Raw genomic sequence first — 55,760 nt, forward strand, 5'->3', positions numbered from 1 at the left:
CGGCGTCGCAGGCGATCACGATCTTGCGGATGTCCTTGCTGTCGATGCTGCTCATGCGCTTGCGACCTCTTCCTTCTCCGCTTCTTCTTCTTTCTTCTCGCCCCGGCCGAAGCCGAGCAGGAGCGCGGCGACGATGAAGCTGGCCGCCGTGGCCAGCAGGATCCCGGCGCCCATCCCGAGCCAGCCGCCCCTCGGCGTCACCGTGAGGTAGGCGAAGATGCTGCCCGGCGACGGCGGCGCCACCAGGCCCGAGCCGGTGATCATGAAGGTGAAGATGCCGACCGCGCCGCCCGCGATGACCGCGAGGATCAGCCGGGGCTTCATCAGCACGTACGGGAAGTAGATCTCGTGGATCCCGCCGAAGAAGTGGATGATGATCGCCGCGGGGGTGGACGGGCGCATCGCCCTCGGGCCGAAGAACATGAAGGCCAGCAGCAGGCCCAGGCCCGGACCCGGGTTCGACTCCAGCATGAACAGGATGGACTGGCCGGTCCTGGCCGCCTCCGCGACCCCGAGCGGGCCGAGCACGCCGTGGTTGATCGCGTTGTTGAGGAACAGCACCTTGGCCGGCTCGATGAGCAGCGAGGCGGCGGGCAGGAGGTTGTTCGCGATCAGCCAGCCGACCGCGTCGCCCGCGGCGTCGGTGACGACCTTGACGATCGGCCCGATGCCCCAGGCGCCGAGCAGCGCCATCGCGCCGCCCACGATGCCGGCGGTGAAGTTGTCGACCAGCATCTCGAAGCCGGCCTTGGTGCGGTCCTCGGTGAACCCGTCCACCAGCTTGAGCACGTACGCGGCCAGCGGGCCGATGATCATCGCACCCAGGAACATCGGGATGGTGGCGCCGACGATCAGTCCGACGGTGGCGACCGCGCCGACCACCGCTCCCCGCTGGCCATGGACCATGCGGCCACCGGTGTAGCCGATGAGGATCGGGAGCAGGGTGCTGATGATCGGGGAGACGAGCTTGGCGAAATCCTCGTTGGGCAGCCAGCCGGTCGGGATGAACAGGGCCGTAATGAGGCCGAAGGCGATGAACGCGCCGATGTTCGGCATGATCATCCCTGCTAAGTAGCCTCCGATGCGCTGGATGGTGGCCTTGACGCCGGTCCCGGTGACCGGAGGGGTGTAGGTGTCGGCCATGGTTACTCTCCCAGGGGGGTGGATGGATCTGCGGGAAGCAGCCGGACACGGTCGCGGCGGATGTCGGACGGGCTTGGCATGCGGCTCCCGGGCAGCTCGACGGCGGCGGCGGCCCAGGCCAGCGCCTCGCGTAAGGCCCGTTCACAGACGACGGGATCGACCAGCAACCCCTCTCCCCGCCCGCCACCGGCGCCCCGCGCGGTGTCCCCTCGCGCCTCGGCGCCGGACGCCGCGTCTCCCTGCGCTGGGTTGCCCCGCGCCGGGTTCCCGGGCCTCAAGGCGCCGTCGCTGGTGCCCAGGTCCACGGAGCCGTTCCAGGAGCGCAGGTCCGAGGGACTGCCCGCAGGGCCCAGGTCCGAAAGGCTGCCCGCAGGGCGCGAGTCCGGCGGACTGCCCGCAGGGCGCGGGTCCGAGGGGCTGCCCGCAGGGCCCAGGTCCGAAAGGCTGCTCGCAGGGCGCGGGTCCGAGGGGCTGACGGCGGGGCGTAGGCCCGGGGAGCGGTCTTCCGGGGAGCGGTTTTCCGGGGAGGTTGTGGGGGTTGGGGTAGTGGTGGTGGGGTGGCGGGAGAGGGCGGACAGGAAGCCGGCCAGCATGGCGTCGCCGGCGCCCACCGTGCTGCGCGGCTCGTCGACGCGGCACCTGCCGTACCAGACGCCCTGCTCGGTGACCAGGACGGCGCCGGCCGCGCCGAGGCTCGCCAGCACCGAGCGCGCCCCCGCGGCGCGCAGCTTCTCGGCGGCTTCCACGGCGTCGCCCAGGCAGGTGATGCGGCGGCCGGTCACGTCGGCGAGCTCGTCGCGGTTGGGCTTGACCAGCGCGGGACCCGCGGCGACCGCGGCCATGAGGGCGGGCCCGCTGGTGTCGACGGCCACGTGGATGCCCGCGCCGGCGAAGCGGCGGCAGAGCACGGCGTAGACGTCGTGCGGGACCGACGGCGGCAGGCTGCCCGAGGCGACCACCCAGTCGGCCGAGTGCGCGGCGGACAGGACGGCCTCGGCGACGGTGTCGAGTTCGTCGGCGGACAGCGCGGTGCCCGGCTCGTTGATCTTGGTGACGGTGCCGTCGGGCTCGGCCAGGGCGACGTTGGAGCGGGTGGCGCCCCTGACCGGGACCATCACCATCTCCAGCCCCTCGTCGGCCAGCAGGTGGACCAGCCGCCGTCCCTCGTCGCCGCCGAACGGGACCACCGCGCAGGAGACGACGCCGTTGGCGAGCAGGGCGCGGGAGACGTTCACGCCCTTGCCGCCGGGGTCGAGCCTGGCCGCGCCCGCCCTGATCACCGCGCCGCGGGCCAGTTCGCCGACCTCGATCGTGCGGTCGAGGCTCGGGTTGAGCGTCAGGGTGAGGATCATGCGCGGACCACCTCGGGCCCCGCCTCGGCCAGGTCCGCGGCGGTGGCCGGGTCGAGGCCGGTGTCGGTGATCACCACGTCGATCTCGTTCAGCGTGGCGAAGCGGGAGAAGTAGGTGTTGGTGAACTTGGTGTGGTCGGCGAGCAGCACGCTCCGCTCGGCCGCCGCGATCATCGCCCGCTTGATCGCCGCCTCCGCCGGGTCGGGGGTGGTGAGGCCCTTGGCTACGGAGCAGCCGTTCGTGGCCATGAACGCCACGTCCACGTGGAGGTCGGCCAGCGGGCGCAGCGCCCAGTCGTCGACCGTGGCCAGCGTACGGCCGCGCACCCGGCCGCCCAGCATGATCACGGTCAGGTTGTTCCTGGTGGCGAGGACGGTCGCGAGCGGCGGCGAGTTCACGACCACCGTCAGCTCCCGGTCGGCGGGCAGCACCTGGGCCAGGCGGCCCGTCGTGGTGCCCGCGTCGATGATCACCGAGCCGTCGTCGGGCAGCTCGGCGAGGGCCGCCTTGGCGATGCGCTCCTTCTCCGAGGTCATCACCTCGTCGCGGGCGGCCAGCGCCGGCTCGAAGCCGAGCCGCTCGACCGGGATCGCCCCGCCGTGCACGCGCCGCAGCACGCCGGCCCGCTCCAGTACGGTGAGGTCGCGGCGGACGGTCTCCGTCGTGACGTCGAAGCTCTCGGCCAGCGCGACCACGTCCACGCGACCGGCCTCGCGCGCCCTGCGCAGAATCTCCTGCTGGCGCTCCTCGGCGTACATGCTGTTGGTTCACCGCCGTTTCCGTGTGGTTTCATTTTGTTTTAGACCCGTACCTGTTGTTAGTCAAGGTCTGCATGGAAACGAAAAGAGGGCGCGCGAGACGCGCGCCCTCTTCTGCGGGGACGGTCAGCCGGTGAAGCCGGTCGGGGCCACGCGGACCGCGACCTCGGTGAGCATCGCGTGGCCGTTGCCGCTCGTGTCGGTGATCGTCACGCGCACGTACCTGGCCTCGCGCGGCGCGGCCAGCGTGGTCCAGTCGAGGGTGTCGGTCCTGGCCATCGTGTACGCGCGCACCTGCTGCCAGTCGCCTGACCCGGTCGCCGACACCTCGACCTTGGCCGACTCGTGGTAGCCGGGCTTGAGCACGACGCCCACCCCGGTGATCGGGTGCGCCGCGCCGAGATCGGCCTGCCAGTAGCGGGCGGGCGGCGCGGCCGTACCGGCTCCGGCGGCGTGCCAGTAGGTCAGGTCACCGTCGATCGGCCCCAGCGGGCCCATCGACGGCCGGCTCGGCGCGGTGTGGGTGAGGTCGGTGGAGACGGTCAGCGTCCCCGCCTGGTGCAGCGCGGCCAGGTCGAGCCGGTCGGGGGTGGGCGTCAGGAAGTTGCCGCCGAGGATGCCCTGGCCGCGGTCGTAGTAGACGGTGAGGACGCGGCCGTCGTCCAGTTGCACGCTGCCCGGGTAGCTCATGTCGGCGAAGACGCCGGGGTTGCGGTAGATCAACTGGCTCTGGGTGGCGGACCAGCCGCGCGAGTCGATGTACATGCGCCCGGCCACCGGACGGCCGCCGACCCAGGTGCCGGACTGGTCGCCGTACGTCAGCAGGTGGCTGCCGCCACGCAGCTTCAGCAGGTGTGGCGCGTGGCCCTTGAGCGTGGGCTCGTCGGCCGGGGCGCTCCAGGTGTCGCCGCCGTCGTAGGAGTGGCTGACGCGCATGACGTTGCCGTTGTTGGACGTCCTGGCCACCATCATCACGTGGCCGCCGCCCAGGTTGGCCAGGGCGGGCTCGGTGTAGCCGACGGTGGTGGCGGGGTCGTAGACGGGGCCCGCCCACATGGCGACACGCTCGTCGCTCTTGGTCCAGGTCAGGCCGCCGTCGCGGCTGCGCAGCACGTGGGCCGCCGAGCCGCCCAGCGTGCCGGCGTAGTGGCGGTAGCCGTACACGGGGAGGAGGATGTCGCCGTTGTCGAGTTCGACCATCTCGCCGTTGACGGCGACGCTGGCCTTGCCGCTGTCGTACATGAGGCTGGGCGGCAGGATCGGCGCGGACCAGGTGGCGCCGTCGTCGGTGGAGCGCTTGACGTAGACCTGGCGGCGGTTGCCGCGGGAGGGCCGGTAGTCGTAGTAGGCCATCAGCAGGGTGCCGTCGCGCAGGACGGTGAGGCTGGGCTCCTTCACGTCGACGGTCAGCGGGTCGGGGTCGTCGGCGATGATCTGCTGGGCGGACCAGGTCTGGCCGCCGTCGGTGCTGCGCCGCGCGGCGATCGCGCCGGAGTGGGAGTGGGAGACGCTCCAGCTGTAGGCGAGGTAGAGGTCGCCGTTGGCGAGCGTCGCGATGGACGGGAACCAGGGGCATTCGACGGTCTCGTTCTGTTCCCTGGTCAGGGCGGGATCCCACGGGCGGCAGGTGCTGTTGCCGGGGCTGATGATCTGCAGGTCGGGCGTGCTGGTCAGGAGCAGGGTGGCGACGGCTAACGCCTTGAGAAACATACGGCCTCCTGGGGGGTTGCCGCGATGTAATGCGAAATATCGTTCCATGTCAACGTGAAAGGTCTTTCCACGTTGGACGCGCCGTTCAGTACAGCCTGACGAGCTGGCCGGTGACGCAGCGGGCCTGCTCGGAGGCGAGAAACGTGATCACGTCCGCCACGTCCTCCGGCTGCCCGATGTGGTCCAGCGGGCTGAGCGCGCGCAGCGCCTCCTCGTCCTCCTTCTTGAACCACCCGGTGTCGGTGACCGCCGGGTAGACCATGTTGGCGGTGATGCCGTACCGGCCGAGTTCGTGGGCGGCGGACATGGTGTAGTTCTCCTGGGCGGCCTTGGCGGCACCGTACGAGACCTCGGTGGGGAAGCCGTCGCGGCCGCCCGAGGTGAGGCCGATGATCCGCCCCCAGCTCGCCCCGCGCGCGACGTGGCGGCGGGCGAACTCGGCGATGAGCAGGGCGACCGCCCGCGCGTCCACCGCGAACTGCCGGTCGTGGGTCGCCGCGTCCACCATCGTCAGCGGGCGGCCGAGCGGGTCGGTCGCGCGCGGGGCGAAGGTGTCGCCGATCCAGCCGGTGGCGTTGTTGACGAGGATCTCCACGGGGCCCAGCGCCGCCTCGGCCTGGTCGAACAGCCCGCGTGGCGCCTCCGGGTCGGACAGGTCCGCCTCCGCCGACTCGGCCACCCCGCCCGCCCGCCGGATCCGCTCGACCACCTCGCCGGCGTCCGCGCCGCGCAGCGTGTCGTACCGGTCGGGGAAGCCCGGATGGTTCACCGGCTCCAGCCGCTTGTACGTCAGGAAGACCGCCGCCCCCTGCCCGGCCAGCGCGACCGCGGTGGCGGCCCCGATCCCCTGGTTGGCGCCCGTCACGAGCGCCACGCGTCCCCGCAGCCCGGTGTCGATCATTGCGTCATCATGCCCACCTGCGGCGCCCCGCCGCCAACGGGTTTTCCGGCCTAGGGTGGAGGGGTGGTGATGCGGGTGGCCGGGGTGGTCGCGGTGCTGGTGGGCCTCGCCGTGCTCACCGTCGGCACCGGCGCCCTGGGGCTGGAGACGCGCACGTTCACGCGCATCTCGTGCGGCTCGGTCGAGGTCAAGGGCGGCACGGTCTGGCACTGCTCGGGCGAGAGCCCGGAGCAGGTGCGCGCCAACGACGCGGCCCTGCGCGAGGCGGAGCAGGCGGCGTTGCGCGTCGGTGCCCCGCTCCGCTTCAGGCAGCCGCAGCGCACCCGCCTCACGTTCGTCGCCCATGACGGACGGAACGACCCGCCGCAGGTCACCGCCACGCGGCTGCCCGGCGACGGACGATGGATCGCGCACTCGGGCGAGGTGGTCGGGACCGGCCTGGGGTTGGTGCTGTTCGGGGGTGCGGTCCTGGTGTTTCAGTGGCGGCCGGTGATGGGCCAGCGGTCCACCGCGAAGCCGTCCTCGACGACGTAGGCGCCGCTCCACATGTTCACGACTCCGCAGCCGTGATTGGGGAGGACCGACAGCAGGGAGCCGACCCGCAGACCGTCCGCCCCGGTGAGGTAGCCGTGCTCCTCGTTGGCCTTGCCGAAGTCCGCGCCCGGGACGCCCAGCACCGTGCCGAAGCCGCGGCCCGTGATCGACGCGTCGGAGCTCATGGCCTTGAGCCCGGCGTCGACGATGGCCAGGTCCTCGCCCCTCGGCACGCTCACCACCCGGGTCAGCACGGTCAGCGCGCACCGTGACGGCTCGGCGGTGCCGAGCGCGACCTGGTTGCCGTCGTAGAAGACGTAGGTGCCCGGCCGCGCCTCGGTGACGCCGGGCACGAACGGCGCGCTGGCCGCCCCGGGCGTCGAGCCCACCGAGACGATCGCGCAGTCGTGCCCGGCCGCCCGCAGGTCGTCGGCCACGGCCGTCAGAGTCTCGCCGACGCGCCGCCCGGCCTTCTCCCGCCCGCCGGGATCGCCCAGGTAGGTCATCAGATGGCCTTCGTGCGTGAGCACGCCGCGCAGGCTCAGCCCGCCCAGCCGTTCCAGCTCGTCGGCGGTCCGCACCGCCTCGGCGGGCGCGACGCCCGCCCGCCCCAGCCCCGTGTCCACCTCCAGCAGGTACGGCTGCCGCACCCCCGCGCCCAGCGCGGCGGCGGCCAGTGGCCGGGCGGCGGCCACCGAGTCGAGCGCCACCGTCACCCCGGTCCGCACCGCGAAGCGCACCTTGGCGGGCCCGACCGGCTGGTGCGCCCAGACCAGGTCGTCGATCCCGGCCGCCAGCAGGGCCTCGACCTCGTTCATCGTGGCGCAGGTGAACCCGGCGGCCCCGTGGGCGAGCTGCCGCCGCGCCACCTCGACGCACTTGGACGCCTTGAAGTGCGGGCGCAGCGCCACCCCGGCGGAGGCGGCCAGCGCGGCCATCTCGGCGAGGTTGCGCTCCAGCCGAGCCAGGTCGATCAGCAGCGCGGGCGTGGGCAGTTCGTCGAGGGGGACTCTCATGCCAGCCCCAGCAGCGCGCGCGGGTCGGCGTCGAGCAGCGCGTCGAGGGTCTCCTGCCGCACGCCCTCCAGGCCGGGCACGCGGATGCCGGTGAGGGCGCGCAGGCCCTTGACCGCCTCGTCCGGCGTCCACAGCGGGAAGTCGGATCCGAACAGCAGCTTGTCGGCCACACCCCACTCCTGGGCGCGCACCAGCGACAGGTACCCGTCCAGCGGCCTGGCCCAGCTCGCCGACACGTCGGAGAACACCCGCCGGTTCTTGCGCAGCACGATCATGGTCTCGCGCTGCCAGGGGTGGCCCATGTGCGCGATGATCTGCGTCAGCCCGGGGTGGCGGCGGGCGACGGCGTCCACGGTGAGCGGGTTGGTGACATCCAGGTCGCCCGCGGGACTCGGGGTCGCGCCCATGTGCCACAGCACCACCAGCCCGGCCCGCGCGGCGGCCGCGTAGAAGGGGTCGTGGGCGGGGTCACGCGGGTCGAAGTGCGCCAGCACCGGGTAGAGCTTGATGCCGCGCAGCCCGCGCGCCACCCCGTCGGCGAGCTGCTCCAGCACGTCGGGGTCGGTGGGGTCGAGCGCCATGAAGCCGACCGTCTCGGTGCGGGTGTCGGCGCAGAACCTGGCCACGTGCTCGTTGGAGGTGGCGACCCCGGCCGAGGTGGCCCTGATGCCGAACACGAACGCCGCCCGCACGCCGGTCATGGCCCGGTCGTAGTCCTCGGGGGTGACGTCCTGCCAGGCCCCGCCGTACACGGGCCGCCAGTGGTCGTCCCACTCGCAGCCCCAGTCCTCGGCGAGCATGCAGTGGGTGTGCACGTCGATCATCGGCGGGGTCCTCTCCACGCGTCGGTCATCGGCTTCGTCCTTCGGCGGCGGGCACCAGGGAGCGGGTCACCACGCGCAGCGCCGTGACGAGCTCGTGGTCGGCGAGCATGGCCGCGGCGGTGGCGCGCAGCTCGGCCAGCAGCTCCTCGTGGCGGTCGGTCTCCAGCTCGCCTGCCGGCCCCGAGACGCTCAGCGAGGCCAGGACCTCGCCCCCGGCCTCCAGCGCGATCGCCAGGCAGCGCAGCCCGACGCTGTTCTCGTTGTCGTCGAAGGCGTAGCCGCGCTCGCGGGTGGCGCGCAGGTCCGCGAGCAGCTCCTCGAAGGTGGTGAGCGTGTGCTCGGTCCTCCTCCGGTACGGCGGCGCCGGCAGGAACACCGCCAGCTCGTCCTCCTCCAGCCGGGACAGCAGGAGCTTGCCCAGCCCGGTGGCGTGGTTGTCGTCGCGCGAGCCGCTCATGGCCAGGTACCGGATGGGCCGGTCCGGCTCCTCGACGCAGAGGTGGAGGACCTGCGTGCCGTCCAGGACGCCGAGGTTGGCCGTCTGCCCGGTCCGCTTGGCCAGCTCGGACAGGTGGCCGCGGGCCGAGGCGCCGGCGTCGAGCGTGGAGACGTAGGCGGTGGACAGGTCCAGCACCTTGTGGCCGAGCCGGAAGGAGGGCCGCTCGTCCACGCGGACCACGTACTCGGTCTCGGCCAGGACCGACAGCAGCCGAACGAGCGTGCTCTTGGGCAGCCCGGTCTCCTCGAACAGCTCCGACAGGGTCACCGGGTGGCGGCTGGTGGCCAGCCGTTCGAGCAGGGCCAGGCCGCGCGCGAGTGCGTGCGCGTGGTAGTTGGCCGCCGCGGGCCGGTCCTCATCGATGCCTCTCTTCATGCGCTGACTCCGATCTGGCCGAGGGCGCGCAGCACCTGGCCGGGCCCCGCACCGGTGTGGGCGGCGTCCGCCACGACGGCGACGCCGTTCACCAGGACGAGCTCAACCCCGGACGGGAACTGGTGCGGATGGTCGAACGTGCTCAGATCATTGAGCGTGGCGGGGTCGAGGACAAGCACGTCCGCCGCCGCGCCCTGCTCGATGACGCCGCGGTCGGCGAGGCCGAAGACCTCGGCGGGCAGCCCGGTGCTCTTGCGCACGGCCTCCTCCAGCGTGAGCGCGCCCTCGCCGACGTAACGGGCGAGCAGGCGGGGGTAGCAGCCGTAGGAGCGAGGGTGCGGCGCGGGGCCGCCGGTGAGGCCGTCCGGGTCGAGCGCGAAGCCGTCCGAGCCGATCATGGTCTTCGGGTGACGCAGGACGGTCAGGAGGTCCTCCTCGCGGCGTCCGAAGGCGACCATGGTGACGGCGTTGCCGTGCTCGGCGACGAGGTCGAGCGCGTGCTCGCCGGACTCCAGCGGGCGGCCGTTCACGAGGATGTCCGGCCAGTCCCACCAGCGGTCCGCCCATCCGGCCAGTACGCGCGCTCGTGCGCCGGGCTCGGCCAGGCGTTCCTTCACCCGGCCGCCCTCGTGGGCCCAGCCGGGCAGCAGTTGCGACAGGTTCGCGCTGCCCGCCAGGTAGGGGTAGACGTCCACGTGGACGGGGGCCTCGTCGATGAGGTCGAGCGCCTCGGCCACGGCGCCCCAGTTGCGCCGGCCGACCGCGGCCAGGTGGGAGATCTGGGTGGCGCAGCCGGTGGCCTCGGCCACGCGGACGGCCTGGGCCACCGACTCCAGCAGCGCGTCGGTGTAGTCGCGCAGGTGCCAGGCGAACACCCCGCCCGCCCGCGCGACCACCTCGGCCAGCGCGACCAGCTCGTCTTCGGTGGCGTAGGCGGCCGGGGCGTAGACGAGGCCGGTGCTCAGGCCCAGCGAGCCCTCCTCGATCGAGCGGGCCAGCTCCTCGCGCATGACGTCCAGCTCCGCGGGCGTGGCGGGGCGGTCGGCGAAGCCCACAGCGCTCGCGCGCAGCGGGAGGTGGCCGGTGAGCGTGGCGACGTTCAGCGACGGTCCGGCCGCCTCAAGGGCGCGCAGGTGGCCGGCGGTGCCGCCAGCCGGCCAGGGCAGTGACGGGTCCAGGTCGATGAAGGCGGCGGCCGACCTGATCGCGGCGGGGTCGCCGGCCGGGGTCACGCCCAGGCCGCAGTTGCCGACGATCTCGGTGGTGACGCCCTGCCGTACCTTGCTGTGGGCTTGGGGGTTGGCCAGCAGGGCCAGGTCGGAGTGGCTGTGGGCGTCGACGAAGCCGGGGCAGACCACGCGGCCCGCGACGTCCAGCACGCGGGCGGCGCGGCCGGCGCCCGGTGGCAGGATGGCGCTGATCCGCGCGCCGGTCAGCTCGACGTCGGCGGCGCGGGCGGGGGCGCCGGTGCCGTCCACCAGCAGCCCCCCGGACAGCAGGACGTCAGCCGGCACGGAAGACGCCCTCCACCTCGACCTGGCTGCCGAGTGGGAGGGCGGCCACGCCGATCGCGGCCCGCGCGTGCCTGCCCCGCTCGGGACCCAGCACCTCCAGGACCAGTTGCGAGGCGGCGTGCGCGACCAGGTGCTGGTCGGTGAAGTCGGGCGCGCTCGCCACGTAGACGGTCAGCTTCACCGCGTGGACGTCGTCCAGCGAGCCGGTGTGCGCCTGCACGGCGGCCATCAGGTTGCGCGCGCACTGCCAGGCGCAGTGCCGGGCGGTGTCCAGGTCGGTGACGGGCCCGGTGGCGACCAGTGTGTCCCCCGCCATCGCGACCTGGCCGGAGGCGAACAGCGTGTCGCCGTCGCGGCGGACCAGTTCGATGGTCACCGGCTCAGCGGGAGTCGGCGGCGTGTCGGGCAGGGAGTCGAGCATCGGGGTTCTCCTCGGGGAAGTGGCAGGCGACGCGGTGGTCGGCCCCGGTCAGCGCCGGCGCCTCGGCCGCGCACCGCTCCTGGGCCTTCCAGCAGCGGGTACGGAAGTGGCAGCCCGACGGCGGGTCCGCCGGGCTGGGCACGTCTCCGGTGAGCACGATCCGCTCTCGGGCGCCGCGCAGCGACGGGTCCGAGATGGGCACCGCGGAGATCAGCGCCCTGGTGTAGGGGTGGGCGGGCCGTTCGAAGACCTCCTCGCGCTCGCCCTCCTCCACGACGCGGCCGAGATACATGATCGCAACCCGGTCGCACACGTGCCGCACAACGGAGAGGTCGTGCGAGATGAACAGGTACGCCAGGCCGAGCTCCCGCTGCAGTTCCGCCAGCTTGTTGACCACCTGCGCCTGGATGGAGACGTCCAGGGCCGAGACCGGCTCGTCCAGCACCAGCACGCGCGGCCCCAGCGCCAGCGCCCGCGCGATGCCGATGCGCTGGCGCTGGCCGCCGGAGAACTCGTGCGGATAGCGGTTGGCGTGCTCGGGCAGCAGCCCGACCATGTCCAGCAGCTCGGCCACGCGCTCACGCCCGCCGTCGCGGTAGCGGCCCTGGGAGCGCAGCGGCTCGGCGACGATCTCGTGGACGGTCAGCCGGGGCGACAGCGACGAGTACGGGTCCTGGAAGACGATCTGGATCTCGCCGCGCAGCGGGCGCAGCTCGGCGGGGGAGAGCCGGGCCAGGTCGCGGCCGCCGTAGACGATCCGCCCCGCGGTGGGCTCGGCCAGCCGGACGACCAGCCGCCCCGTGGTGGTCTTGCCGCAGCCGGACTCGCCGACCAGCCCCAGGGTACGGCCGGCGTGCAACGCCAGATCGACCCCGTCCACGGCACGCACCGCCCCGGTCCGCCTGCGCAGCACGCCCGACCGGATCGGGAAGTGCTTCACCAGGCCCTCGACGGAGAGCAAGGGTTCGCTCACACCAGCTCCTCGTGGTAGTGGCAGGCCGAGCGGTGGCCGGGCCCGACCACCGCGGCCTCCGGCCGGTCCGTACGGCACGCCTCCCGGCCCCCGCTCAGCCCGCACCGAGGCTGGAAGGCGCAGCCGGGCGGCGGCGCCAGCAGGTTCGGCGGGCTGCCCGGGATGGCGGTCAGCTCGCCGGCCGCCGACTCGAGCCGCGGCCTGCTGGCCAGCAGCCCCGCCGTGTACGGGTGCCGGGGCGCGGAGAAGATCTGGTGCACGCCGCCGTGCTCGACGACGCGGCCCGCGTACATGACGGCCACCCGGTCGGCCAGTTCGGCGATGACGCCGAGGTCGTGGGTGATGAGGACGGCCGCCGCTCCGGCCTCGCGCCTGGCGGTGTCGAGCAGGCCGAGCACCTGCGCCTGGATCGTCACGTCGAGCGCGGTCGTGGGCTCGTCGGCGATGAGCAGGTCGGGTTCGTTGGCGATGGCCATCGCGATCATCGCGCGCTGGCGCATGCCGCCGGAGTACTCGTGGGGGTGCCTGCCGTACCGGTCGGCGGGGTTGGCGATGCCGACGGCGGTCAGCAGCTCCAGGACGCGGGCCCGGACGGCGGCGCGCGACAGGCGCGGCTGGTGCAGCCTGACCGCCTCGGCGATCTGCGCGCCGACCGGCACCACCGGGTTCAGCGCGGTCATCGGGTCCTGGAAGATCATCGCGATGCGCCGGCCGCGGATCCGGCGCAGCCTGCGCGCGGGCAGCGCCAGCAGGTCCTCGCCGTCGAAGGTCACCGAGCCGCGGACGATCCGTCCCGGCGGCCTGATCAGGCCGAGCGCCGACATGGCGGTGACGCTCTTGCCCGATCCCGACTCGCCGACGACGCCCAGGATCTCGCCGGGCCGGACGTCGAGGCTGACGCCGTCCACGGCGCGCACCACGCCGTCCTCCGTGGGGAACTCCACGGCCAGGTCGTCCACCTGCAGCAGCGGGCTCACGCGCGGGCCCCCTTCGGATCGACGGCGTCGCGCAGGCCGTCGCCGACGAAGTTGACCGCCAGCACGGTGAGCGCGATCGCCAGGCCGGGCGGCAGCCACAGCCACGGCATGGTCTGGATGAGGGTGAGGCTCTGGGCGTCGTTCAGCATGTTGCCCCAGCTCGCCTGGGGCGGCTGGACGCCGAGCCCGAGGAAGGACAGCACCGCCTCCAGCAGGATCATCTGCGCCACCAGCAGCGTGCCGACCACGGCCACCTGCGACAGCACGGCCGGCAGCACGTGGCGGAATACGATGGTCAGCCGGCCCGCGCCGAAGGCCCGCGCCGCCTGCACGTACTCCTGCTCGCGCAGGGCGAGCGTGAGCCCGCGCACCACGCGGCAGGCGGTCGGCCAGTTGCAGGCGGCGAAGACCACCACCAGCATCGCGGTGCTCGGGCCGAGCACGCCGGCCAGCACCACCACGACGACCAGCGAAGGGAAGGACAGCACCACGTCGGCCACCCGCATGACGGCCGCGTCGAGCAGGCCGCCGAACATGCCGGCCAGCGCCCCGAGCAGCGCGCCGAGGACGACCGCGGCCAGCGCGGACATCAGGCCGACCAGCAACGAGACGCGCCCGGCGTGGACGAGCCTGGCGAAGACGTCGCGGCCGGAGGAGTCGGTGCCGAGCAGGTGCGCGGCCGAGGGCGGCTCGCGGAAGGCGGACAGGTCCACCGCGTTCGGGTCGTGCCCGCTGACCAGCGGCGCGGCCAGCGCCATGAGGACGATCACGCCGAGGAAGACGGCGCCGGCCGGCGCCATCCGGTTGCGGCGGAAGCGCCTGGCCGCCAGCCGGGCGGGGGAGCGGGGGACGATCTGCGTGGTGGTCATGACAGGCTGATCCTCGGGTCGGCCACCGCGTAGAGCAGGTCGGCGGCGAGGTTACAGATCAGGACGAGCACCGCGATGAACATCGCGAACCCGATCACCACCGGATGGTCGAGCTGGCCGATGGAGCTGACCGCGAGCTGGCCCATGCCGGGCCAGGCGAAGACCTGCTCCAGCGCGACCGCGCCCGCCAGCAGTTGCGGGACGTAGATCATGACGACGGTGATGAGCGGGATGAGCGCGTTGCGCAGCGCGTGGCGGAGCAGGACCCGGCCAGGGCCGGCACCCTTCGCCTCCGCCGTGCGCACGTAGTCGGCGCCGAGCTCGGCCAGCAGTCCGGCGCGCACGTACCGGGTGAACGGCCCCGCGATCGACAGTCCGAGGATCGCGGCGGGCAGCGCCAGATGGGCCAGGACGTCCGCCCCGCTGCCGTCGCCCGGCGTGGACATGCCCGAGGAGGGCACCCAGCCGAGCTTGAGGGAGAACACGTAGATCGCGGCGATGCCGAGGAAGAAGCTCGGCACCGAGATGGTGCCGAGGCTGGCCGCGGTGGCGGCGTAGTCCACGGCGGTGTTGCGCCGCACGGCGGCCAGGGTGCCGACCGCCACCGCGAGCAGCAGCCCGATCACCAGGGCCGTGGACATGAGCAGCACGGTCGGCCCCACCCGCTCCAGCAGCACCTCGGCCACGGGCCGGCGGCTGACGAAGGAGTAGCCGAGGTCGCCGCCCAGCGCGTCGCGCAGCCAGATCAGGTACCGGACGAAGGCCGGATCGTCCAGACCCAGCTCGGCGCGCTTGGCGGCCAGGAACTCCGGCCCGCCCGCCTGCAACTGCTCGGGGTTGACCATCATCAGCACGGGATCGCCGGGCACCGACTGGACCAGCACGAACACCCCCACGCTGATGAGCAGGAACACGGCGGCGTTGACCAGGAGCCGGCGGACGAGGAAGGCGAGCATCAGCCGGCCAGGGTCCACTCGTCGGCGTTCCAGAAGCCGGAGACGAAGTCGCCGCTCGGCTTGAAGCCCCGCAGCCGCGAGCTGCTCGCCCAGAGGGTGTCCGGGTTGTACAGCCACAGGTACGGCACCTGCGCGTTGTCCTTCACCGCCGCCTCGCGGTACAGCTCGGCGCGCTTGGCCTGGTCGGAGACCCCGTCGGCTGCGCCGGTCAGCGCGTCGAGCGACTTGTCGCAGAAGGCGCTGATGTTGCCGCCGGTCGGGTAGAAGGCGCCGCAGCCGAGGATCGGGACGCTGCTGGAGGGGTCGACGGCGTAGGTGCCGCCGCCGAACAAGGCCAGGTCGAAGCCGCGGTCCTCGTACGACTGCAGGAGCTGGGCCGCCTGGACCTGCTTGAGTTCCACCTTGATACCCGCCGCCGCCAGCGAGCTCTGCACCACGGTCGCGGCGGCGTCGCGGTCGCGCTGGCCGGGGATCCACGACAGCGTCACCGGCTTGGACGCGTCCCAGCCCGCCTCGGCCAGCAGCGACTTGGCCTTGGCCGGGTCGTAGGCGTAGCCGGCGAGCGTCTCGGGCAGCGCCCAGGCGGCGACGAACGAGGAGTTCTGCACCCGGCCCTTGCCCGCCAGCAGCTTGTCGACCAGGGCCTTCCTGTCGATGGCGTGGAGCATGGCCTGCCGTACCCGGGGGTCGGCGAAGCGCTTGTCGGTCTGGTCGACCGCGATCCGCAGGAAGCCGGGGCTGGGCTTGCCCGCCACCGTCACGCCCTTGAGCGCGCCGACCGCCTGAAGGTCGGTGGGGGAGATCTGGACCAGGTCCATCTCGCCGGTGCCGAGCTGCGCGGTGGCCACGTCGGAGCTGACGGGCTTGAGGAAGATCTTGGGGATGGCCACGGGCTTGCGGTAGTTCGGGTTGGCGGACAGCTCCACGTACTGGTCGGTCTTGTACTGCACGAACGTGTACGGGCCCATGCCGGTCGTCGGCTGGTTGAAGAAGGTGTTGTCGGTGAGCTGGGCGGCGGGCGCCTTGCCGAGCACGTGCTCGGGCAGCACGAAGCCGAACGGCCCGGCCAGCAGGCTGAGGAAGCCCACGTTCGGCTTGTCCAGCGTGATGACGAACGTGTCCGCGTCGGGGGCCTCGAAGGCGGCCCCGGCGAGCTTGCCCGCCATCGCGCTGCCGAGCTTGGCGTCGGCCAGCAGCTTGTAGGTGAACAGCACGTCCTTGCTGGAGAACGGCGTGCCGTCGCTCCACTTCAGGCCCTTGCGCAGGTGGAAGACGACCTTGCGGGGCGTGACCTCCCAGCGCTCGGCCAGGCGGGGCTCGTACTCGTAGCGGTCGTTGACGGTCAGCAGGTTGTCGTAGATGAGCTGCATGACCTGCTGGTCGGGGCCGGTGGGCGGGTCCAGCGGGCTGAAGCGCTTGGGCTTCTGGTACAGGTACACGCTGAGCGCGGCGCCCTGCTGCGCCTTCGCCGGGCCGGTGTCGGTGGGGTCGGAGCAGCCGGTGGCGAGCACGAGTACGGCGGCGGCCAGCACGCCGAGCGGACGGATCATGAGGGCTCCATGGGCGAGACGGGATTGACGAGCGTGCCGAGGCCGGAGATCGAGACCGAGACCTCGTCGCCCGCGGCGAGAAACTCCCCCGTGGTGGCGCCGACGCCGGCCGGGGTGCCGGTCATCAGCACGTCCCCCGGGCTCAGCGTCATCAGACGGGAGGCGAAGGCCACCAGCTCCGCCACCGTGAAGATCATGTCCTTGGTCGAGCCGCGCTGCCTGACCCGGCCGTTGACGCGCAGCTCGACGTCGAGCGCCTGCGGGTCGCCGACCTCGTCCGCGGTCACCAGGTACGGCCCCAGCGGCGCGAAGCCGTCGAGCCACTTGCCGGCCAGCCAGTCGAAGAAGCGCACGGCCGGGTCTTCCAGGTCGCGCGGGTAGCCGTAGTCGACCGACCTGGCGGAGACGTCGTTGGCCACGCAGTACCCGGCCACGGCGTCCAGGGCCGTCTCCACGTCCAGGTCCTTGGCGCTGCGGCCGATGACGACGGCCAGCTCCGCCTCCCAGTCGACCTGCGCGCTCACCGACGGCAGCGGGATCGGCCGGCCGTGGGCCAGCAGGGAGGTCGGCGGCATGAGGAACAGCCGTGGCGCCAGCCGGGACTTGTCCAGCGGCTCGGCACCGGCCTCCGCCACGTGGTCCTGGTAGTTGGCGGCTACGCCGAGCAGCTTGCCTGGGCTCAGCAGCGGGGTGAGAACCTCGACCTCACCCAGCGACACGGCCTTCGGCCGCGGGGTCCCCAGCGGCGCGGTGCCCGGCGGCGCGGCGACCGGCTGCGCTGTGCCCAGTGGCGCGGCGACCGGCGGCGCGGTGCCCAGTGGCGCGGTGGCCGGGGCTGAGCCCGGTGAGCCGGACAGGCTGCTGGTCAGGTCGCCGTCGCCCCACTCCTCGATCATGTCGCCGTCCAGGAGGCGGCCGTGCCGTACGGCGCCGTCGCGGCGGTAGGTGAGCAGCTTCACGACAGGACCTCCTCGACCTGGCCGGAGGCCAGTGCGCGACGGGCGGACTCGACCACGCGCAGCGCGGCCACCGCGTCGGCGGGGCCCAGCTCGGCGGGCCGGCCGCCGACCACGGCGGCGTGCAGTTCGGTGAGCATGCGATCGACCGTGGACGGCCCCGCCCACGTGCCGCGCGGCGCCCCGGCCGTGCTCAGCACACGCGCGGCCGGGCGGTTGGCGTCGGCCAGCAGCGTGCCGTGCGAGCCCGCGACGCGGTAGCGGTGCAGTGACAGGCCGCCCGAGCCGGGCGTCGCGGGGGTGCGTCCAGCCACGACGGTGCTGGTCATCCCGCGTTCGTGGGTGAGGCAGAGCGTGACCAGGTCCTCGGGGCCGTCCTGGAAGCGGGCGCCGCCGGTGGCGTAGACGGCGGTGACCGGCAGGCCGGTCATGGCGTGGATGGCGTCGGTGGCGTAGGGGGCGAAGTTGAGCAGCTCGCCGAGCGGCCACACCTCGCCGCCGCCCGCGACGAGGAAGTCGGCCTGCACGTTCCAGGGCAGCCCGACCCGGCCCGCGGCGATCGCCTCACGGGCCACCCTGACCGCCGGCTGGAAGCGCTGGTGGTGGGCGGGCAGGCAGACCAGCCCGGTGCCCGCGGCCACCTCGGCGATCTGCGCGCACTCGTCCGAGGTCAGCGCCATCGGCTTGTCGACCAGCACGTGCTTGCCCGCCCGCAGGGCGCGCGTGACCACCTCGACGCGCCGCTCGTAGGGGACGCAGACGCTGACCACGTCGGCCCGGTCGAGCGGGTCGTCCGCCTCCACTCTGCCGGTGACACGGAAGCCGGGGTGCGACTCGAAGGCCGGTGCGTACATGTCGCGCTGGTGGTTCTGGTGGCCGAGGCCGAACTCGCCGACCAGCAGGACGTCGAGAACCTTCATCGGACCTCCTCCAGCCGCACCGGACGGCCGAGCTCCATCGACCGCTCCGCCGCCACCCCCATCGCCACCGCCAGCAACGCCTCGTCCCCTGCGACCCCAGCCCCGCCGCCCGCGGCGGCTGTGGCCGGGTTTCCCGTGATCGCGTCGAGCCAGGCGGAGAGCTGGGCGGCGAAGCCCGCGGCTGGGCCCTCGGCGGCCAGGTGGGTGCCGCGTTCGTCGGCGAGGAGCACGCCCTCGCCGTCCCACTCCATCGTCAGCAGGCCCTCGGTGCCCTGGACGACGACGTCGCGGGCGCTCAGGCTCGCGGGCCGGTGGGCGCGGCTCATCTCGCAGATCGCCGTGGCGCCACCGGCGTAGGTGACGACCATTTCGAGGTGGTCGTGGACGTCCAGTTCCGCGGCGGTCCTGCGCTGGCCTCTGGCGTACACGCTGACCGGCTCGTCGCCGATCCACCAGGTCACCAGGTCGAGCAGGTGGACGCCGTTGTGCAGGGCGTGGCCGCCGGAGCGGTCGCGGTCGATGATCCAGGTACGCCAGTCGGGCCAGATCCAGCCGCCGAGCAGCGCCAGCCGTACCAGGAGAGGACGGCCGAGCGCGCCGGAGTCGATCTCGCGGCGGATGGTGCGCGCGTAGTCGTAGAAGCGGTGCGAGTGCGCGACGGAAAGGGCGCGACCGGCGGCGGCGAAGGACTCGACGGTCTTGCGGGCCGCCGGGACGGTGGTCGCCAGCGGCTTCTCCACCAGCAGGTGCTTGCCGGCCGCGGCGATGCGGACGGCGAGTTCGTCGTGGGTGTCGTTGGGCGTGCACAGGACGCAGGCGTCGACGCCGGGCCAGGCGAGCGCCTCGGCCAGGTCGGTGGTCCAGGGGACGCCGCCCTGGGCCCGCGCGGCCCGTTCCGCCCGTGCGGCGCTGGTGTCGACGAAGCCGGCCAGCCGCCCTCGTGGGTCGCCGGATAACGCGGCGACGTGCTGGTCGGCGATGGCGCCCGCACCGATCACGAGCACGCCCACCGACGTGGAACCTCTTTCCATGCGTGCATCCTTCGGGTGGCCCCAGCCTGATGTCAAGGGTTGACGTGGAATCTCCTTCCACGTAACTTCCGCGACATGGAACGTCTTTTCACGTAAGGAGCAGTTGTGGAATTAGACCGTCCGCTGGGACACGCGATCGACCGGACCGCGCGCAGGGTCCTGCCGGGAGGCGTCAACTCCGCCACCCGCCAGGTGGGCGCGCCGTACTCCTTCACCACCGCCGACGGCGCCTACGTGAGCGACGCCGACGGCCACCGCTACCTGGACTACCACGCCGCCTTCGGCGCCGTCCTGCTCGGACACAACCATCCAGAGGTACGGCAGGCCGTCCTGACCGCCCTCGACGGCGTCGACCTGGTGGGCCTGGGCGTGACGCCGATCGAGGTCGAGCTGGCGGAACTGGCCTGCGAGCTCATCCCCTCGGCCGAGATGATGATCACCACGATGAGCGGCTCCGAGGCCACCGTGCAGGCGGTGCGCCTGGCCCGCGCGGTCACCGGCCGGTCGTTGCTGATCAAGTTCCAGGGCTGCTACCACGGCTGGGGCGACGCCCTCGCCAGGAACGTGATCTCCGCGCCCGAGTCCGCCTACGGCCGCGACCCCCTGTCGGCCGGGCTGCTCGACTCGGCGGTGGACGCGACGCTCGTCGCCGAGTTCAACGACCTGGACTCGGTGCGCGCGCTGTTCGAGGCGCATCCGGAGCAGATCGCCGCGGTCTTCCTGGAGCCGATCCCGCACAACGTCGGCGCGCTGGTGCCGACCCAGGAGTTCGTGACGGGCCTCCGGGAGCTGACCAGGCAGGAGGGCGCGCTGCTGGTCTTCGACGAGGTGATCACCGGTTTCCGGCACGCGCTGGGCGGCTACCAGCAGGTGTGCGGGGTGACGCCGGATCTGACCGCCTTCGGCAAGGCGATGGCCAACGGGTTCCCGACGGCGGGCCTGGCCGGGCCGCGCGAGCTGATGGAGCGCTTCGCCGCCGACGTCCTGCTGGCCGGGACCTTCAACGGGCACCCGGTCGCCGCCCATGCCGCCGTCGCCACCATGCGCCACCTGCGCGACAACCCGGACTTCTACCTCAGGACGCACCGGCTGGGGCAGCGCATGCGCGACGGGCTCGGCGAGATCGCCGCGGAGCTGGACGTGGACGCGACCGTCAGCGGGTTCGGCGGCGTGTTCGTGCTCTACTTCGGCACCGGGCCGGTGTCCGGGTACCGCGACCTGATGCGCAACGACCACGCCGCCTACGCGGCCTTCCACCGCAGGATGACCGGCAAGGGCTTCCTGATGCTGCCGATGTCGCTCAAGCGCAACCACGTCTCGGGGGCGCACACCGACGCCGACATCGACCTGACGCTGGAGGCGGCCAGGGACGTGCTCAAGGAGATGCGCGCGGACGGCCTGGTCTGACGCCCTGGAGGACCGTCGCGGGCGAAGGCGCACGCGACGGTCGGGGCCCAGCACGTGGCACGGGCCTGCGCGGGTCAGAGACCAAAGGGCGGGTCAGAGACCAAGGGCGGGTCAGGGGCTGAGGGGGCGGGTCAGGGTTTGCGGGCCACGCCCACGTACCACCACTCGCTGCCCTCGGGGTCCATCTCCCAGGGCTCCTCGGGACGCCAGTCGGCCACGTGGACCACGCCCGGCTCGACCAGGTCGAGGCCGTCGAAGAAGCGGGAGACCTGCGCGTGGCTGCGGTGCCGCAGGGGCGTGTCGGACTTGTCGTACACCTTCCTGGCGGCCGCCCCCACCTCCGGGTGGGCGTCGTCGGTCAGGTGCGAGACGACCAGGTGGCTGCCCGGCGCCATGTGGTCGGTGAAGGTCCGCACCACCTGGTACGGATCGTCCTCGTCGGGCACGCAGTGCAGCACGCCGACGAACAGCACCCCGACCGGCTGGGTGAAGTCGATGAGCCGCTTCACGTCGGGATGGCCGAGGATCGTGCCGGGCTCGCGGATGTCGGCGTGCGCGATCGCGGTGTTGCCGTCCACGTCGGCCAGCAGCGCCCGCGCGTGGACGATGACGACCGGGTCGTGGTCGACGTAGACCACGGGCGCGCCCGGGTGGACGCGGCGGGCCACCTCGTGCACGTTGTTCTGGTTGGGCAGCCCGGTGCCCAGGTCGATGAACTGGCGAATGCCCAGGTCGGCGATGTGGCGTACGGCGCGGCCCAGAAACCACCGGTTCGCCAGGCAGATCTGGCGGCTGGGCCCCAACGCCATGATCTTCTCTGCCGCCGCCCGGTCGGCGGCGAAGTTGTCCTTGCCGCCGAGGTAGTAGTCATACATGCGCGCGGCGTTCGGCACGTTCGGGTTGATCCCGGACGGCACGCGCGGGGGGTTGCTCATCGTCACACCTTTGATCAGCGCAATCCGATGAACAGATGCTAACGGCGTGAACGGTCATTATTCGCAGGCTTCGGCTACTCCTGGCGCCGGCGTAAGGCGTGGTCGGCGCCGACGGCGGCCAGAATGAGCAGTCCCTCGACGATCGGCCGGTACGTGGTGTCCCAGCCCAGCAGGTTGAACCCGTTGCCGATGAGCGTCAGGATCAGCACTCCGACCATGCCCCGCCAGATCGCGCCCTCGCCGCCCAGGATGCTGGTGCCCCCGATCACGGCGGCGGCGATCGCGCTGAGTTCCAGCAGCGTGCCCATGCTCGCCTGGGCGGAACCGCCCCGGGCCGCGAGCACCAGGCCCGCCAGCGCCGCGCAGACCCCGCTGATCGTGAACACGACGATCCGCACCGGCCCCACCCGGATGCCGGACAGCCTGGCGGCCTCCGGATTGCCGCCGACGGCGTACACGCGCCGCCCGAGCGTGGTGCGCCACAGCAGGAGCGAGGTCAGGGTGGCGACGCCGAGCAGCAGCAGCGACGGCACGGTCACCCCGCCCAGCGCGGTGGGCCAGCTCAGCGACTGGAACTCCGTCAGCCGCGCCGCGTCCGGATACACGATCGCCCCGGCGGTGACGACCAGCGCGAGCCCGCGGTAGACGATGCTGAGCGCCAGCGTCACGATGAACGAGTGGACGCGCAGCAGCACGACCGCGGCGCCGTTCACCGCCCCGAGCAGCGCGCCCGCCAGCAGCGCCGCGCAGAACCCGAGCGCCACCCCGCCGCCGCGGGTGGCCAGCACGCCCACGACGGCGCTGACCGCCAGCACCGCGCCCGCCGACAGGTCGAACACGCCGCAGATCATGCACAGCGTGATCCCGCAGGTCAGCAGGCCCACGATGACGGCCTGGTCGAGCAGGTTGACCAGGTTGCCCTGGGTCAGGAACGTCCGCGTGGCCAGCGACAGCACCACCACCAGCGCGAGCAGCGCCAGCACGATCCCGGAGTCGCGTACCCTCACTGCGGCCGCCCGGCGAAGGCGAGCTCCATGACGTCCTCGCGCGCCGCGCCCCGCGCGAACGCGCCGGCCACCCGGCCCTCGCGCATCACCAGTACCCGGTGCGACAGCCCGAGCACCTCCTCGATCTCCGAGGACACCATGAGCACGGCCACCCCGCGCGCCGCGAGATCCACCAGCAGCCGGTGGATCTCCACCTTCACGACGACGTCGACGCCCCTGGTCGGTTCGTCGACCAGCAGCACCTTCGGCTCACGCGTCAGCCACTTGCCGAACATGGCCTTCTGCTGGTTGCCGCCCGACAGCCCCGCGGTCCTGCCGCCCAGGTCGGCCGCCCGGATGTCGAGGCGGTCCAGCCACCGGCCCACCTCGCGGGACTCGGCGGCCCGCCGGACGAACCCGGCCCGCTGGCGGGTGGACAGCCCGGCCAGCGCCAGGTTCTCGCGCAGCGAGCGGACCAGGACCAGCCCCTGTTCCTTGCGGGACTCGGGCACCAGGGCCATGCCCTGCGCGATCGCGTGGCGGGGGGAGGCGGGCCGTACCGGACGGTCCTCGACGGCGACGTGGCCGCCGGTGCGGCGGTCGGCGCCGAACAGCAGCCGCAGCACCGCGGACCTGCCGCTGCCGACCAGGCCGGCCAGCCCGACGATCTCGCCCGCGCGCACCTCCAGCCGCTCCACCTGGGGCAGGCCGGTGGCCGACAGCACCACCGGGGCGTCCGCGGCGACCGGCGCGGGCTCGGGGTAGAGGACGTCCATCGGCCGCCCGACCATGTGCGCGACCAGCGAGCGCGGCGTCTGCCGCGCGGCGGGCGCGGTGAGCACGTGCCGCCCGTCGCGCAGCACGGTGACCACGTCGCAGGCCGACAGCACCTCCTCCAGCCGGTGGGAGACGAGCACGACCGCCAGCCCGTCCGCGGCGAGCGCGCGAAGCAGCTCCAGCAGCCGCCCGGCGTCGGCGCGCGGCAGCAGCGCCGTCGGCTCGTCCAGCGCCAGCACCCGCGCGCCGCTCGCCAGCGCGCGCAGGATCTCCACCCGCTGCTGGTCGGCGACGGTCAGCTCACGCACGGGCCGGTCCGCGTCGAGCGAGAATCCGGTACGGCGCAGCAGCCCGCCCAGCCGGCGCCGGTCGTCGCCGGGCCGCCACCAGCCCGCCCGGTGCGCCCAGCGGCCGAGGAAGACGTTCTCCAGCACCGTGAGCCGGGGGACGAGCGCCACCTCCTGCGTCACCAGCGCGATCCCGTGCGCCAGCGCCGTCCGAGGGCTGTCCAGCCGCACCGCCGCGCCGCCGACGACGATCCGCCCCGAGCCGGGCGCGGTGACGCCGGACAGCACCTTGAGCAGCGTGCTCTTGCCCGCGCCGTTCTCGCCGACCAGGCCGTGGACCCGGCCGGGCTCGACGCGCAGGTCGACGCCGTGGAGCACGGTCGTGCCCGCGTAGCCCTTGGTGACGGCCTCCAGCAGGAGCGGGCCGTTCATTCGTCGTACTCGCCGGTCAGGCCCGCGAGCACCTCCTTGGTGCCCAGGTGCTTGCCCGGCGCGAGGTCGGTCATCTGGTTCGTGGCCGGGACCTGCCTGCCCTGCGCCCTGTCCAGGCCCAGCTCGGCGGCCTTGGCGCCCAGGGTGCGGACGGGCAGGTAGTAGGCGGCGAACCAGCGTCCCTCCTGGACCGCGGTGACCGTCTGGCGGGAGCCGCCGTTGGCGACGTACAGGACGGGTCTGCCCTTCGCGACCGACTCGGCGCCGGCCACCGCCTGGGAGGAGCCGACGACGACGTCCACGCCGGGCTCGCGCTGCAGCACGTCCTGCATGGCCTTGCGCCCGCTGTCCTGGGTGTATCCGCCCTCGACCTGGGCGACGAGCTTCACGCCCGCCTTCTTCAGCGCCGCGACGGCGGCGCCGGTGCGCGCGTTGTCCAGCGGGAGCGCCTTCAGGCCCTCCAGGTAGGCGACCTCGCACGGGTCCAGCTTCTTGCTCGCGCAGGCGCGCACGGCCAGTTCGCCCAGGGCGGTGCCGTTCGCCGTGGGCACGTCGATCAGCGTGATCGTGCCCTCGACCTGCGGCTCGGCGGTGTCGTAGCGGGTTCCGACGGGGGTGAACTGCACGACGACGGTGATCCCGGCCCGCACGGCGGCGCGGATCGCCGGGATCACCGCCGCCCCGTCGTTGGCCTGGACGACGAACACGTCGAAGCGCTTGGAGGTGACCGCGTCCTGGATCTGGCGCACCTGCGCCTGGGCGTCGAAGTTGGGGTCGAAGAACTCGGCCGTGGCGCCGCGGGATTCGGCGTGCTCCTCGACGCCGGCGTACGTGGCCGCGGTGAACGAGTTCGCCTTCGCGAAGCCGAAGAACGCGACGCGACTCTGCCCCTGGGGGCTCGGCCGCGCCGTCGGGGCGCCGCCGGTGTCGGGGTTGACGCAGGCCGCCGCCAGCGCCGCGACCGCGGCGAGCACGGGTAATCCGGTCGAGCGTGCGGGCATCGACGGTCTCCTTCGCAGAGGCTCCGATCATAAGGAACGGCGGGCGCTTTCGCCCATCGATAAGCGATCGAAAGCGGTCATCGCTACTGTCCCCTCGGCAGGCGAAGGAACACGATCGGGGTGGCCGCGTGATGGCGCTGGGCGGCGGGCCGGCTACGAGGTTCGGCATTCTCGGACCGCTGGAGGTCGCGGTCGGCGACCGGCCCGTGCACGTCGGCGGGCCGCGCCCGCAGGCGGTCCTGGCGACGCTGCTGCTGCACAGCGGGCAGACGGTGAGCACCGGCCGCCTGGTCGACCTGGTGTGGGAGGAAGCGCCACCCTCCTCGGTACGCGGGCAGGTGGCCGCGGCGATCTCGGCGCTGCGCGGCGCACTGCGCAAGGCGGGCGGCGACCCGGCCCTGATCGAGACCGTCGCGGGCGGTTACCGGGTGCCCGGGACGCTGGCCCTGGACGCGCTGACCGTCGAGCAGGGCATCGCCGCCGCCCGTCAGGAGGCGCTGGGCGGCAGGAAGGGCCAGGCCGCGGACATGTTCCGGGCGATGCTCAGGCTGTGGCGCGGACCCGTGCTCGGCGGCATCACCAGCTCCGCCCTGCTCAACGCGGCCAGCCGGTGGGAGGAACTGCGCCTGGCCGCGCTGGAGGAGTGCGCCGAGCTGGAGCTGGAGCTGGGCCACCACCGGGAGCTGACCGCCGAGCTGAGGAGCTTCGTCGGCGAGCACCCGCTGCGCGAGCGGGCCCGCGCCCAGCTCATGCTCGCGCTGTCGCGTTCCGGACGGCAGGCCGAGGCGCTGGCCGTCTACGACGAGGGCCGCAGGCTCATGGTCGACGAGCTCGGCCTGGAGCCCGGCCCGCGCCTGCGCGAGGTGCACAACATGATCCTCCTGGAGGATCCGGTCACCCGTGAGCCGGAGCGGGCGGTCGCCGACGTACGGCCCTCGCAGCTTCCGCCCGCCGCCTTCGCCTTCACCGGCAGACAGGCGGAGCTGGAGGAACTGGACGGCCTGCTCGGCAGCGGCGACGACGCCGTCCGGGTCAGCGTGGTGAGCGGGGCGGGCGGCATCGGCAAGACCGCCCTGGCCATGGCCTGGGCGCACCGCAGGGCCGAGCGCTTCCCCGACGGGCAGCTCTTCGCGGACCTGAGCGGGTTCACCCGCGGCAGCCGTCCAGCCGCGCCGGAGAACGTGCTGGACGGCTTCCTCCGGGCGCTCGGGGTGCCGGGGCAGCGGATCCCGCAGGGCCTCGCCGAGCGTACGGCGCTCTACCGCAGCATGCTCGTCGGGCGGCGGCTGCTGGTCGTGCTGGACAACGCGCACTCCGCCGACCAGGTCCGCCCGCTGCTTCCCGGCTCCGGGACCTGCCGGGTCATCGTCACCTCGCGCAAGAGGCTCAGCGGGCTCGTCGTCCAGGAGGGCGCGCGGCCGCTGGCCCTGGAGGTGCTGCCGCCCGCCGACGCGCACCTGCTGCTGCGCCGCATCGCCGGGCCGCGCCTGGTCGAGGGCGAGCACGCCGAGCTGGCCACGCTCGCCGAGCTGTGCGACCGGCTGCCGCTCGCGCTGCGCATCGCGGCGGCGAAGCTGGCGGTCGGCAGCGCGTGGTCGCCGGGGGAGCTGACCGTCAGCCTGCGCGCCGAGCGCCACCGGCTGAACGAGCTGCGCCAGGACGAGGAGCAACTGCGCAACACCTTCGAGCTGAGCTACCTCGACCTGCCGGAGACCGCGAGGCTCGCCTTCCGGCGGATCGGGCTGCTCCAGGGCGTCCGGGAGCTGGCCCCCTGGACCATGGCCGCGCTGCTCGGCACGTCGCTGAGAGGCGCGGAGGAGCTGTGCGAGGAACTGGCCAACGCCCAGATGCTCCAGCCCGCCAGGCGTGACGCCAGCGGTCAGCGCCGCTACACGATGCACGACCTGGTCCGCCTGTTCGCGATGGAGCGGGCCGAGGCGGAGGAGAGCCGGGAGCAGCGGACCGAGGCGCTCACCCGCGCGATCGGCGGCCTGCTCGCGCTGGCCGAGCGCGCCCGCAGGCTCGACTATCCCCGCTACGACGCCCTGCTCCTCCGGGGTACGGCGGCGCGCCACGACGTGGAGGCGCCACACCAGTTGGACGCCGATCCCATGGCCTGGCTCGACGCGGAACGCGCGACCCTGATCGCCTTCGTCACCCAGGCCGCCCGCCTCGGCTGGTCCGGCCTGGCGTGGGAACTGGCCGCGACCCCCGTCTACCTCTACGAGATGTCCGGGTACTTCGACGACTGGCGCACGGTCGTGGACGCCGCGCTGGCGGCGTGCAGGGAGACCGGCGACCGGCGCGGCGAGGCCGCGATGCTGTTGTCGCGGGGCGAGATCTTCCACCAGCGCCGGGCGCTCGACGAGTCGCAGGCCACCCTTGAGGAGGCCATGCGGATCTTCGAGGAGGTCGGCGACGACTACGGCAAGGCCCTCGCCCGTCGCTACCACGCCGTGGCCCGCCACTACCAGGGTGACGGCGACGAGGTGGTCCCGGACCTGTGGAAGGCCGTGGCCGTCTTCGAGCGGGTGGGCGACGTCAGCGCGGCGGCGGTGTCCCTCGGCAACATCGCTCTCCACCACACCGTGACCGGCCGTCCGGACCTGGCCGAGGAGCCACTCGTGCGGGCGCTGGCCCGTCCCCTCGGCAAGCGGATGGAGGCGCTCTTGACCAAGCGCCTGGCCGACGCCCTGCACGCGATGGGCAGGGCCCCGGAGGCGGTCGAGACGAGCAGGCGGGCCCTCCGGCTCGTGCGGGAGCAGCGTGACCAGATCGGCGAGGCGTGGATCCTGCTGACGCTGGGGGAGGCGCTGACTGAACTGGACGGGCCGCTCGGCCGCAAGGAGCTGACCTCGGCCCTGGCCGAGGCCGAGCGGCTCGGAGATCTCCTGCTCGCCGGCCGCGCCCACTTCGCCCTCGCCTGCCTGGGCGGCGACGGCGCCGACGAACATCTCGACCACGCCATCACCGCCTTCGACCGGCTGGGCGCAGGGCTCTGGCTGGAGAAGGCGATCAACCGCAAGAAACGATCCTGGAGGTCCTGACGATGAAGCGTCGCCTGTCCGCCCTTTTGCTGAGCGTCGCCGTAGTGCTCGGAGGGAGCGCCGCGGCGGCTCACCTCGAACCGCCGCAGCCGCCCGCCGCCCATACCGTCGTCGCGGGCGACTGCCCCGTCGAGCACGAGTGGTGCTAGGGGCGCCTTAGGTAGACGGTCGCGTGGGCGCCGGCCAGCAGGAACATCACGGCCGCGCCGACCAGGATGAGGTCGATACGGCCGCGCCCACCGGCCAGCCAGCCCACCAGGCCCAGCGAGGTGATCGAGGCCAGGCGCAGCGCCGAGGAGAAGACGGACAGGACCCGGGCGAGATGGTCGCGGCCGGTGGCGGCCAGCAGGATGGGCGACATCACGGTCTCGACGGTGCCGCCGGCGACGCCGTACCAGAACATGACCAGGGCGGCGAGCGGCGCGCTGTCGAGGCGCGCGTAGACCAGGCAGGTGAGGCCGCACAGCAGCAGGCCGCCGGCGAACAGCCGCTCCTTGCCCAGCCGCGCGTGGAGCGCGGCGGAGGCGAGCGCGCCGGTGAGGATGCCCGCGCCCAGCGCCGAGCTGATCACCCCGAACCAGGCCGGGTCGGCGCCCAGGTTGTCCTTGACGAAGAAGACGTTGAGCGAGCCGAACGCGCTCGCGCCCAGCATGACGATCATGCCCGCGCCCAGTACGGCCCGCAGCGTCCGGTCGCCGGCGATGAGGCGCAGCGGCGCGAGCATCTCCCGGCCCAGGTGGCGCTCGCGGGGCTCGGCCGTGGGCACGCGGACCCCGCGCAGGGCGAGGAAGGAGCCGGCGAACGAGGCCGCGTTGAGCGCGAAGCACATGCCCGGTCCGGCGGCGGCGAAAACGGCTCCGGCCAGCGCGGGACCGGCGATCATCGCGATCGCGGAGCCGGCCTGGGCGAAGCTCGCCGCCTGTTCGCGCTGGTCCCGTGGCACCACGTCGCTGAGGATGACGATGCGCGCCGGGTTGAAGAACTGCGTCGCCATGGACTGCGCGGCCAGGGCCAGCCCGCACAGGGCCAGCGTCGCCCCGACCGGCAGGGAGCCCGCCAGCCAGGGCAGGAGCGCGAATCCGGCGCCGATCAGCGTTCTGACCGCGTCGGCGGTCCTGGCGACGCGTACCTTGTCCCAGCGGTCCACCAGCGCCCCCGCGACCGGCGCGCCCGCCACCGTCACCACGGCCACGACGAGCAGGCTGGCAGCGGTGACGCTCGGCGCGTACGGCCGGTCGCGCAGCAGGACCGTGCCGATCCACAGCGCGATCGTGGTGGTGAACACGTAGTCGCCGGCCAGCGAGACGCTCTGCCCGAGCCAGAGTCGGCGGTAGGTCCGGTCGAGCAGGAGCCGCTTCATCGCCCTTCTTCCCTGGACAGCCGGCCGGCCGCCGCCGAAACGTCTTCGACGGCGGCCTTCCGGACCCGAACTAGTCGGTCGTGATGCTGATGCAGTGGCTGTCCCCCCGCTTGGGGGCCTCGGACTGCAGGGCGAGAATCTCGGCCATGGTGGTCACCTCCCTTCCGGTGTCGCGGCACTGAGGAAGGGCAGGAAGGACCCGCCCCCTCGGTACGCGGAGTCGAGGGCGAGCAGAACGCCCGCCGACCCTGTCGCCACGTCCATGGACAGGCGCAGGAGCTTGGTGCTCGGAAAGGCCAGATGCCCCCGGTACGGCTGCGCGTGCAGCGCCAGCCTCGGCACGTGCCCCATGAGCACGTCGTGGTCGCCGGGATGGCCGAGGTGCGCCAGCGTGGCGATGAACCCGGCCCTGCCGCGGAACAGGCTGGGCCCCCGCGTGAACGGCGCCCGGCAGCCGCGCCGCACCCCGGTGACCGCCGCGGACAGCTCCGCGTCCGGCCGGTGCCGCAGGTACTCGTGGGCGACGATCGCCAGCCCGGCGCTGCCGCCCTCGACGTACATGACATCGCGCCGCCGGGTGCCGTGGTCGACCAGGTGGAAGGTCTCGCCGCCCAGGAACTCGCCCCGGTCGAGGTCCTGCTGGAGCGCGGCGCGGGCGCGTTCCAGCCAGACCGGCTCGCCGGTGGTCTCGAACAGCCGGACGAAGCAGAGCGCCACCCCCGACATGCCGCGGATCAGCCCGCCCTCCGCCGGCTCGCGCACGCCGTCCAGCGTGGCCAGGCGCGCGCCGATGGCGGTCGCGGCGGCCAGGTGTTCCTCGTCGCCGGTCCTGCGGGCGAAGTGCAGGAGGTTGAGCGCGTGACCGGCGGCGCCGCTGAGCAGTCCCGCGGTCGCCACCCGGTCCTCGGCGGCGCGGGCCCGTTCCAGCACGGTCAGCGCGACGTCGGTGTGGCCCAGCAGGTCCAGGACGTGGGCGACGCCGTGGAGCCCGTCGTAGAGCCCCGGTTTGGCGTCCGGGCTGCGCAGCGCCTGGGCGGCCGTCCAGTCGGCGAAGGCCGCGGGCACCTCGGCGCCCACCCGGTGCAGCGCCATCAGCACCCCGGCCGACCCGTAGGCGAGCGTGAAGCCGCCGGTGGCGAACTGCTGCGGGCCGCCGGGGAACAGCGCGCCCTCCCGGGAGAAGCTCGCGCTCTCCATGATCCCCGCCACCAGCGAGTCCCGCACGTCGGGCCACGACACCTCGGCGCCGCTCAGCAGCCGGTCGGCCACGTCGCGCACGTCTCCGGTCAGCCCGAACCCGGCGGCCGCCTGCGCGGCGAAGCCCTCGTCCACGGGAAACAGATCGGTCACCGTGCCGATCGCGCGCCGTACCTGGGCGGGGGTGTGCTCCGGCCGCATGTTCATCGGCAGGTGGAGCCAGACGCGTACGCATTCGAGCTGGTAGCGGTCGGCCGCGGCGCCGCCCAGCGACTCCGGGGCGTGGAAGCCCGGGGCGCCGCCGTCCAGGACGGTGGTGTCGTCGAGGTCGCGGGCGTACTCGTAGTCGACGAGCACGACCTGGCCGTCGGGGCGGACGATGACGTTGCCCGGGTGCAGGTCGCCGTAGCGCACGCCGCGCCCGTGGATCAGGTCCAGCGCCTCGCCGATCCTGGCGGTGATCTCGGCGGCCCACTCGGTGTAGGCCCTGACCTCGGGCTCCGGCGGGCCGTAGGTGTTGTGCGCGTACGGGTAGCGGCGGACCATCTCCTCGAACAGGCTCACGCCCTCGACGTGCTCCTCGACCAGGAAGTGGTGCTCCCAGGCCACGTGGTGTGCGAGGAGGCGGGGCACGCAGGGCAGGCCGGCCAGCCGCCGCATGATGTCGCGCTGCACGTGCAGGCGGGCGACCGCGTCGCGGCCGTTGCGGTCGAGTCCGGCGTGCGGCCTGGCCTCGACCAGGACCACCCGCTCGCCCGTGCCCTCGCGGGTCGCGAGGTAGACGCCGCCGGCGTTGGAGTAGTGCATGACGCTCTCGACGGCGAAGGGGAAGTCGGCGCCCGTGTTGCCGCGCGCCTCCAGGTGCGGCTTCAGGACCTCGGGCGTCTCGACGTCCTGCGGCAGGACGAACCTGGGCTCGCGTACGTCGGGGACGATCCGGCCGTCCCCGTCGAGTCTGCCCGGCACCGGCTCGCCCTCCGGGCCCACGCAGGTGAGCCTGGTGAAGGCGCCGTAGCGGACCGACAGCGGGCCCTCGCCGATCCGGAGGTCGCTGAGCACGTAGGGGCCGGTGATGCCCTTGAGCAGGCGGCCGAGCGTGTCGAGCGCCTCGGCCAGCTCCTCGTCGTCGGCCGGGTAGACGGTGATGGTCTTGCCGCTGGCCGAGCGGTCGGCGTACTTGCCGTTGAGGAGCCGGATGGCGTGGCGGCTGCGCAGGAACTTGAACGGGAGGTCGTGTTCGACGCAGTAGTCCCAGACGATCGCGCAGGCGTGGTCGGCGTCGGCGGGCGTGACCGAGACGTGGATCTTCCAGCCGGTGCGCTTGAGCGGGCGGTAGGCGGGGCGCAGCCGTACCCACAGGTCCTTGTCGGTGCGTTCCCAGTGCGGCGGCGGCTGGCGGCGCGCGGTCTCCAGCCGGTCCGCCGCGTCGGCGATCCGGTCGGGGCGGGCGAAGAAGTCGGGGTCCGACTGGCAGAAGAGCGCGAGATGTTCCCACTCGATCATTGGTGTCCCCCTCGGCGTTGATCGGCTGGCCAAAGCCTGCACGGCGCCGCTGCGAGCCCGATATGAGGCGCTCATATCGGGTGCGAATCCCGCCTCCCTAACGTTTCGCCTCGCAACTCCCAGACAGGAAGGCAAGTCATGCTCAAGAAGGTTCTCCTCGGCGCCGCGGCGCTGGTGTCCCTGTCGATCGCGGCGCCGACGCCCGCGCAGGCGGAGGTCTCCGCCGCGGCGGCGGCGTGCAACGTGCAGCACGAAGGCTGGTTCAGCGGCGGCTCGGCCAACTTCTTCAGGTACGTGAAGGTCGTCAACGAGTGCGGGTACGCGAAGAAGGTCTGCGTCGACATCCCCACCTGGCCGGACGCGGGTCCCTACACGATCAAGGCCAACGAGCGGAAGAACCTCTGGTACGGCAACGCCTCCCACCCGCGTGGACGCGGTCTCTACCCCTGCTGAGGGGCGAGGGGGCCCTTGCCAAGCGGGTGAAGGTTCTTTACTGTCCTGACAAGTTAGGAAAGATTCCTAACTAAGGCGTCCCTCCTCCCCCCAAGGACCCCGCTGATGCCGCACGTTGTCAGAGCCATGGCCGCCGCCGCGGCCATGGTCGCAGCCCTCACCGCCCACCCCGCCGCGGCCGGTTCCGCGGCCGACCCCCTGCTCTCCCAGGGCAGGCCCGCGACCGCCTCGTCCATCGAGGCCGCCGGGTTCGAGGCCGCCAAGGCGGTGGACGGCAGCACCACCACCCGCTGGGCCAGCGCAGAAGGCCGCGACCCCGAATGGATCTCGATCGACCTCGGGACCACCGCGGCCATCTCCCGCGTGAAGCTGAACTGGGAAGCCGCCTACGCCAAGTCCTACAAAATCCAGACCTCGCCCAACGGCACCACCTGGACCGACCTCTACGCCACCACCACCGGCAACGGCGCCACCGACGACCTCACCGGCCTGTCCGGCAGCGGGCGCCACATCCGCATGCACGGCACCGCCCGAGGCACCACCTACGGCTACTCCCTCTGGGAGTTCGAGGTCTACGGCACCCAGGCGAGCGGCGACACGACGCCGCCCAGCACCCCGGCCAATCTCCGCTCCACCGCCACCACCTCCAGCAGCGTCTCCCTGGCCTGGAACGCCTCGACCGACAACGTCGCCGTCACCGGCTACGACGTCTACCGGGGCGCCACGCTGGTCAACACCGCCACCGGCACGACCTTCACCGACACCGGCCTGACCCCCGCCACGGCCTACACCTACACCATCAGAGCCCGCGACGCAGCGGGCAACACCTCACCCGCCAGCACCCCGGTCACCGCCACCACCCAGCAGGGCGGCGGCGGCCCCGCCGTACCGTTCGGCAGTCACGCCATCCCCTACGCGCCCGGCATGCTGAAGCCCTCAGGCGCCCAGGCGACGCTCGACCAGAAGGTGATCGACTACTACAAGCGGTGGAAGACGGCCTTCCTCCGGCAGAACTGCGGCAACGGCTGGTACCAGGTCATCTCCCCGGACGCCTCCCACCCGTACGTGGCCGAGGCTCAGGGCTACGGCATGGTGATCTCGGCGACCATGGCAGGAGCCGACCCGGACGCCAAGAAGATCTTCGACGGCCTCACCAAGTGGATGATCGACCACCCGTCGTCCATCAACCCCGACCTGCTGGCGGCCGAGCAGAACGACGCCTGCCAGAGCGTCAACGGCAGCGACGGCGCCACCGACGGCGACATGGACGTGGCCTACGGGCTGCTACTGGCCGACCGGCAGTGGGGCAGCAACGGCACGTACAACTACAAGAACCTCGCGGTGCGGCACATCAACGCCATCAAGAAGGACGAGCTCAACCCCACCACGAACCTGCTCAAGCTGGGCGACTGGAGCAGCCCCAGCGACCACCGCTACTACGTCTCGCGCACCTCGGACTGGATGACCGACCACTTCCGCGCCTTCAGGAAGGCCACCGGCGACCCCATCTGGGACACCGTGCGCAACGCCCACCAGAACGTGCTCGCCTCGCTGCAGTCCACCTACGCGCCGAACACCGGCCTGCTGCCCGACTTCGTGGTCGACACCAACACCTCGCCGCGCCCGTCGCCCGGCGAGATCCTGGAGACGCCCAACGACGGCAAGTACTGGTGGAACGCCTGCCGCGTGCCATGGCGCATCGGCGCCGACGCCGTCACCAGCGGCGACGCCAAGTCGCTCACGGCCGCGCGCAAGCTGAACACCTGGGTCAAGTCCAAGACCGGCGGCGACCCCGGCAAGATCGCCATGGGCTACCAGCTCAACGGCACGCAGATCTCCTCCGGCAGTGACGCCTCGTTCTTCGCCCCGTTCGCGGTGGCGGCGATGACCGACTCCGGCAGCCAGGTCTGGCTGGACGCGCTCTGGAACAAGATGCTGGCCACCCCGATCGACACCGGCAGCTACTTCGGGGCGAGCATCCAGCTCCAGGTCATGATCACCGCCACCCACAACCACTGGGTGCCCTGAGGTCTCCCGCCCGGCGCGGGCGCGTCCTCCTCGCGCCGGGCAGGATGGGGCGGGTGAACGAACGATCCATGTCCGACGAAGAGATCGCCCGCGCCCACGTCACCGCCCCGACCGTGCACAACGACCGCATCCACCTGGCCGACCACGACCCCGCCTGGCCGCGGCGCTTCGAGGAACGGGCCGCCGGCATCAGGGGAGCGCTCGGGGAGGTCAGGCTGGAGCACGTCGGGTCCACGTCCGTCCCCGGTCTGCCCGCCAAGCCGATCCTCGACCTGCTCCTGATCCTCGGGGATCCGGCCGACGAGGTGGCGTACGTGCCGGGGCTGGAGGCGCTCGGCTACGTGCTGACCATCCGCGAGCCGGACTGGTACGAGCACCGCCTGCTCAAGCTCGGCGGCGACCCGCCGGTCAACCTGCACGTGCTGCCTGAGGGGTGCCTGGAGGTGCGCCGCATGCTCGCGTTCCGCGACCGGCTGCGTACGCACAAGGAGGACCGCGACCTCTACGCGCGCACCAAGCGCGACCTGGCCGAACGCACCTGGAAGTACGTCCAGAACTACGCCGACGCCAAGACCCGGGTCGTGGAGTCGATCCTCGCCCGGGCCGGCGTCTGAGGCTCAGCGGGCCGGCCGGTCCTGGCGAAGCCGGCCCAGTGCGGTGGAGGCGCTCCGACACGTCGCCCCTGGGCAGGAACGCCGACCTCGAACCTGCCCGCCTGCACCTGGAGGATCTTCTCCACGCCCAGCCCGCGCATCCTGTGCGCCCTCAGCGGCTCGACAAAATAAAAATATACCCATACGCTTACCCCATGCCCAGAGTAGCCGACCACGCCCAACGCCGCCGCCAGGTGGTGGAGGCCACCATGCGCGTGATGGCGGCCAAGGGGATGGAGGGCGCGACGGTGTCCGAGGTGGCCGCGGAGGCGGGGGTCTCCGTGGGCCTCGTGCAGCGTTACTTCCCGGCCAAGGACGAGATGCTGCTGCTCACCTTCGAGTTCCTGGGCGCCCGGCTGATGGAGCGGCTGCACAGCGCCTGGGAGTCCGGCGGCCCGGTCAAGGACCGGCTGCGCCGCTGCCTGCTGGAACTGCTCCCCCTGGACGACGAACGTGCCGCCGAGCTCCGCGTCTACCAGGTCTTCTGCGGCAGAGCGGTGAGCAGCCCGCCACTGCGCCGCGTCCAGTCGGCCATGAACGCCGCCGCCCGCGCCGACCTCGCGGCGGCGATCGCGCTCGCGCGGGAGGAGGGCGAGGTCCCCGCGGACCGCGACCCGGCCGAGGCCGCCGCCCTGCTGTGGTCGCTGGTGGAGGGCCTGGGGCTCCATTCCTGCGCCGACCCGGACGGCCTGCCGCCCAGCACGGCCGCCAGGCTGATCGACAGGCAACTGACCCTGCTCTTCGGCTGATCCATGCTCTGTTTTTGACCAGACGTTCAGAAAAAGGGGGACAGCATGACCCAGGTACTCCCACCGGCCACCTACTTCGAGCCCGGCTGGTTCGACCGAGAGCAGCTGGAGCTGTTCGGCCGCACCTGGCGCTACGCGGGCGCCACCGGCGACTTCGAGAAGCCCGGCTCCTACCGCTCCGTCCAGGTCGGCCGCCACCCCCTCGTGGTGGTCCGCGGCCACGACGGCGAACTGCGCGCCTTCCACAACGTCTGCCGCCACCGGGGCACCGCCGTCCTGCCCGGCGACGGAAAGGTGACCAAGCACATCGTCTGCCCGTACCACAACTGGACCTACGGGCTCGACGGCTGCCTGCTGGCCGTGCCCCAGCGCAGGGAGGTCGACCCGGATCTCGACCGCGCCAAGCTCGGCCTGCACCCGGCCGCCGTGGCGCTCTGGCGCGGCCTGGTCTTCGTCCATCCGGATCCCGACCCGGAACCGCTCGCCGACTGGCTGGGCGACCTGACCGAACGCGTGGCGCCGTACGACCCGGAGCGGCTCGCCGAGATCGTGCCCGCACAGCGCTACGACCTCAGGTGCAACTGGAAGGTGTTCATGGAGAACGCCCTGGACAACTACCACCTCGGCTACGTCCACAAGGACAGCCTGATCGGCTACGACCACAAGCGGCAGGAACAGCACCCGTGCGGCCGCCGCCACTGGTTCTTCTACGAGCCGCCGCTGAAGCCGGGCCGGCTCACGCCCACCGACCTGGAGACCGGGCTGAAACCCGTCGCCGAGGAGCCCCGCTGGTACGGCTCCGCCTTCGGCCTCGTCTTCCCCAACCTGTTCGTCCTGACCAGCGCGGTCGGGTGGTCCTCGATCGAGGTGCTGCCCACGGGCCCGGAGACCACCACGATCGAGATCCGGGTACGCGCCCTGCCCGGCCAGACGACCAGGATGGCGCTCGGCCTGATCAAGGCGACCGCCAAGCGGGTCCTGCGCAGGCAGCCCGCCCTCGACCTCATCCAGGAGGACGTCTACTGCTGCGAGGCCGTACAGGTGGGCATCAGGTCGCCGCGCTTCTCCGTCGGCCCGATCGCCTACCGCTACGAGCGCGGCATCCAGGCATTCCAGCGCAACGTGCTCGACTACGTGCCGCTGGAGGCGTAGCGGCCGAGGACGTGGTCGAGGGTGGCGACCAGCCGCCGGGGCGGGTACTCGCCGGGATTCATCACCCCGTGCAGCGTCAGCCCGTCCACGACCGCGACCAGGGCGTCGGCGATCTCCTCCGGCTCCTGCTCGGCGCTCATCTCGCCCACGGCGACGGCGATGCGCACCAGCAGGCGTACCGTGTCACGCCACTCGCGGAAGCTGGCGTACCGGCGCTCGCGTAGCGCGGGCGAGGTCACCATCGAGCCCCACGACATGACCAGGACCTGCGTCTCCACGCTCGCCGCGCCGATCGGCAGCGCGGCCAGCAGCACCTCGCGCACCGCGTCGCGGCCCGAGCGCCCGGCCATGCGCGCGCCGAGCTCCTCGCGGGCCGCCGCGTAGGCGCGGTCCAGCGCGGCGTCGAGGATGGCGTCCTTGTCGGGGAAGTAGTAGGCGAGCAGCCCGTGCGCGTACCCGGCCTCCCTGGCGATCTCCCGCGTCGTCGTGCCGTCGAGCCCGAGCCTGCGGATGGTCCGCCAGGTCGCCGCGATCAGCTCCTCGCGGCGCGCGTCGTGGTCGACCACCTTCGGCATAGCTCCGCATGGTACGGCAGGCCTGTGCCAATTCTTGGCGTCCTTGACCGCGCAAAGGGCAGAAGGCGGGCAGTTATCGATGGACAGCCGTGAACCGACAAGGACAGGCCCCATGCGTGCACTCACCATCGCCCCCGGCACCGCCGGTTCCCTGCGCGTCGAGGACGTGCCCGACCCGGTTCCCGGCGCCGACGACCTGCTGATCGAGGCGATCGCGCTCGGCGTCTGCGGCACCGACCGCGAGATCGCGGAGGGTGAGTACGGCTGGGCCCCGCCCGGCCGCGACCGCCTGATCCTCGGCCACGAGAGCCTGGGCCGGGTCCGTGAGGCGCCGGAGGGCAGCGGCTTCGCGGCGGGCGACCTGGTGGTCGGCATCGTCCGCCGGCCCGACCCGGTGCCGTGCGGCGCCTGCGCGCACGGCGAGTTCGACATGTGCCGCAACGGCCGCTACACCGAGCGCGGCATCAAGGAGATCGAGGGCTTCGGCTCCGAGCTGTGGACCATCGAGACGGACTACGCGGTCAAGCTGGCCCCGGCCCTGGAGGAGGTCGGCGTGCTGATGGAGCCGGCCACCATCCTCGCCAAGGCGTGGGACCAGATCGAGCGCATCGGCACGCGGGCCTGGTTCGAGCCGCGCACCGTGCTGGTGACGGGCGCGGGGCCGATCGGGCTGCTGGCGGCGCTGCTCGGGGCGCGGCGCGGACTGGAGGTGCACATGTTCGACCGGGTCGCGACGGGTCCCAAGCCGGAGCTGGTACGCGACCTGGGCGGCACGTACCACACGGGCGACGTCGTGGAGGTGGCCGAGCGCCTGGCCCCCGACATCGTCGTCGAGGCGACGGGGGTCTCCGAGGTGGCGGTGGCCGTGATGACGACCAACGGGCCCGCGGGCGTCGTCTGCCTCACCGGCGTCACGCCGACCGGCCGGCCACTGCGGGTCGACGCGGGCACGCTCAACCGCAACATCGTGCTGGAGAACGACCTGATCTTCGGGTCGGTCAACGCCAACCGCCACCACTACGAGCTGGCCGCCAAGGCGCTCGCCGACGCCGATCCCGGCTGGCTGAAGCGCCTGATCACCCGCAGGATCCCGCTCGAACGCGCACACGAGGCGTTCGAGCCGGGCGACGACATCAAGGTCGTCCTCGACTTCGGCGGCTAGCCCGTCAGCCGGAGATGGCCTTCTCCAGCACGCGCAGTTCCTCGGTGTCGAGGTCACGCAGCGGCGCGCGGCAGTATCCGGCCGTGCGCCCCCTGATGCGCAGCACTCCCCGGTAGAGCGCCAGGTCGCCGACGCCGCGTACCGGCATCTGGAAGAGCATGCGGCGCAGCGGCAGCAGCCGCGCCCACCGCTCGCGCGCCAGGGTCAGGTCCTGCGCGCGCACGGCGTCCCAGACGCCGACGGCGGCGGCGGGGGCGATGTTGAGCAGCCCGCTGATCCAGCCGTGCGCGCCGCCGGCCAGCGCCTCCAGCGGCGCGGTGAAGCCGCCGTAGAAGGCGTGGAAGCCGGGCAGCGCGGACAGTTCGCTCAACTGGTGCACGGTGGGCAGCGTGCTCTTCACCCCGTGGACGGCGCCCTCGGCGTGCAGCGCGGCCAGGTCGGGAACGTCCAGCGCCGGGACGGCGGCGTTGGCGGGGATGTTGTAGACCCAGATCGGCAGCCCGCTCGCCGCGGCCACCGCGCGGTAGTGGCCGAGGACCTCCTCGCGGGAGGGCCGCTGGAAGTAGGGGAGCACGACCAGCGCCGCCGAAGCCCCCGCCGCCTCGGCGTGGGCGGTGAGGGCGACGGTCTCGGCGGTGGTGTACGCGCCGGTGCCGGCCAGCACGGGGACCCGGCCGGCGACCGTCTCCATGGCCGTCTCCAGCAGCGCCCTGCGCTCCTCGCCGGTCAGGGCCACGAACTCGCCGCTGGTGCCGCCGACGACCAGGCCGTGCGCGCCCTCGCGGACCAGCCAGTCCAGGTGGTCGCCCGTGGCGTCGAGGTCCAGCCGCCCGAACCGGTCGAACATGGTCAGCGCGGCCGGGTAGACGCCGTTCACCTGGTGCCGCCGGCGTCGTACTCGGGGCGGAAGGGGTGCTTGACGATCTCCTCGATGCGCAGCCTCGGACCGAGGCCGGGCGTGTCGGAGACCACCCACTCGCCGTTGCGCACCTGCGGCGGGTCCTCGGTGTAGCGCTCCCAGAACACCATCTGCTCCGGCGTCAGCATCGACTCGGAGATGAGCAGGTTGGGCAGCGTGGCGCCGAGTTGCCAGGTCGCCGCGCTGGCCAGGGGGCCGAAGGGGTTGTGGAAGGCGATCGACACCGCGTTGGCCTCGGCCAGCGTCGCGATGCGCTTGGCCGCGGTGATGCCGCCGCAGAAGATCACGTCCGGCTGCGCCACCGACAGGGCACGCCGTTCGAGGAACGGCGCCGCCGCGTACGGCCCCGCCCACCGCTCCCCGGCGGCGATCGGCGTCGTGGACCGGCGGGTCACCTCGGCCAGCCACTCCGGCCGCTCCGGCGGCACCGGCTCCTCCACGAACGCCAGCCGGTACGGCTCCAGCACCTCGCACAGCCGGATCGAGTTGGCCACGTTGAGCCGCCCGTGGCAGTCGAGCATCAGGTGCACGTCGGGCCCCGCGACCTCCCGCGCCGCCTCGAAGTACTCGGCCAGCAGCGGCCAGAACCAGTTGGGCAGCAGCTCGGTCTCGGTCTGCCTGGCCGGGATGGCGGCCGGCGTCTCGTGGTGGACGCTGGAGACCTTCGTGTAGAAGCCGGGCAGCGTGGTCTTGATCGCGGTGAAGCCCATGGCCAGCCGGTCGGCGATCTCGTCGGCGAACTGCTCGGGCGTCTCGGTCGCCCTGGCGTGCGTGTAGACGGGCACGGAGTCGCGGAACTTCCCGCCCAGTAACCGGTGCACGGGCACCCCGAGCGCCCTGGCGTTGAGGTCCCACAGGGCCACGTCGATGGCGGAGATCCCGATCGTCAGCAGCGTCCCGCCGAGGAAGGAGTCGCGGTACATGCGCTCGAAGTGCTGCTCGATGCGGGTGGGGTCCTTGCCGACGAGGTAGTCGCCGAGCTCCTCGACGATCGCGGAGACGGTCTTGGTCCGGCGGCGCATCGCGACCTCGGCCACTCCCTCCACGCCTTCGTCCGTCTCGATCTTGACGTAGATCGCGTTGTAGTACCCGAATTCTGCGATCCACTGCCGGACGGCGGTCACGCGCATGTGATGGCTCCTTCTCCCGATGATGTCTCATCGTCCGAATAGAAAGGACCTAAGTCAAGAGTCTCAAGTTTTGCGGCCAAAATCGGGCGGATGGTCTACGATGACGTGGAACATAGGACATGAGTGGAGGCGAGCCGTGGACACCGAGGCATTGCCGCGCGGGCGCGCGCTGCTGGGCACCCGAGTCGCCGCCCTGATCACGGACTACATCAGGAAGCAGGGCCTCAAGGAGGGCGACGAGCTGCCCTCGGAGGCCAAGCTGGCCGAGGAGTACGGCGTGAGCCAGCGCGTGGTCCGCGACGCCTTCCGCTCGCTCAGCCAGCAGGGCGTCATCCGCACCCGGCAGGGCAAGCGCGCCGTGGTCAGCGAGCTGCGCCCGGTCGCCGTCCACAGCTACTTCCGCCTGGCCATGGAGGCCGACGGCTCGGCCATAGACGAACTGGTCGAGATGCGGCTGGCCCTGGAGACCAAGGCCGCCGGGCTGGCCGCGGCCAGGATCACCGACGGCGAGCTGGAGGCCCTGCGGGCGCTGCTGGAGGAGGCCGACGCGGTCGGCGACGACCTGCACCGCCGGGTCGAGCTCGACCTCGCCTTCCACCTCGGCATCGTCAAGGCCGCGCGCAACCGCTTCTTCACCGCGGTGCTGGAGGCCCTGTCCGACGTGCTGGCCAACGAGCGCGAGAAGGGCAAGGAGCTGACGGAGTTCCTGGGCGAGACCCACGCCGAGAGCGACGCCGAGCACAAGGCCCTGCTGCTCGGCCTCGGCACTCGCGACGCGGCGCTGGCCGAGCAGCAGATGCGCGCACACCTGGAGCGTGTGCAGCGCACCTTCCGCGGCGACGACCTGGAGTAAGGCCACGGCCCTGTGGGGGCCGTGGCCCGGGGGTCACTCCCAGACCGGTGCTCGTTCCGCCTCCCGGTATCGGCGGTCGAACCCGGCCGTGCCGTCGTCCTCCCACACCTCCAGATCGGCCCCGCGCGGCTGCACCGGCAGGTTGCCCACGTACCTGCACTCCTCGAACAACTGCTTGATCCCGGCGTAGCGGCGCACCCGGCCGTCGCCCAGGTGGAAGCCGAGCAGCTTGCGCGACGGCTCCGGCGTGAACCCGTCCGGCACCCGCCAGCGCTCCAGCGCCTCCTCGTCGAACTCCACGCCCAGCCCCGGCCGCTCGGGCACCCTCGCGTAGCCGCCCCTGACCTCGATCGGCGTGGTGATCAGGTCGTCGGCGTAGACGTTGAGGCAGGTGACCGCCGGCCAGCGGGCGTGGGTGAGCACGGCGCCCAGGTGCAGTGTCCACGCCGTGGTCAGCCCCGGCCCGACGATCTGCAGGAACAGGTCCTTGTTGAAGGCCGCGGCCTGCACGCCCTGCGCGATCGTGCCCGCCACGCCCGCGTTGCACGAGACGAAGCCGTCGATCGCGTCCTCGCGCATCCAGACCGGGAACAGCGTCTTGTTGTAGTGCTCGGCCAGCGGCCGGTCGACGCGGGCGCGCAGCGCCTTCTGACCGGCCACGTCCGACTGCAGCACCGGTGACTCGTACACGCCGACGCGTGGGCTGCGGTCGAGCTCGCGCAGCACCTCCAGCGCCTCGCCCGGCGTGCGCAGCATGCCGTTCCAGTCCAGGTCGAGCACGTAGTTCTCCGGCGTGACCGCGGAGATGGCGGCCACCTGCTCGCGCACGTCGAACCACGGCCTGGCCTTGAGCTTGTGCGCCAGGTAGCCCTCGGCCAGCGCGTCCTTGGCCTCCTCGGCCAGCACCTGGGCGGGCATCTTCGTGCTCCACCAGGCCAGCGGGCACCACTGGCGGACCATCGGCTGGCCGAGCAACCGGTGCACGGGCACCTCCAGGGCCCTGCCGACCACGTCGTACAGGGCCATCTGGAGGCCGGCGCCGAGCGTGTCGTCGCCCATCAGCTCGGCGGGGTGACGGCCGACGACCCGGGCCACCGTGGCGTCGGTGGTCCTGGCCCAGGTGTAGTGGGGCAGGCTCTCGCCGTACCCGATGAGGCCGGGGGAGTTGGTGCGGACCCGCACCACCTCCACGACGGCGAACTCGGAGACGAGGATCTCGTTCCACGGCCGCGAGCGCTCCCTGAACGGCACCCGCAGGGTGACGCGCTCGACGGCGGTGACGCGCAGGCTCACGGAGCCTCCTTGGCGATGTTGAGCAGGGAGACGTCGTCGAAGTCCACCGTGATGTCGGCGGCGCTGTCCACCAGGAAGATGAGCTCGACCATGCCGACGGCGACGTTGCGGGCCTTGTCGGGGATCTCGCAGTCGAGCCTGAGCGGGGTCCAGGTGTCGTCGGCGCGCAGGCTGATCACGGGGGAGCGCACGGAGCTGCTCGGGATGGGGGTCCCGGCCGCGTCGCACAGGTCGAGCGCGAGCTGCACCGACGCCGAGGTGCCCGCGGGCGCCCGGTAGGAGGCGGTGAGCCTGGCCAGGCCGGGCGTGACGGCGATCTTCTGGCACGGACCACCCCAGCCCCTGCCGCCGACCCGCAGCACGGCCTGGTCCGGCGGCCGGGAGACGGCTCTGGTGCCGTTGGAGCGGGGCAGCAGCGTCCAGGGCGGCAGGCCGGTGTCCAGGGTGGGGTTGACGACGAGGTTGGGCGCGGGCACGCCGCGCAGGACGAGCGCGGCGTAGGGGTTGGTGGCCGACAGGCTGGTGGCCAGGTCGGTGACGGGGCCGCCGGCGGGCTCGTGGGCGCGGATGTAGGCGACGAGGCTCCAGTACTCGCCGGCGTTCCAGCCCGTCCAGGTCAGGTTGGGGTGGGAGGCCGGGTTCATCTGCAGCACCAGCACCGGATCGGTGGCGAACTCCTTGATCAGCGCCAGCCGCCGCGCCGCCTGGTCGAGCCGCTGCTGGTGCGCGTCCGCGCCGCTCCGCAACATCGTGAGCGCGGCCTGCTGCGTCGCGGGCGGCGTGACCGTGCGCGGGTAGCTGAGCGCCGAGGCCTCGTAGAACTCGTACGCGCGCCGCAGCACCGTCGCCCTGGCCCGCTGCGGCGCCGTGGCCGCCCGCGCCACCACCGAGTCCAGCAGGGTACGGCTGCGCGTCAGATCACCCTCCTCGACCAGGTCGAGATAGTGCGGCAGGTTGAACGTCTGGTAGGTGGCGCCCGGCAGGAACCACGCCGAGCCCGGCACCCGCTCCGCCCAGAACCTCTCCCATAAATCGAAATATGCCGCCAGATCCCCGGAGGCCGCGGTGCCGACCGCGCGCTCGCACCACTCCCGCTGGAGCGCCAGCGGGTCGGCGCCCGCGTCCCACTGCAGCTTGGCGCTCACCCACGGCTTGGGCCCCTCGCCCCAGTTCGGGTAGAGCTCGGCGTAGTGGGCGACGATCCCGCGGGCCTTCGCGTAGCGCATGGTCTTGGCGTAGCGGCGGGTGAACATCCTGGGCAGCAGGTACGGCGCGCCGTACAGATAGTCGTAGAACCCGAGCTGCGAGCAGACCGCCAGCCATCGGTCGATCAGCGCGTGCGCGGCCGTCTCGACGGCGGGGTCGGTCCAGGCGTAGCGGTCGTGCGTGAGGAAGGGCACCACCTGCCGGTGCAGCGCGAACGACGGCGGCGTCTCCAGCTTGCGGTAGGCCAGCAGCCCGAACCGCTTGCCGGGACGCGTGAGCAGCACCCGCCTGACCACCTCGTTGACCCAGGCGTAGTAGGCGGGCACCGGATCGACCTCGGCGAAGCCCTCGCCGTCGTTGACCCCGAGCGAGAACGAGGCCGCGCCCGGGTTGGCGGCGAAGTACTCCAGGATGCCGGTGACGGCGGCGTCGATCGTGCCGGGCACGCTGAAGGCGGGCTGCCAGCCGGTCAGCTTGCCGGGCGGCGGCGGCTTGCCGCCCGGGTAGTACTCGGGGTGCGTCTGGCCGTAGCGCTCGACGGGGAAGAGCGTGTGCAGGTTGTGGTGGAAGGCGATGGGCTCGGTGGCGGTGCCCTGCATGCGGTTGCGGCGGGCCCACAGTTGCTGGAGCGGGTAGCGGGCGTCGCGCAGCGGGCTGAAGGAGCGCATCCCGAAGGCGGGCTGCTGGCAGAGCGCGACCGCGGGCACCTCCAGGCCGGACAGCGCGGGCACGTCGTCGCCGTCGGGGCCCGGCATCAGCCAGCGCACCCCGGCGTAGCGCTCCAGGAACTCGCGCACGCCGTTGGCGGTGCCCGCCGGGCTCGGGCCCACCAGGGTGAGGCTGCCCTGGTAGGGGCGGATCAGGAAGCCGTCCCTGTCCAGCTTGGCCAGCAGGCCGGGCACGGCGGGGTCGGGCCCCGGCACGCCCACGTGGACGGGGGTCAGGCCGGGGGCGGCGGTTCTCGGCAGGCGCACCCCGGTGGCGCGCTCGACGTAGGCGATCAGCTCGGCCGCGGCCTCCTCGGAGTCCGGCGCGGCCAGGACGGCTGCCGCCGCCCTGCCGTCCCTGACGATCGGCAGGCCCGCCTTGGGGCGGATCCACGGTGTGGCGGCTACGGCCCCGGCGAGGCCGAACAACTGGCGGCGTCTCATGTTCACTTTCCGTATCCGGCGGCGATGCCCTCGATGAGGCGGCTGCTCATCCACAGGTAGAGCAGCAGCAGGGGGATGACGACGATGCAGATCCCGGCGAACAGCACCGACCAGCGGGCGCCGGTGTACTGCATGGTCTGGATGAAGTTCAGGAGCGTCAGCGAGATCGTCTTCTTCTCCTGCAGGAACGACAGGGCGAAGAACGTCTCGCCCCAGTCGCCGATGGCCTGCAGGATGAACAGCGCCAGCAGCCCCGACCTGGTCAGCGGCAGCATGATCCGCCAGTAGGTGCGGTAGGGGCCGCAGCCGTCGAGCGCCGCGGCCTCCTCGAGCTCGCGGGGAAGCGAGGAGAAGAAGGCGGTCAGGAAGAAGACGGCGAACGGCAGGTTGGTGGCGACGTAGACGATCAGCAGGCCGCCGAGCGAGTCGATCAGCCCGAGCCGGTCCAGGCCCAGGTAGATCGGGATCATGATGGCCGGGGCGGGGATGCCGAGGCCCAGCGCGAAGAAGACGGTGACCGGGCCGGACAGCCGCCAGCGGAAGCGCGCCAGCACGTACGCCGCGGGCGCGGCCAGCACGATCGTGCCGAGCCCGCTGCCGACCACCAGCAGCAGCGAGTTGAGCACGCCGTCGCCGAAGGCGGCCGAGGTCCAGGCCTCGCCGTAGTTGCCCCACTGCGGGGAGGCGGGCAGGCCCCAGGGGTCCTGGACCACCTCCCGCGTGGTCTTCAGCGACGACAGGGCCATCCAGGCCACGACGAACAGGTCGAACAACGCCAGCGACCAGGCCAGCGGCATGGCGAGGAGTCTCATGTGACCTCCTTGCGCTAGTAGGTGGCCTGCTCGCGGCGGCCCATGACCCGCCGGACCAGGACGGTGAGCACGACCGTGAGCAGCATGGTCAGGACGGCCGCCGCCGAGGCGATGCCGTACCTGGGGACGCCGTCGGAGGGGAAGGCTCCGGCGTAGGCGTAGACGGAGAACGTCCACAGGCCGGTCGGCGGCAGGCTGCCGGTCGCCCCGGCGAAGACCAGCACGAACTCGAACGTCTTCAGCGCGCCGATCGCCCACAGCACCGCGCAGACGCCGATGACGTCCCACATCAGCGGCAGCGTGATGTGCCAGAAGCGCTTGAGCGGACCGGCGCCGTCGAGTTCGGCGGCCTCGTAGTAGTAGCGCGGGATGCGGTCGGCCGCGGCCATGAAGATGACCGTGTACGTGCCCGCGGCCAGCCACGTCATCCCGGCCATGACCGTGGTGAACATGTTCTCCGGCGCCAGCCACAGCGGCGGCTCGGCCACCCCGAGCGCCTTCAGCACCGAGTTGGCCAGGCCGTCGGGGTCCAGCAGGAAGCCCCAGAGGATCGCGATCACCAGTCCGGGCACCAGGCTCGGAAAGAAGATCACCGCCCGCACGAACTTCCTGCCGGCCATGTCCTGCAGCAGCATGGTCAGCGTGAACGCGATGACGAACACCGCCGCGCCCACCAGCACCAGGATCTTCATCGTGTTGGCGAAGGAGGTGCCGAAGACGGGGTCGGCGACCATCTCGCGGTAGTTGGCGAGGCCGGCCCACTCCATCGCGCCGACCCCGGCCCACTCGTTGAAGCTGATCCAGACCGTGATCACGCTCGGCACGATCATCACCAGCGCGTACACCAGCAGCGCGGGCAGCAGGAACGGGCCGATCATCCGCCGCCTGGCCGCCTCGAACGGGCTGCCGCCGCCCCGCGGCCGGGGAGCGGCCTTGACCGGAGGCCGCTCCAGCACCGCGGTCATCCCTTGGACTTCCAGTAGGCGGCCGACTGCTCGGCCATCTGCTTGGCGAAGTCGGCGGCGCCGATCTTGCCGAACAGCAACTGGTCGCTGAGCGGCAGCAGGACCTTGGCGTTGAAGTCGCCCATGTCCTGGACGTCGGCCTTGTTGATCTCGCCGCTGTCGAGCGCCGCCTTCAGGTCGGCCACCTGCGGCGCGGCGGGCACGTCCTTGCGCACCGACATCTCCAGCGCCACACCGGCCACCTTGTCCTGGTACTTCTTCTGCAGGAAGAACGCCAGGAACTTCTTGGCCGCGTCGGGGTTGGCCGCCTTGACCGGGATGCCGAAGCCGGTGGTGGTGACGTTCATCGTGGGCGCCCTGCCCTCGACGGACGGGAAGCGGAACGCGCGGAACTCCAGCCCGGGCTTGGCGTACGGCGCGACCTCCTTGGGCAGGTAGGTGCCCTGGTAGAGGAAGTCGGACTCGCCGTTGGCCCACTTCTGCTGCATGGCGGGGAACTTGGCGGCGTTGAAGCCGTCGGGGAAGTAGCCGCCCTTGGCCAGCGCCTCCACCATCTGGGCCGCCTTGAGCACCTCGGGCCTGAGCCAGCCCTGGCCGCTCTTGTCCGGGGCCAGCGCGTGCCAGCCCTCGTCGCCCATGATCGCGCGGGCGAAGTGCTCCAGGTAGCGCAGGTTGTAGTTGGGGATGCTGCCGTCCTGGCCGAGCGGCCTGCGGCCCTGGGCCTTGCGCTCGTCGAGGACCTTCACGAACTCCTCCCAGGTCTTGGGCGTGGTGGCGAAGTCCTTGCCGTTGTAGAACCAGCCGTACGTGGAGACCTGGTAGGGCATCTGGGCCAGGACGCCCTGCGACGAGGTGGCCATGCGCTTGTACGCCTCGCCGACGGTCTGCCCGACCGTGGCCTGTTCGCCCTGGACCGTGGCGGCGTACACGTCGGACAGGTCGAGCGCGCCCTTGGCGGCGGCGAACTGGCGGGTCAGCTCCCTGTTGTTGCCCTCGATCAGGTCGGCGGGCACGTTGGCGGTGTTCAGGCTGGGCAGGAACGACTTCATCGCGGTGCGGCCCTTCCACTGCACCCTGACCTTGACGCCGGTCGCCTGCTCGAAGTCCTTGAACGCCTCGGCGAGCACCTTCTGGTTCGGCTCGCCTTCCGACCACATGCTCCATACGCGCAGTTCGGCCGCCTTGTCGCCGCTTCCTCCGGAGCCGCAGGCGGTGGCGGCCAGGGGGAGGGCGAGCAGGCTCGCAGCGATTCTTAACCTCATGTTTCTTGCCTCTCGCCAAGTAAGACATAGGACAGACCATCGTGTGTGCTCACGGTACAGCGCAATGCTCGTGGGTCAATAGCCCACTTGACGGACATGTCGCCGAGGCATACATTCCGCTCAATCTTCCGTCCTAGGTCCTACTTGAAGGGACTTATCGTGACTGCTACCGATCGACGGCGCGTGCTGGGGCTGCTGGGAGTGTCCGCCGCGGCCGCGGCGGCCGTGCCGCTGGCGGCGAGCCCAGCCCAGGCCCAGACCCGGTTCAAGGACAACGACCTCAACCTCTACCCGGCCTCGGCGTTCGGGGCGGCCGGCGACGGCGTCACCGACGACTCCGCGGCGTTACAACGCGCGATCGACGCCGCCTCCGCGGCCGGCGGCGGGTCGGTGCACCTCGGCGCGGGCAGGCGCTACCTGCTCGGCGCCCCGCTGCACCTCAAGAACGGCGTGCGCCTCCAGTCGGAACGGACCAGGGCCACCCTCGTGCTCCCGGCCGGATACAGCCAGAACTACGTGATCGATGGGAGCCGCCTGTCCGTCGTGGGGCTGCGGAACCTGGCCATCCTCTGTGACGACCGGGCCTCGCTGACGCGGGGCGTACATCTGACCGGGTGCACGGACGTGCTCATCGAGAACGTGCACCTGGACGGGCTCAGGGCGGGCACGTACGAGCCCGAGCCCGGCACCGCCTCCACCGCGCTGCTGCGCCTGACCGACTGCCACCGCGCGCACGTCGGCGGCTGCCGGATCACCAAGGCGTACGTCGGGATCAACGTCAACGGAAACAGCACCCACATCACCGTCGACGACTGCGACTTCCAGGACGTCACCCAGTTCGGCCTGCACGTGCTCGGCAACACCGAGTCGCACACCGAGTACCTCACCGTCAGCCGCAACCGCCTGGAACGCATCGGCGGCAAGCCGGGCCAGGTCGGCTACCCGATCTACATCACCTGCGGCGGCAACAACCCGGCCGCGCACAAGCACCGCTTCGTGCGCGCCATGGACAACCTGGTCATCGGCAACAAGCTCGCCTACGGCCAGGGCGGCAACGCCGACCTGCTCGCGGTCTACGACATCTTCGACGGCATCTTCGAGCGCAACACGCTCTTCTACGGCGGCGACGCGGGCCTTTCCACCGACCGCTGCAGGAAGCTGGTCATCTCCGACAACATCGTCGGCCACTGCAACACCGTCGGCATCAACGTCTGGCAGTCCAACGACGTCACCGTCACCGGCAACGTCGTCTACAACAACCACCAGAACTACGGCGGCGGGCTCAGCAGCGAGCCGCGCGGCGGCATCAGGACCTACGCCCGCACCGGCTTCAAGGCCGAGAACGTCGTCATCAGCGGCAACCGCAGCTTCGACGACCAGGAGGTGAAGACGCAGGACTACGGCATCTTCATCCACGCCAGGACGCGCGGCGTGGACATCGGCGCCAACACCCTCACCGGCAACAAGGAGGGCATGTTCCGCACCGGCACGCAGGAGGACATCAGCTACTCCTTCACCGTGACCCGTGCCGCCGCGCCCACCGAGGGCTGGTGGGAGAAGGGCATGGTGGTCCAGAACCGCAACCCGGCCGCCGGACAGCCGTTCGGATGGGTGTGCACCGTCTCGGGTAAGCCCGGCAGCTGGCTGGCGCTGCCGGGACCGGCCGCCTGATGGACCGGCGCACGCTGTTCGGCGGCACCGCCGCACTGGCCGCGAGCGGCCTCGTCGTCACCGCCCCGGGCGAGAGCGACGGCCTCTACGTGGAACGGCGCGGCGAGCGGCAGATCATGGTCTGGACCCGCGAGCCCGGCCACCTCTGGATCCGCTACGAACTGCGCCACTTCACCGACCCCGCCAAGCGCATGGACGCCTGGCGCCTCCAGGAGATCACCGCGGTACGGCAGGCCGGCCCGCCACCGGCCACGGCCGAGGGCATCCGGCTGGCGACGGCCGCCGCGTACCCCTACGCCATCAAGCCGGCCGGGGCGCTCGACCACTTCGGCGGCCTGCACGGTGACGAACTCCTCCAGAACCTCCTCTTCCTCCTCGACGGCCGGGCCGCTCTCCCGTCCGGCGTCACGGCGGCGGGGGAGTTCGAGCTGACCCAGGACACCCAGGTCCTCGACCCGGCGCAGGAGGCGCCGACGGTGCTGGGCGACGTGAACGTGCGCCACATCTTCACCGCCTCGGGGCTGCGGATCCGATGGGTGCTGCGCTGGCGGGCGGCCCGGGTCATCGAGTACGCCTACGGCGCCATGCTGCCCGCGGTCAGGGCCGACACCGTGACCACCCGCTTCCGCTACCTGGACCAGGCCGTCGAGCACGGGATCGGCGCACCGGGCCACCGGGCGCCACCGGCCGACAGCTACGGGGCCGAGCTGTACAACACGGTCAACGGGCTGACGATGTCGGTCGAGGTGGAGCCCGGCTTCTTCAACGGCTACGCGCAGTCGGACGGCCGCGGGGTCTGGGTGTACGACGGCGACACCTACAACAAGGTCTACCCGACCCGGGTCAGCAAGCCGGGCGCCGAACAGGTGGCTCCCGGCGACACCTGGCACCTGGACGCCACCTACCGCATCCGCTACCCCTCCTGACCGCTGCGCCGCCCCGGCGGAGCGGCTGGGCCGAGTGTGGGGACCGGGGTGGGAGGGGGATGCGGTATTTTCACCCTCCCACCCCGGCCTTCCCTGCCTTTAGCGGCCTCGGAAGGCAGGGAAGCTCTAGGCGGGCGTGACGGGCACGCCGCCGTTGCGGGCCGACTCGTAGATGGCCAAGATCAGGGAGAGCGCCGCCCGCCCGTCCGCAGAGGTGACCTCGGGCGGACGTCCCGACGCGGCGGCGGCGATGAAGTCGGCGAGCTGGGCGCGGTGCGACTCGGGCCCGAGCCGGGCGGGCACCTCCGGCGCCCGGTCCTCCTCGCCCACCCGAAAGCTGGTCGGCACCTCGTTGTCCACGATCGCGTGCCCGGCGTCGCCGTGGACGGACACGCGCACGCTGGCCCCGCCGTACGCGGCGGTGCTGGCGAAGACGCGGCCGAGCGCGCCGCCGGCGAACCGGATGGCGGCCACCACGGTGTCCTCGACCTCGATGTTCTCGTGCGCGAGCTGCCCGGCGTAGGCGCTGACCGACTCCACCGGCCCGAGCAGGGCCAGCAGCAGGTCCACGGCGTGCACGCCCTGGTTCATGAGCGCGCCGCCGCCGTCCATCGCCCAGGTGCCGCGCCAGCCGCCGGAGTCGTAGTACTCCTGCGTACGCCACAGCGTGACCTCGGCCGTCCCGGAGGTCAGCCGTCCCAGCTCGCCGCGGTCGATGGCGGCCTTCACCGCGCGGAAGGACGGTTCGAAGCGCCGCTGGCTGATCACGGTCACGCTCTTGCCGCTCTCGCGTTCGGCCGCGATGATCCGGTCGGCCGCGGCGAGCGAGATGTCGATCGGCTTCTCGACGACCACGTGCTTGCCCGCCTTCAGCGCGGGCACCGCCGCGTCCGCGTGCAGGCCGCTGGGCAGGCAGATGACCACGGCGTCCACGTCGTCACGGGCGTACAGCTCCTGGCTGGAGCCGAGGGCCGCGCAGCCGTGCCTGCCGGCGAGCTCGCGGGCCCGCTCCAGGTCGTTGTCGGCGACGGCGACGAGCTCGGCCGTTCCTGTCATGTCCGCGATGAGCCTGGCGTGCAAGGCGCCGATGACTCCGCTTCCGACGATCCCGAACCGCACGGACCACCTCCAGGTCGTAACTTATGACCTAGGACTCTAGATGTCTTCCGGGAAATAGGTCAATATGCCGGTATAACGAGAGAAGGAGTGCACCCATGAGGCTCGGACTGATCGGGCTCGACAACACCCACGCCGACCACGCCATCCGCCACCTCAACGTCGAGCGCGCCCTCGGCGACGTCCGCATCGTGGCCCTCTGCGGAGGTACGGCCGAGCGCACCGCCCAGCTCTCCGGCCAGGGCGGCGTGGAGTTCGGCGTGGACCGCCCCGAGGACCTGATCGGCAGGATCGACGCCGCCATCGTCATGGACCGGGACGGCGACCTGCACAGGCCCCACGCCGAACCCCTGCTCAAGGCGGGCGTGCCGGTCTTCGTGGACAAGCCGCTGGCCGGGACGTCGGCCGACGCCGAGGCGATCCTGGCCGCGGCCGGGGCGGGCGGCGTACCCGTGACCTCCTCCAGCGCCCTGCGCTGGGCGGTGGAGGCGATGCGCGAGCGGCTGGAGGCGCTCGGGCCGATCCGCTCGGTGGTCGCCACGGGTCCCGTGCAGCGCGAGAGCCCGTACGGGGGAGTGGCCTTCTACGGCGTGCACGTGGTCGAGATGGCCCTGCACCTGCTGCCGCCGCCCGAGGCCGAGCCGCAGGTCTCGGTGCTGCCCGGCGGGGTGCTGGCGGTGGTGGCGGCGGGTCAGGCGCACGCGGTGCTCAACCTGGTCGAGCGCGACGCCGAAGGCGCGGTGCCCTTCGCCGTCCAGGTGACGGGCACCCGCGGCGTGCTGGCCGAGCAGCTCTCGCTGGGCAAGGACTACACGCTCCCCGCGCTGCGGGCGTTCGCCGAGATGGTGGAGACCGGGAAGCAGCCGCTGGACGAGGCGGCCCTGCTGGCGCCGGTCAGGGTCCTGGAGGCGCTCACCCGCGCAGTGCCTGCGCGATGAACACCTCGATCTCGGCCTGCGCCCGCGCGCTGTCCCTGCCCGCAGGGTCGTAGAGGAAGCCGTGCTCGGCGTCGGGCAGCAGCACGACCCGCGAGCGGGGGAGCATCCCGGCCAGTTCGCGCACGTGCTCGTGCGGGAAGTAGCGCTCCTTGCCGACGACGATGAACAGCGTGGGCGGCGCGGTCGCGGGATCGGCGTGGTGGCCGGGCGAGGCGGCGGCGTAGTCGCCGCCGGCCAGGTGCTCGACGGCCGCGCGGATCTCCGGGTCCATGCCGGGCCACGGCCGCAGGCTCGCGCCCGGCCCGTTGACGCTGACGCACCCGGCCGGCTCCAGGCCGTTGGCCGACAGCGCCAGCAGCGTGGCCAGGTGCGCCCCCGCCGAGCTGCCGACCAGGAACACCGGCAGCCCGCCCAGCCCGCGCCGGTCGAGATGGGACAGGAACCGCCGGTACCCGTCGGCGACGTCGTCCAGGAGCGCGGGCAGCCGCTCGCCCACCCGGTAGCCGAGCGAGGCGCTGACGACGCCCCGCGCGCCGGCCCGCCGCATCTGCCGGTGCCACTGGGCGGCCTCGCCCGCCCGCCAGCCGCCGCCGTGCACGAAGCACAGCGCGTAGGGGGCGTGCGCGGCCGGCGGGTGCAGCAGGTCGAGCCGGCGGCGCGGGTGGGGCGGGCCGTCGTACGGCAGGACACGAATGCTCATGGCTAGATCCTAGGTCCTAAGTTTGGAGAACGGCAGATGACGGATGTGCGCATCAGGAAGGCCGACGCGGGCTTCAGGGAGGTGATCCTCGACCACCCGCTCAGGCTGGCCGGGGCCACGGTCGACCGGTTCACGCTCGCGGTGGTGACGGCCGAGGCCGAGACCGGGGACGGGCGCGTGGCCGAGGGGGTCGGCGCGAGCGTGCTGTCGGTGCCCTGGGCCTGGCCGCGTTCCCCGCTGAGCTGGCAGGCGCGCGACCGGGCGCTGCGCGACCTGGTCGGCGGCCTGTGCGCGGCCGCGGTCGCCGCCACGGGCGACCCGCTGGAGATCTGCGCCGAACTGGAGACGCGCCTGGCCACGCCGCGCGGCATGCCGCGGCTCGCGGTCTCGCTGGCGCTGGGCGCCGTGGACAACGCCGTGCACGACGCCTGGGCCCGCGCGGCCGGCCGTACCGCCGCCGAACTGTATCCGGAGGCGCTGGCGGACACCCGGCTGTCCGCGCTGCTGAAGGAGGGGCTCGCCGCGCCCAGGGAGCACCTGCCCGTCCAGCACGTGGTCGGCGTCGGCGACCCCCTCGACGAGGTACGCGCCTGGCTGGAACGCGACGGCATCCGGCACGTCAAGGTCAAGGTCGCCGGCCGGGACCCGGAGGCCGACGCCGCCCGGATCGCCGCCGTCCACGCCCTGCTCGGCCGGGGCGGCAGCGTCTCCGTGGACCCGAACGAGGGCTGCCGCGCCCCCGCCGACGCCGCCGCGATGCTGGACGCGCTGCCGCCCGCGGTCCTGGCCGACGTGGCCTATGTGGAGCAGCCCGTGCCCAGGGACGCGCCGCCTGACCCCGCCGGCATGCGCGACCTGGCCCGCCGCGTCCCGGTCCTGGCCGACGAGTCGCTGGCCGGTCGCGCCGACCTCGACCGGCTCGCGGAGGACGGCTGGAGCGGCGTGGTCGTCAAGGCCGCCAAGGGCCAGAGCCTCGCCCTGCGGAGCTGGGCCCACGCCAGGGAGCACGGCCTGGCCGTGATGGTCCAGGACCTCACCGCCGTCGACCTGGCCCTGGCGCACTCGGCCCGGTTGGCGGCGACCCTGTCCTGGTCGTGGCCGCCGTTCGAGTGCAACAGCAGGCAGTACGCCCCGAGGGCCAACGACGCGCTGACGTTCATGGCGGTCCGGGACGGGCAGATCACCCTGGAGCCGCCTCGCCCCGGCATCGCCTGAAATAGGACCTAGGTCTTTTCTTCTGTCTCTTGTCCGCCTAGAGTCGGGGCCGTGCGAGTGGCATGGATAGGCACCGGGCTGATGGGCGAGCCGATGGCACGACGGGTGCTGGAGGCGGGCCATCGGGTCACGGTCTTCAACAGGACACCGGCCAGGACGGCCGACCTGGCCGCCAGGGGAGCCGAGGTGGCGGAGTCGGCCGCCGCGGCCGTGGCGGGCAGCGAGGTGGTGGTCACGATGCTGCCCTACCCGGCCGACGTCGAGCGCGTCTACGCGGAGATCTTCGAGCACGCCGGCGCGGGCCTGACCGCCGTGGACTGCTCCACCTCCGCACCCGCCCTGGCGCGGGACCTGGCGGAGCGGGGCGCGGCGCGCGGCGTCGCCGTCCTGGACGCGCCGGTCAGCGGCGGGCCCGCGGGGGCGCAGGCGGGCACGCTGTCGGTCATGGTCGGCGGTGACGCGGACGCGCTGGAGCGGATCGGGCCGGTGCTCGCGGCCGTCGCCGGCACCGTGGTGCACCACGGCGGGCCCGGCGCCGGGCAACTGGCCAAGCTGGTCAACCAGACGCTGGTGGCGGGGGTGACGCTGGCCGCCTGCGAGGCGTACGCGCTGGCGGAGCA

The 55,760-nt window shown here is 72.5% G+C and carries 51 protein-coding genes (2 of these 51 cut by a window edge); 16 read left to right on the top strand and 35 right to left on the bottom strand.

What is annotated here, in order from left to right:
• The 6 genes from ACIBEJ_RS46525 to ACIBEJ_RS46550 all read right to left on the bottom strand — a co-directional run.
• Positions 1-55: the start of a PTS lactose transporter subunit IIB gene (locus tag ACIBEJ_RS46525; RefSeq protein ID WP_397189424.1), read on the bottom strand. The gene continues 254 nt to the left of window position 1, outside the view; only the first 55 of its 309 coding nucleotides appear in the window; its start codon is at positions 53-55; the stop codon falls past the left edge of the window.
• Positions 52-1,143, bottom strand: coding sequence for a mannitol-specific PTS transporter subunit IIC (mtlA, locus tag ACIBEJ_RS46530; protein WP_397189425.1), 1,092 nt, complete (start codon positions 1,141-1,143; stop codon positions 52-54). Before mtlA ends, ACIBEJ_RS46525 begins: the two co-directional genes overlap by 4 nt.
• 2 nt (positions 1,144-1,145) lie before the next feature.
• Complete coding sequence (locus ACIBEJ_RS46535) at positions 1,146-2,495, bottom strand: hexose kinase (protein WP_397189426.1); 1,350 nt, start codon at positions 2,493-2,495, stop codon at positions 1,146-1,148.
• Positions 2,492-3,253 (bottom strand): DeoR/GlpR family DNA-binding transcription regulator, encoded by a 762-nt coding sequence (locus tag ACIBEJ_RS46540; protein ID WP_397189427.1) that lies wholly within the window; start codon positions 3,251-3,253, stop codon positions 2,492-2,494. The genes ACIBEJ_RS46535 and ACIBEJ_RS46540 overlap by 4 nt, the downstream gene beginning before the upstream one ends.
• 126 nt (positions 3,254-3,379) lie before the next feature.
• Positions 3,380-4,963 carry an exo-alpha-sialidase gene (locus ACIBEJ_RS46545; RefSeq protein WP_397189428.1) on the bottom strand — a complete coding sequence of 528 codons (1,584 nt, stop codon included), beginning with the start codon at positions 4,961-4,963 and terminating at the stop codon, positions 3,380-3,382.
• A gap of 85 nt (positions 4,964-5,048) precedes the next feature.
• Positions 5,049-5,864: an SDR family NAD(P)-dependent oxidoreductase gene (locus ACIBEJ_RS46550; RefSeq protein WP_397189429.1), complete on the bottom strand. Its 816-nt coding sequence runs from the start codon at positions 5,862-5,864 to the stop codon at positions 5,049-5,051.
• A gap of 63 nt (positions 5,865-5,927) precedes the next feature.
• Between ACIBEJ_RS46550 and ACIBEJ_RS46555 the strand changes: the two genes are divergently transcribed.
• Complete coding sequence (locus tag ACIBEJ_RS46555) at positions 5,928-6,398, top strand: hypothetical protein (RefSeq protein WP_397189430.1); 471 nt, start codon at positions 5,928-5,930, stop codon at positions 6,396-6,398.
• On the opposite strand, the gene ACIBEJ_RS46560 is transcribed toward ACIBEJ_RS46555, so the two are convergent.
• From ACIBEJ_RS46560 to ACIBEJ_RS46620, 13 genes are read right to left on the bottom strand one after another with little or no spacing between them, the layout of a single operon-like run.
• A complete protein-coding gene (locus ACIBEJ_RS46560; RefSeq protein WP_397189431.1) occupies positions 6,341-7,414 on the bottom strand; it encodes an alanine racemase in 1,074 nt (357 codons plus the stop codon). The two genes, ACIBEJ_RS46555 and ACIBEJ_RS46560, sit on opposite strands and share 58 nt — an antisense overlap.
• On the bottom strand, positions 7,411-8,238 hold the full coding sequence (locus ACIBEJ_RS46565) for an amidohydrolase family protein (protein ID WP_397189432.1): 828 nt from the start codon (positions 8,236-8,238) through the stop codon (positions 7,411-7,413). The genes ACIBEJ_RS46560 and ACIBEJ_RS46565 overlap by 4 nt, the downstream gene beginning before the upstream one ends.
• 25 nt (positions 8,239-8,263) lie before the next feature.
• Positions 8,264-9,112: an IclR family transcriptional regulator gene (locus ACIBEJ_RS46570; protein ID WP_397189433.1), complete on the bottom strand. Its 849-nt coding sequence runs from the start codon at positions 9,110-9,112 to the stop codon at positions 8,264-8,266.
• Positions 9,109-10,626 (bottom strand): amidohydrolase family protein, encoded by a 1,518-nt coding sequence (locus ACIBEJ_RS46575; protein WP_397189434.1) that lies wholly within the window; start codon positions 10,624-10,626, stop codon positions 9,109-9,111. Before ACIBEJ_RS46575 ends, ACIBEJ_RS46570 begins: the two co-directional genes overlap by 4 nt.
• Complete coding sequence (locus ACIBEJ_RS46580; protein ID WP_397189435.1) at positions 10,616-11,047, bottom strand: RidA family protein; 432 nt, start codon at positions 11,045-11,047, stop codon at positions 10,616-10,618. The genes ACIBEJ_RS46575 and ACIBEJ_RS46580 overlap by 11 nt, the downstream gene beginning before the upstream one ends.
• The gene (locus ACIBEJ_RS46585) at positions 11,007-12,020 is read right to left on the bottom strand and encodes an ABC transporter ATP-binding protein (protein ID WP_397189436.1); all 1,014 of its coding nucleotides are present in this window, start codon (positions 12,018-12,020) and stop codon (positions 11,007-11,009) included. Before ACIBEJ_RS46585 ends, ACIBEJ_RS46580 begins: the two co-directional genes overlap by 41 nt.
• Entirely contained in the window at positions 12,017-12,997 is a 981-nt protein-coding gene (locus tag ACIBEJ_RS46590; RefSeq protein ID WP_397189437.1) for an ABC transporter ATP-binding protein, read from the bottom strand. The genes ACIBEJ_RS46585 and ACIBEJ_RS46590 overlap by 4 nt, the downstream gene beginning before the upstream one ends.
• The gene (opp4C, locus tag ACIBEJ_RS46595) at positions 12,994-13,866 is read right to left on the bottom strand and encodes an oligopeptide ABC transporter permease (protein ID WP_397189438.1); all 873 of its coding nucleotides are present in this window, start codon (positions 13,864-13,866) and stop codon (positions 12,994-12,996) included. Before opp4C ends, ACIBEJ_RS46590 begins: the two co-directional genes overlap by 4 nt.
• Entirely contained in the window at positions 13,863-14,822 is a 960-nt protein-coding gene (locus ACIBEJ_RS46600; RefSeq protein WP_397189439.1) for an ABC transporter permease, read from the bottom strand. Before ACIBEJ_RS46600 ends, opp4C begins: the two co-directional genes overlap by 4 nt.
• The gene (locus ACIBEJ_RS46605) at positions 14,822-16,372 is read right to left on the bottom strand and encodes an ABC transporter substrate-binding protein (protein WP_397189440.1); all 1,551 of its coding nucleotides are present in this window, start codon (positions 16,370-16,372) and stop codon (positions 14,822-14,824) included. Before ACIBEJ_RS46605 ends, ACIBEJ_RS46600 begins: the two co-directional genes overlap by 1 nt.
• A complete protein-coding gene (locus tag ACIBEJ_RS46610; protein ID WP_397189441.1) occupies positions 16,369-17,331 on the bottom strand; it encodes a fumarylacetoacetate hydrolase family protein in 963 nt (320 codons plus the stop codon). The genes ACIBEJ_RS46605 and ACIBEJ_RS46610 overlap by 4 nt, the downstream gene beginning before the upstream one ends.
• The gene (locus ACIBEJ_RS46615) at positions 17,328-18,248 is read right to left on the bottom strand and encodes a Gfo/Idh/MocA family protein (RefSeq protein WP_397189442.1); all 921 of its coding nucleotides are present in this window, start codon (positions 18,246-18,248) and stop codon (positions 17,328-17,330) included. Before ACIBEJ_RS46615 ends, ACIBEJ_RS46610 begins: the two co-directional genes overlap by 4 nt.
• The gene (locus ACIBEJ_RS46620; protein ID WP_397189443.1) at positions 18,245-19,279 is read right to left on the bottom strand and encodes a Gfo/Idh/MocA family protein; all 1,035 of its coding nucleotides are present in this window, start codon (positions 19,277-19,279) and stop codon (positions 18,245-18,247) included. The genes ACIBEJ_RS46615 and ACIBEJ_RS46620 overlap by 4 nt, the downstream gene beginning before the upstream one ends.
• A 105-nt stretch (positions 19,280-19,384) precedes the next feature.
• Between ACIBEJ_RS46620 and ACIBEJ_RS46625 the strand changes: the two genes are divergently transcribed.
• Positions 19,385-20,686 (top strand): aspartate aminotransferase family protein, encoded by a 1,302-nt coding sequence (locus tag ACIBEJ_RS46625; RefSeq protein ID WP_397189444.1) that lies wholly within the window; start codon positions 19,385-19,387, stop codon positions 20,684-20,686.
• Positions 20,687-20,817: 131 nt separating this feature from the next.
• Here the strand turns inward: ACIBEJ_RS46625 and ACIBEJ_RS46630 are convergent, their stop codons facing one another.
• The 4 genes from ACIBEJ_RS46630 to ACIBEJ_RS46645 form a co-directional block, all read right to left on the bottom strand.
• Positions 20,818-21,621, bottom strand: a complete 804-nt coding sequence (locus ACIBEJ_RS46630) for an SAM-dependent methyltransferase (RefSeq protein WP_397189445.1) — start codon at positions 21,619-21,621, stop codon at positions 20,818-20,820.
• Between the two features lie 74 nt (positions 21,622-21,695).
• Entirely contained in the window at positions 21,696-22,628 is a 933-nt protein-coding gene (locus ACIBEJ_RS46635) for an ABC transporter permease (RefSeq protein ID WP_397189446.1), read from the bottom strand.
• Positions 22,625-24,103 (bottom strand): sugar ABC transporter ATP-binding protein, encoded by a 1,479-nt coding sequence (locus tag ACIBEJ_RS46640; RefSeq protein WP_397189447.1) that lies wholly within the window; start codon positions 24,101-24,103, stop codon positions 22,625-22,627. The genes ACIBEJ_RS46635 and ACIBEJ_RS46640 overlap by 4 nt, the downstream gene beginning before the upstream one ends.
• Positions 24,100-25,104 (bottom strand): sugar ABC transporter substrate-binding protein, encoded by a 1,005-nt coding sequence (locus ACIBEJ_RS46645; RefSeq protein WP_397189448.1) that lies wholly within the window; start codon positions 25,102-25,104, stop codon positions 24,100-24,102. Before ACIBEJ_RS46645 ends, ACIBEJ_RS46640 begins: the two co-directional genes overlap by 4 nt.
• Before the next feature lie 131 nt (positions 25,105-25,235).
• On the opposite strand from ACIBEJ_RS46645, the gene ACIBEJ_RS46650 reads away from it, so the two are divergent.
• Both ACIBEJ_RS46650 and ACIBEJ_RS46655 read left to right on the top strand, forming a co-directional pair.
• A complete protein-coding gene (locus tag ACIBEJ_RS46650; RefSeq protein ID WP_397189547.1) occupies positions 25,236-28,151 on the top strand; it encodes a BTAD domain-containing putative transcriptional regulator in 2,916 nt (971 codons plus the stop codon).
• Positions 28,152-28,153: 2 nt separating this feature from the next.
• Positions 28,154-28,300 carry a hypothetical protein gene (locus ACIBEJ_RS46655; protein WP_397189449.1) on the top strand — a complete coding sequence of 49 codons (147 nt, stop codon included), beginning with the start codon at positions 28,154-28,156 and terminating at the stop codon, positions 28,298-28,300.
• Here ACIBEJ_RS46655 and ACIBEJ_RS46660 read toward each other — a convergent pair.
• The gene (locus ACIBEJ_RS46660) at positions 28,297-29,511 is read right to left on the bottom strand and encodes an MFS transporter (RefSeq protein ID WP_397189450.1); all 1,215 of its coding nucleotides are present in this window, start codon (positions 29,509-29,511) and stop codon (positions 28,297-28,299) included. The two genes, ACIBEJ_RS46655 and ACIBEJ_RS46660, sit on opposite strands and share 4 nt — an antisense overlap.
• A gap of 153 nt (positions 29,512-29,664) precedes the next feature.
• On the bottom strand, positions 29,665-32,211 hold the full coding sequence (lanKC, locus tag ACIBEJ_RS46665; RefSeq protein ID WP_397189451.1) for a class III lanthionine synthetase LanKC: 2,547 nt from the start codon (positions 32,209-32,211) through the stop codon (positions 29,665-29,667).
• Between the two features lie 138 nt (positions 32,212-32,349).
• Between lanKC and ACIBEJ_RS46670 the strand changes: the two genes are divergently transcribed.
• The 5 genes from ACIBEJ_RS46670 to ACIBEJ_RS46690 all read left to right on the top strand — a co-directional run bounded on the left by ACIBEJ_RS46670 (position 32,350) and on the right by ACIBEJ_RS46690 (position 37,246).
• Positions 32,350-32,664, top strand: coding sequence for a hypothetical protein (locus tag ACIBEJ_RS46670; protein ID WP_397189452.1), 315 nt, complete (start codon positions 32,350-32,352; stop codon positions 32,662-32,664).
• A 105-nt stretch (positions 32,665-32,769) separates the two neighbouring features.
• Positions 32,770-34,692, top strand: coding sequence for a glycosyl hydrolase family 8 (locus ACIBEJ_RS46675; protein WP_397189453.1), 1,923 nt, complete (start codon positions 32,770-32,772; stop codon positions 34,690-34,692).
• A gap of 44 nt (positions 34,693-34,736) precedes the next feature.
• Positions 34,737-35,306: a GrpB family protein gene (locus ACIBEJ_RS46680; protein ID WP_397189454.1), complete on the top strand. Its 570-nt coding sequence runs from the start codon at positions 34,737-34,739 to the stop codon at positions 35,304-35,306.
• A 194-nt stretch (positions 35,307-35,500) separates the two neighbouring features.
• A complete protein-coding gene (locus ACIBEJ_RS46685; protein ID WP_397189455.1) occupies positions 35,501-36,094 on the top strand; it encodes a TetR/AcrR family transcriptional regulator in 594 nt (197 codons plus the stop codon).
• Positions 36,095-36,139: 45 nt separating this feature from the next.
• Positions 36,140-37,246: an aromatic ring-hydroxylating dioxygenase subunit alpha gene (locus ACIBEJ_RS46690; protein ID WP_397189456.1), complete on the top strand. Its 1,107-nt coding sequence runs from the start codon at positions 36,140-36,142 to the stop codon at positions 37,244-37,246.
• On the opposite strand, the gene ACIBEJ_RS46695 is transcribed toward ACIBEJ_RS46690, so the two are convergent.
• A complete protein-coding gene (locus tag ACIBEJ_RS46695; RefSeq protein ID WP_397189457.1) occupies positions 37,225-37,821 on the bottom strand; it encodes a TetR/AcrR family transcriptional regulator in 597 nt (198 codons plus the stop codon). The two genes, ACIBEJ_RS46690 and ACIBEJ_RS46695, sit on opposite strands and share 22 nt — an antisense overlap.
• A gap of 112 nt (positions 37,822-37,933) precedes the next feature.
• Between ACIBEJ_RS46695 and ACIBEJ_RS46700 the strand changes: the two genes are divergently transcribed.
• Positions 37,934-38,983: a glucose 1-dehydrogenase gene (locus tag ACIBEJ_RS46700; protein WP_397189458.1), complete on the top strand. Its 1,050-nt coding sequence runs from the start codon at positions 37,934-37,936 to the stop codon at positions 38,981-38,983.
• A 4-nt stretch (positions 38,984-38,987) separates the two neighbouring features.
• Here the strand turns inward: ACIBEJ_RS46700 and ACIBEJ_RS46705 are convergent, their stop codons facing one another.
• Complete coding sequence (locus tag ACIBEJ_RS46705; RefSeq protein ID WP_397189459.1) at positions 38,988-39,860, bottom strand: dihydrodipicolinate synthase family protein; 873 nt, start codon at positions 39,858-39,860, stop codon at positions 38,988-38,990.
• Positions 39,857-41,032 (bottom strand): mandelate racemase/muconate lactonizing enzyme family protein, encoded by a 1,176-nt coding sequence (locus ACIBEJ_RS46710; RefSeq protein ID WP_397189460.1) that lies wholly within the window; start codon positions 41,030-41,032, stop codon positions 39,857-39,859. The genes ACIBEJ_RS46705 and ACIBEJ_RS46710 overlap by 4 nt, the downstream gene beginning before the upstream one ends.
• Before the next feature lie 136 nt (positions 41,033-41,168).
• Here ACIBEJ_RS46710 and ACIBEJ_RS46715 point away from each other — a divergent pair, with 136 nt between their 5' ends.
• Complete coding sequence (locus tag ACIBEJ_RS46715; protein WP_397189461.1) at positions 41,169-41,885, top strand: FadR/GntR family transcriptional regulator; 717 nt, start codon at positions 41,169-41,171, stop codon at positions 41,883-41,885.
• 33 nt (positions 41,886-41,918) lie between these two features.
• Here the strand turns inward: ACIBEJ_RS46715 and ACIBEJ_RS46720 are convergent, their stop codons facing one another.
• The 5 genes from ACIBEJ_RS46720 to ACIBEJ_RS46740 are packed head-to-tail and all read right to left on the bottom strand — an operon-like array spanning position 41,919 to position 48,574.
• Positions 41,919-43,178, bottom strand: a complete 1,260-nt coding sequence (locus ACIBEJ_RS46720) for a mandelate racemase/muconate lactonizing enzyme family protein (RefSeq protein ID WP_397189462.1) — start codon at positions 43,176-43,178, stop codon at positions 41,919-41,921.
• On the bottom strand, positions 43,175-45,535 hold the full coding sequence (locus ACIBEJ_RS46725) for a DUF4838 domain-containing protein (RefSeq protein ID WP_397189463.1): 2,361 nt from the start codon (positions 45,533-45,535) through the stop codon (positions 43,175-43,177). Before ACIBEJ_RS46725 ends, ACIBEJ_RS46720 begins: the two co-directional genes overlap by 4 nt.
• A 2-nt stretch (positions 45,536-45,537) precedes the next feature.
• Positions 45,538-46,347, bottom strand: coding sequence for a carbohydrate ABC transporter permease (locus ACIBEJ_RS46730; RefSeq protein ID WP_397189464.1), 810 nt, complete (start codon positions 46,345-46,347; stop codon positions 45,538-45,540).
• 14 nt (positions 46,348-46,361) lie between these two features.
• Positions 46,362-47,312: a carbohydrate ABC transporter permease gene (locus ACIBEJ_RS46735; RefSeq protein WP_397189465.1), complete on the bottom strand. Its 951-nt coding sequence runs from the start codon at positions 47,310-47,312 to the stop codon at positions 46,362-46,364.
• Positions 47,309-48,574 (bottom strand): ABC transporter substrate-binding protein, encoded by a 1,266-nt coding sequence (locus ACIBEJ_RS46740; protein WP_397189466.1) that lies wholly within the window; start codon positions 48,572-48,574, stop codon positions 47,309-47,311. Before ACIBEJ_RS46740 ends, ACIBEJ_RS46735 begins: the two co-directional genes overlap by 4 nt.
• 159 nt (positions 48,575-48,733) lie before the next feature.
• On the opposite strand from ACIBEJ_RS46740, the gene ACIBEJ_RS46745 reads away from it, so the two are divergent.
• Complete coding sequence (locus ACIBEJ_RS46745; protein WP_397189467.1) at positions 48,734-50,245, top strand: right-handed parallel beta-helix repeat-containing protein; 1,512 nt, start codon at positions 48,734-48,736, stop codon at positions 50,243-50,245.
• Positions 50,245-51,171 (top strand): hypothetical protein, encoded by a 927-nt coding sequence (locus ACIBEJ_RS46750; RefSeq protein ID WP_397189468.1) that lies wholly within the window; start codon positions 50,245-50,247, stop codon positions 51,169-51,171. The genes ACIBEJ_RS46745 and ACIBEJ_RS46750 overlap by 1 nt, the downstream gene beginning before the upstream one ends.
• A gap of 126 nt (positions 51,172-51,297) precedes the next feature.
• On the opposite strand, the gene ACIBEJ_RS46755 is transcribed toward ACIBEJ_RS46750, so the two are convergent.
• Positions 51,298-52,290, bottom strand: coding sequence for a Gfo/Idh/MocA family protein (locus ACIBEJ_RS46755; RefSeq protein ID WP_397189469.1), 993 nt, complete (start codon positions 52,288-52,290; stop codon positions 51,298-51,300).
• A 95-nt stretch (positions 52,291-52,385) separates the two neighbouring features.
• Between ACIBEJ_RS46755 and ACIBEJ_RS46760 the strand changes: the two genes are divergently transcribed.
• Positions 52,386-53,225, top strand: coding sequence for a Gfo/Idh/MocA family oxidoreductase (locus tag ACIBEJ_RS46760; protein WP_397189470.1), 840 nt, complete (start codon positions 52,386-52,388; stop codon positions 53,223-53,225).
• On the opposite strand, the gene ACIBEJ_RS46765 is transcribed toward ACIBEJ_RS46760, so the two are convergent.
• Complete coding sequence (locus ACIBEJ_RS46765; protein ID WP_397189471.1) at positions 53,200-53,925, bottom strand: alpha/beta hydrolase; 726 nt, start codon at positions 53,923-53,925, stop codon at positions 53,200-53,202. The genes ACIBEJ_RS46760 and ACIBEJ_RS46765 overlap by 26 nt on opposite strands.
• 36 nt (positions 53,926-53,961) lie before the next feature.
• Between ACIBEJ_RS46765 and ACIBEJ_RS46770 the strand changes: the two genes are divergently transcribed.
• Positions 53,962-55,140: an enolase C-terminal domain-like protein gene (locus tag ACIBEJ_RS46770; protein ID WP_397189472.1), complete on the top strand. Its 1,179-nt coding sequence runs from the start codon at positions 53,962-53,964 to the stop codon at positions 55,138-55,140.
• A gap of 51 nt (positions 55,141-55,191) precedes the next feature.
• On the top strand, positions 55,192-55,760 hold the 5' portion of the coding sequence (locus ACIBEJ_RS46775; protein WP_397189473.1) for an NAD(P)-dependent oxidoreductase. 274 nt of this gene lie beyond the right edge of the window; the window shows 569 of its 843 coding nt (coding positions 1-569); its start codon is at positions 55,192-55,194; its stop codon lies beyond the right edge, outside the window.

Origin of the sequence: Nonomuraea sp. NPDC050790 (assembly GCF_044456745.1) — a bacterium.
Classification (GTDB): domain Bacteria; phylum Actinomycetota; class Actinomycetes; order Streptosporangiales; family Streptosporangiaceae; genus Nonomuraea.

Excerpts from the sequence above, each read along its gene's own strand:
- ACIBEJ_RS46660 (WP_397189450.1), bottom strand. The coding sequence starts at position 29,511 with ATGAAGCGGCTCCTGCTCGACCGGACCTACCGCCGACTCTGGCTCGGG.
- ACIBEJ_RS46695 (WP_397189457.1), bottom strand. The coding sequence starts at position 37,821 with ATGCCGAAGGTGGTCGACCACGACGCGCGCCGCGAGGAGCTGATCGCG.
- ACIBEJ_RS46750 (WP_397189468.1), top strand. The coding sequence starts at position 50,245 with ATGGACCGGCGCACGCTGTTCGGCGGCACCGCCGCACTGGCCGCGAGC.
- ACIBEJ_RS46580 (WP_397189435.1), bottom strand. The coding sequence starts at position 11,047 with ATGCTCGACTCCCTGCCCGACACGCCGCCGACTCCCGCTGAGCCGGTG.
- ACIBEJ_RS46770 (WP_397189472.1), top strand. The coding sequence starts at position 53,962 with ATGACGGATGTGCGCATCAGGAAGGCCGACGCGGGCTTCAGGGAGGTG.
- ACIBEJ_RS46535 (WP_397189426.1), bottom strand. The coding sequence starts at position 2,495 with ATGATCCTCACCCTGACGCTCAACCCGAGCCTCGACCGCACGATCGAG.
- ACIBEJ_RS46690 (WP_397189456.1), top strand. The coding sequence starts at position 36,140 with ATGACCCAGGTACTCCCACCGGCCACCTACTTCGAGCCCGGCTGGTTC.
- ACIBEJ_RS46725 (WP_397189463.1), bottom strand. The coding sequence starts at position 45,535 with ATGAGACGCCGCCAGTTGTTCGGCCTCGCCGGGGCCGTAGCCGCCACA.
- ACIBEJ_RS46540 (WP_397189427.1), bottom strand. The coding sequence starts at position 3,253 with ATGTACGCCGAGGAGCGCCAGCAGGAGATTCTGCGCAGGGCGCGCGAG.
- ACIBEJ_RS46760 (WP_397189470.1), top strand. The coding sequence starts at position 52,386 with ATGAGGCTCGGACTGATCGGGCTCGACAACACCCACGCCGACCACGCC.
- mtlA (WP_397189425.1), bottom strand. The coding sequence starts at position 1,143 with ATGGCCGACACCTACACCCCTCCGGTCACCGGGACCGGCGTCAAGGCC.
- ACIBEJ_RS46740 (WP_397189466.1), bottom strand. The coding sequence starts at position 48,574 with ATGAGGTTAAGAATCGCTGCGAGCCTGCTCGCCCTCCCCCTGGCCGCC.
- ACIBEJ_RS46570 (WP_397189433.1), bottom strand. The coding sequence starts at position 9,112 with ATGAAGAGAGGCATCGATGAGGACCGGCCCGCGGCGGCCAACTACCAC.
- ACIBEJ_RS46630 (WP_397189445.1), bottom strand. The coding sequence starts at position 21,621 with ATGAGCAACCCCCCGCGCGTGCCGTCCGGGATCAACCCGAACGTGCCG.
- ACIBEJ_RS46670 (WP_397189452.1), top strand. The coding sequence starts at position 32,350 with ATGCTCAAGAAGGTTCTCCTCGGCGCCGCGGCGCTGGTGTCCCTGTCG.
- ACIBEJ_RS46560 (WP_397189431.1), bottom strand. The coding sequence starts at position 7,414 with ATGAGAGTCCCCCTCGACGAACTGCCCACGCCCGCGCTGCTGATCGAC.
- opp4C (WP_397189438.1), bottom strand. The coding sequence starts at position 13,866 with ATGACCACCACGCAGATCGTCCCCCGCTCCCCCGCCCGGCTGGCGGCC.
- ACIBEJ_RS46605 (WP_397189440.1), bottom strand. The coding sequence starts at position 16,372 with ATGATCCGTCCGCTCGGCGTGCTGGCCGCCGCCGTACTCGTGCTCGCC.
- ACIBEJ_RS46685 (WP_397189455.1), top strand. The coding sequence starts at position 35,501 with ATGCCCAGAGTAGCCGACCACGCCCAACGCCGCCGCCAGGTGGTGGAG.
- ACIBEJ_RS46600 (WP_397189439.1), bottom strand. The coding sequence starts at position 14,822 with ATGCTCGCCTTCCTCGTCCGCCGGCTCCTGGTCAACGCCGCCGTGTTC.
- ACIBEJ_RS46730 (WP_397189464.1), bottom strand. The coding sequence starts at position 46,347 with ATGAGACTCCTCGCCATGCCGCTGGCCTGGTCGCTGGCGTTGTTCGAC.
- ACIBEJ_RS46620 (WP_397189443.1), bottom strand. The coding sequence starts at position 19,279 with ATGGAAAGAGGTTCCACGTCGGTGGGCGTGCTCGTGATCGGTGCGGGC.
- ACIBEJ_RS46615 (WP_397189442.1), bottom strand. The coding sequence starts at position 18,248 with ATGAAGGTTCTCGACGTCCTGCTGGTCGGCGAGTTCGGCCTCGGCCAC.
- ACIBEJ_RS46640 (WP_397189447.1), bottom strand. The coding sequence starts at position 24,103 with ATGAACGGCCCGCTCCTGCTGGAGGCCGTCACCAAGGGCTACGCGGGC.
- lanKC (WP_397189451.1), bottom strand. The coding sequence starts at position 32,211 with ATGATCGAGTGGGAACATCTCGCGCTCTTCTGCCAGTCGGACCCCGAC.
- ACIBEJ_RS46645 (WP_397189448.1), bottom strand. The coding sequence starts at position 25,104 with ATGCCCGCACGCTCGACCGGATTACCCGTGCTCGCCGCGGTCGCGGCG.
- ACIBEJ_RS46675 (WP_397189453.1), top strand. The coding sequence starts at position 32,770 with ATGCCGCACGTTGTCAGAGCCATGGCCGCCGCCGCGGCCATGGTCGCA.
- ACIBEJ_RS46680 (WP_397189454.1), top strand. The coding sequence starts at position 34,737 with ATGGGGCGGGTGAACGAACGATCCATGTCCGACGAAGAGATCGCCCGC.
- ACIBEJ_RS46565 (WP_397189432.1), bottom strand. The coding sequence starts at position 8,238 with ATGATCGACGTGCACACCCACTGCATGCTCGCCGAGGACTGGGGCTGC.
- ACIBEJ_RS46765 (WP_397189471.1), bottom strand. The coding sequence starts at position 53,925 with ATGAGCATTCGTGTCCTGCCGTACGACGGCCCGCCCCACCCGCGCCGC.
- ACIBEJ_RS46735 (WP_397189465.1), bottom strand. The coding sequence starts at position 47,312 with ATGACCGCGGTGCTGGAGCGGCCTCCGGTCAAGGCCGCTCCCCGGCCG.
- ACIBEJ_RS46550 (WP_397189429.1), bottom strand. The coding sequence starts at position 5,864 with ATGATCGACACCGGGCTGCGGGGACGCGTGGCGCTCGTGACGGGCGCC.
- ACIBEJ_RS46545 (WP_397189428.1), bottom strand. The coding sequence starts at position 4,963 with ATGTTTCTCAAGGCGTTAGCCGTCGCCACCCTGCTCCTGACCAGCACG.
- ACIBEJ_RS46710 (WP_397189460.1), bottom strand. The coding sequence starts at position 41,032 with ATGCGCGTGACCGCCGTCCGGCAGTGGATCGCAGAATTCGGGTACTAC.
- ACIBEJ_RS46655 (WP_397189449.1), top strand. The coding sequence starts at position 28,154 with ATGAAGCGTCGCCTGTCCGCCCTTTTGCTGAGCGTCGCCGTAGTGCTC.
- ACIBEJ_RS46650 (WP_397189547.1), top strand. The coding sequence starts at position 25,236 with ATGGCGCTGGGCGGCGGGCCGGCTACGAGGTTCGGCATTCTCGGACCG.
- ACIBEJ_RS46700 (WP_397189458.1), top strand. The coding sequence starts at position 37,934 with ATGCGTGCACTCACCATCGCCCCCGGCACCGCCGGTTCCCTGCGCGTC.